This is a genomic window from Pseudomonas sp. NFACC02 (genome assembly GCF_900110765.1).
Taxonomy (GTDB): Bacteria; Pseudomonadota; Gammaproteobacteria; order Pseudomonadales; family Pseudomonadaceae; genus Aquipseudomonas.
On sequence record NZ_FOEO01000024.1, the window covers coordinates 24,044 to 78,420 of the forward strand.

The 54,377-nt window shown below is 59.9% G+C and carries 54 protein-coding genes and 2 pseudogenes; 22 read left to right on the forward strand and 34 right to left on the reverse strand.

The genetic code is table 11. The features are described from left to right. A partial coding sequence (locus tag BMY73_RS28425; protein ID WP_218190161.1) for a hypothetical protein occupies positions 1-226 on the reverse strand: 226 nt, incomplete at its 3' end. A gap of 580 nt (positions 227-806) precedes the next feature. On the opposite strand from BMY73_RS28425, the gene ssuE reads away from it, so the two are divergent. Further along, positions 807-1,388, forward strand: a complete 582-nt coding sequence (ssuE, locus tag BMY73_RS18425) for an NADPH-dependent FMN reductase (RefSeq protein WP_092408860.1) — start codon at positions 807-809, stop codon at positions 1,386-1,388. Between the two features lie 90 nt (positions 1,389-1,478). Here the strand turns inward: ssuE and BMY73_RS18430 are convergent, their stop codons facing one another. The 4 genes from BMY73_RS18430 to BMY73_RS18445 all read right to left on the reverse strand — a co-directional run bounded on the left by BMY73_RS18430 (position 1,479) and on the right by BMY73_RS18445 (position 5,167). After that, positions 1,479-2,084 (reverse strand): LysE family translocator, encoded by a 606-nt coding sequence (locus BMY73_RS18430; RefSeq protein WP_092408924.1) that lies wholly within the window; start codon positions 2,082-2,084, stop codon positions 1,479-1,481. Positions 2,085-2,231: 147 nt separating this feature from the next. Then, the gene (locus BMY73_RS18435; RefSeq protein WP_062390529.1) at positions 2,232-2,507 is read right to left on the reverse strand and encodes a hypothetical protein; all 276 of its coding nucleotides are present in this window, start codon (positions 2,505-2,507) and stop codon (positions 2,232-2,234) included. Positions 2,508-2,736: 229 nt separating this feature from the next. After that, positions 2,737-4,107, reverse strand: coding sequence for a GntT/GntP/DsdX family permease (locus tag BMY73_RS18440; RefSeq protein WP_092408926.1), 1,371 nt, complete (start codon positions 4,105-4,107; stop codon positions 2,737-2,739). Positions 4,108-4,261: 154 nt separating this feature from the next. Next, positions 4,262-5,167 carry a LysR family transcriptional regulator gene (locus tag BMY73_RS18445; protein WP_092408862.1) on the reverse strand — a complete coding sequence of 302 codons (906 nt, stop codon included), beginning with the start codon at positions 5,165-5,167 and terminating at the stop codon, positions 4,262-4,264. Between the two features lie 132 nt (positions 5,168-5,299). Here BMY73_RS18445 and BMY73_RS18450 point away from each other — a divergent pair, with 132 nt between their 5' ends. The 3 genes from BMY73_RS18450 to BMY73_RS18460 all read left to right on the forward strand — a co-directional run bounded on the left by BMY73_RS18450 (position 5,300) and on the right by BMY73_RS18460 (position 8,497). Then, positions 5,300-6,001 (forward strand): CoA transferase subunit A, encoded by a 702-nt coding sequence (locus BMY73_RS18450; protein WP_062390523.1) that lies wholly within the window; start codon positions 5,300-5,302, stop codon positions 5,999-6,001. Between the two features lie 86 nt (positions 6,002-6,087). Continuing rightward, positions 6,088-6,744: a CoA transferase subunit B gene (locus tag BMY73_RS18455; RefSeq protein WP_092408864.1), complete on the forward strand. Its 657-nt coding sequence runs from the start codon at positions 6,088-6,090 to the stop codon at positions 6,742-6,744. Positions 6,745-7,078: 334 nt separating this feature from the next. Beyond that, positions 7,079-8,497, forward strand: coding sequence for a short-chain fatty acid transporter (locus BMY73_RS18460; protein WP_062390512.1), 1,419 nt, complete (start codon positions 7,079-7,081; stop codon positions 8,495-8,497). A gap of 56 nt (positions 8,498-8,553) precedes the next feature. Here the strand turns inward: BMY73_RS18460 and BMY73_RS18465 are convergent, their stop codons facing one another. Both BMY73_RS18465 and BMY73_RS18470 read right to left on the reverse strand, forming a co-directional pair. After that, entirely contained in the window at positions 8,554-8,886 is a 333-nt protein-coding gene (locus BMY73_RS18465) for an antibiotic biosynthesis monooxygenase family protein (protein ID WP_092408866.1), read from the reverse strand. Next, on the reverse strand, positions 8,883-9,602 hold the full coding sequence (locus tag BMY73_RS18470) for a CTP synthase C-terminal region-related (seleno)protein (RefSeq protein WP_092408868.1): 720 nt from the start codon (positions 9,600-9,602) through the stop codon (positions 8,883-8,885). The genes BMY73_RS18465 and BMY73_RS18470 overlap by 4 nt, the downstream gene beginning before the upstream one ends. An 89-nt stretch (positions 9,603-9,691) precedes the next feature. Between BMY73_RS18470 and BMY73_RS18475 the strand changes: the two genes are divergently transcribed. Next, positions 9,692-10,573 carry a LysR family transcriptional regulator gene (locus BMY73_RS18475; RefSeq protein ID WP_175500210.1) on the forward strand — a complete coding sequence of 294 codons (882 nt, stop codon included), beginning with the start codon at positions 9,692-9,694 and terminating at the stop codon, positions 10,571-10,573. 25 nt (positions 10,574-10,598) lie between these two features. On the opposite strand, the gene BMY73_RS18480 is transcribed toward BMY73_RS18475, so the two are convergent. The 5 genes from BMY73_RS18480 to BMY73_RS18500 form a co-directional block, all read right to left on the reverse strand. After that, on the reverse strand, positions 10,599-11,507 hold the full coding sequence (locus tag BMY73_RS18480) for a helix-turn-helix transcriptional regulator (protein WP_092408870.1): 909 nt from the start codon (positions 11,505-11,507) through the stop codon (positions 10,599-10,601). Between the two features lie 116 nt (positions 11,508-11,623). Continuing rightward, positions 11,624-12,313: a fumarylacetoacetate hydrolase family protein gene (locus BMY73_RS18485; RefSeq protein WP_092408872.1), complete on the reverse strand. Its 690-nt coding sequence runs from the start codon at positions 12,311-12,313 to the stop codon at positions 11,624-11,626. A gap of 143 nt (positions 12,314-12,456) precedes the next feature. Further along, positions 12,457-13,221 carry an SDR family oxidoreductase gene (locus tag BMY73_RS18490; protein WP_062390500.1) on the reverse strand — a complete coding sequence of 255 codons (765 nt, stop codon included), beginning with the start codon at positions 13,219-13,221 and terminating at the stop codon, positions 12,457-12,459. A 66-nt stretch (positions 13,222-13,287) separates the two neighbouring features. Continuing rightward, a complete protein-coding gene (locus BMY73_RS18495; protein ID WP_092408928.1) occupies positions 13,288-14,223 on the reverse strand; it encodes a 2-hydroxyacid dehydrogenase in 936 nt (311 codons plus the stop codon). Between the two features lie 59 nt (positions 14,224-14,282). Beyond that, positions 14,283-15,641, reverse strand: a complete 1,359-nt coding sequence (locus tag BMY73_RS18500; protein WP_092408874.1) for a sensor domain-containing protein — start codon at positions 15,639-15,641, stop codon at positions 14,283-14,285. 299 nt (positions 15,642-15,940) lie between these two features. Here BMY73_RS18500 and BMY73_RS18505 point away from each other — a divergent pair, with 299 nt between their 5' ends. Then, positions 15,941-17,068 (forward strand): glycerophosphodiester phosphodiesterase, encoded by a 1,128-nt coding sequence (locus BMY73_RS18505; RefSeq protein ID WP_256571211.1) that lies wholly within the window; start codon positions 15,941-15,943, stop codon positions 17,066-17,068. A 269-nt stretch (positions 17,069-17,337) separates the two neighbouring features. Here the strand turns inward: BMY73_RS18505 and pyrF are convergent, their stop codons facing one another. After that, positions 17,338-18,036, reverse strand: coding sequence for an orotidine-5'-phosphate decarboxylase (gene pyrF / locus BMY73_RS18510; protein ID WP_175500212.1), 699 nt, complete (start codon positions 18,034-18,036; stop codon positions 17,338-17,340). A gap of 315 nt (positions 18,037-18,351) precedes the next feature. Here pyrF and eat point away from each other — a divergent pair, with 315 nt between their 5' ends. Beyond that, a complete protein-coding gene (eat, locus tag BMY73_RS18515) occupies positions 18,352-19,716 on the forward strand; it encodes an ethanolamine permease (RefSeq protein WP_092408880.1) in 1,365 nt (454 codons plus the stop codon). A 148-nt stretch (positions 19,717-19,864) separates the two neighbouring features. Continuing rightward, entirely contained in the window at positions 19,865-20,032 is a 168-nt protein-coding gene (locus tag BMY73_RS18520; RefSeq protein ID WP_074758439.1) for a DUF2897 family protein, read from the forward strand. A 40-nt stretch (positions 20,033-20,072) separates the two neighbouring features. Here BMY73_RS18520 and BMY73_RS18525 read toward each other — a convergent pair whose 3' ends face one another. Beyond that, complete coding sequence (locus tag BMY73_RS18525) at positions 20,073-20,903, reverse strand: substrate-binding periplasmic protein (protein WP_092408882.1); 831 nt, start codon at positions 20,901-20,903, stop codon at positions 20,073-20,075. 329 nt (positions 20,904-21,232) lie between these two features. Between BMY73_RS18525 and BMY73_RS18530 the strand changes: the two genes are divergently transcribed. Together BMY73_RS18530 and BMY73_RS18535 are read left to right on the forward strand one after the other, a co-directional pair. Further along, positions 21,233-21,775, forward strand: coding sequence for a 3'-5' exonuclease (locus BMY73_RS18530; RefSeq protein ID WP_062390519.1), 543 nt, complete (start codon positions 21,233-21,235; stop codon positions 21,773-21,775). A gap of 89 nt (positions 21,776-21,864) precedes the next feature. Further along, positions 21,865-22,152 (forward strand): pyrimidine/purine nucleoside phosphorylase, encoded by a 288-nt coding sequence (locus BMY73_RS18535; RefSeq protein ID WP_062390488.1) that lies wholly within the window; start codon positions 21,865-21,867, stop codon positions 22,150-22,152. An 18-nt stretch (positions 22,153-22,170) separates the two neighbouring features. Here the strand turns inward: BMY73_RS18535 and BMY73_RS18540 are convergent, their stop codons facing one another. After that, complete coding sequence (locus tag BMY73_RS18540; protein WP_092408884.1) at positions 22,171-23,970, reverse strand: ABC transporter transmembrane domain-containing protein; 1,800 nt, start codon at positions 23,968-23,970, stop codon at positions 22,171-22,173. A gap of 299 nt (positions 23,971-24,269) precedes the next feature. Here BMY73_RS18540 and BMY73_RS18545 point away from each other — a divergent pair, with 299 nt between their 5' ends. Then, entirely contained in the window at positions 24,270-24,449 is a 180-nt protein-coding gene (locus tag BMY73_RS18545; RefSeq protein WP_062390484.1) for a PA1571 family protein, read from the forward strand. Positions 24,450-24,607: 158 nt separating this feature from the next. After that, positions 24,608-25,588, forward strand: coding sequence for a zeta toxin family protein (locus BMY73_RS18550; protein WP_175500211.1), 981 nt, complete (start codon positions 24,608-24,610; stop codon positions 25,586-25,588). On the opposite strand, the gene pdxB is transcribed toward BMY73_RS18550, so the two are convergent. Next, positions 25,589-26,737 carry a 4-phosphoerythronate dehydrogenase PdxB gene (gene pdxB, locus BMY73_RS18555; RefSeq protein WP_092408888.1) on the reverse strand — a complete coding sequence of 383 codons (1,149 nt, stop codon included), beginning with the start codon at positions 26,735-26,737 and terminating at the stop codon, positions 25,589-25,591. Between the two features lie 87 nt (positions 26,738-26,824). Further along, positions 26,825-27,079 (reverse strand): sulfurtransferase TusA, encoded by a 255-nt coding sequence (tusA, locus tag BMY73_RS18560; RefSeq protein ID WP_092408890.1) that lies wholly within the window; start codon positions 27,077-27,079, stop codon positions 26,825-26,827. A 798-nt stretch (positions 27,080-27,877) separates the two neighbouring features. On the opposite strand from tusA, the gene BMY73_RS18565 reads away from it, so the two are divergent. Genes BMY73_RS18565 through BMY73_RS18590 form a run of 6 tightly spaced genes read left to right on the forward strand, consistent with a single transcriptional unit; the run spans position 27,878 to position 33,959 of the window. Then, positions 27,878-30,814 (forward strand): monovalent cation/H+ antiporter subunit A, encoded by a 2,937-nt coding sequence (locus BMY73_RS18565; protein ID WP_092408892.1) that lies wholly within the window; start codon positions 27,878-27,880, stop codon positions 30,812-30,814. Continuing rightward, positions 30,814-31,158, forward strand: a complete 345-nt coding sequence (locus BMY73_RS18570; RefSeq protein WP_062390475.1) for a Na+/H+ antiporter subunit C — start codon at positions 30,814-30,816, stop codon at positions 31,156-31,158. The genes BMY73_RS18565 and BMY73_RS18570 overlap by 1 nt, the downstream gene beginning before the upstream one ends. Continuing rightward, positions 31,155-32,834 carry a monovalent cation/H+ antiporter subunit D gene (locus BMY73_RS18575; RefSeq protein WP_062390473.1) on the forward strand — a complete coding sequence of 560 codons (1,680 nt, stop codon included), beginning with the start codon at positions 31,155-31,157 and terminating at the stop codon, positions 32,832-32,834. Before BMY73_RS18570 ends, BMY73_RS18575 begins: the two co-directional genes overlap by 4 nt. Beyond that, positions 32,831-33,319: a Na+/H+ antiporter subunit E gene (locus BMY73_RS18580; RefSeq protein ID WP_092408894.1), complete on the forward strand. Its 489-nt coding sequence runs from the start codon at positions 32,831-32,833 to the stop codon at positions 33,317-33,319. The genes BMY73_RS18575 and BMY73_RS18580 overlap by 4 nt, the downstream gene beginning before the upstream one ends. After that, positions 33,316-33,594 carry a K+/H+ antiporter subunit F gene (locus tag BMY73_RS18585; protein WP_062390469.1) on the forward strand — a complete coding sequence of 93 codons (279 nt, stop codon included), beginning with the start codon at positions 33,316-33,318 and terminating at the stop codon, positions 33,592-33,594. The genes BMY73_RS18580 and BMY73_RS18585 overlap by 4 nt, the downstream gene beginning before the upstream one ends. Further along, positions 33,591-33,959 carry a Na+/H+ antiporter subunit G gene (locus BMY73_RS18590; protein WP_092408896.1) on the forward strand — a complete coding sequence of 123 codons (369 nt, stop codon included), beginning with the start codon at positions 33,591-33,593 and terminating at the stop codon, positions 33,957-33,959. The genes BMY73_RS18585 and BMY73_RS18590 overlap by 4 nt, the downstream gene beginning before the upstream one ends. A 110-nt stretch (positions 33,960-34,069) precedes the next feature. Here the strand turns inward: BMY73_RS18590 and BMY73_RS18595 are convergent, their stop codons facing one another. After that, positions 34,070-34,537, reverse strand: a complete 468-nt coding sequence (locus BMY73_RS18595) for a hypothetical protein (protein ID WP_092408898.1) — start codon at positions 34,535-34,537, stop codon at positions 34,070-34,072. Positions 34,538-34,876: 339 nt separating this feature from the next. On the opposite strand from BMY73_RS18595, the gene BMY73_RS18600 reads away from it, so the two are divergent. Next, complete coding sequence (locus tag BMY73_RS18600; RefSeq protein ID WP_062390464.1) at positions 34,877-35,119, forward strand: DUF2789 domain-containing protein; 243 nt, start codon at positions 34,877-34,879, stop codon at positions 35,117-35,119. A 98-nt stretch (positions 35,120-35,217) separates the two neighbouring features. On the opposite strand, the gene BMY73_RS18605 is transcribed toward BMY73_RS18600, so the two are convergent. The 5 genes from BMY73_RS18605 to BMY73_RS28050 form a co-directional block, all read right to left on the reverse strand. Continuing rightward, complete coding sequence (locus tag BMY73_RS18605) at positions 35,218-36,684, reverse strand: T6SS phospholipase effector Tle1-like catalytic domain-containing protein (RefSeq protein WP_092408900.1); 1,467 nt, start codon at positions 36,682-36,684, stop codon at positions 35,218-35,220. A gap of 306 nt (positions 36,685-36,990) precedes the next feature. Then, positions 36,991-38,628 (reverse strand): methyl-accepting chemotaxis protein, encoded by a 1,638-nt coding sequence (locus BMY73_RS18610; RefSeq protein ID WP_371914988.1) that lies wholly within the window; start codon positions 38,626-38,628, stop codon positions 36,991-36,993. Between the two features lie 193 nt (positions 38,629-38,821). After that, positions 38,822-39,226 carry a TraR/DksA family transcriptional regulator gene (locus BMY73_RS18615; protein ID WP_062390457.1) on the reverse strand — a complete coding sequence of 135 codons (405 nt, stop codon included), beginning with the start codon at positions 39,224-39,226 and terminating at the stop codon, positions 38,822-38,824. 437 nt (positions 39,227-39,663) lie between these two features. Further along, positions 39,664-40,683, reverse strand: coding sequence for a Gfo/Idh/MocA family protein (locus BMY73_RS18620; protein ID WP_092408904.1), 1,020 nt, complete (start codon positions 40,681-40,683; stop codon positions 39,664-39,666). A gap of 534 nt (positions 40,684-41,217) precedes the next feature. Continuing rightward, positions 41,218-41,577, reverse strand: coding sequence for a hypothetical protein (locus tag BMY73_RS28050; protein ID WP_139214252.1), 360 nt, complete (start codon positions 41,575-41,577; stop codon positions 41,218-41,220). A gap of 61 nt (positions 41,578-41,638) precedes the next feature. Here BMY73_RS28050 and BMY73_RS28910 point away from each other — a divergent pair. Both BMY73_RS28910 and BMY73_RS28915 read left to right on the forward strand, forming a co-directional pair. After that, positions 41,639-42,322: pseudogene (locus BMY73_RS28910) on the forward strand (PAS domain-containing protein); the annotation flags it as partial. 105 nt (positions 42,323-42,427) lie between these two features. After that, positions 42,428-42,859 (forward strand): annotated as a pseudogene (locus BMY73_RS28915) (methyl-accepting chemotaxis protein); the annotation flags it as partial. A 44-nt stretch (positions 42,860-42,903) separates the two neighbouring features. Here BMY73_RS28915 and BMY73_RS18630 read toward each other — a convergent pair. The 11 genes from BMY73_RS18630 to BMY73_RS18680 all read right to left on the reverse strand — a co-directional run bounded on the left by BMY73_RS18630 (position 42,904) and on the right by BMY73_RS18680 (position 53,174). Further along, on the reverse strand, positions 42,904-43,911 hold the full coding sequence (locus BMY73_RS18630; protein WP_092408908.1) for a lysylphosphatidylglycerol synthase domain-containing protein: 1,008 nt from the start codon (positions 43,909-43,911) through the stop codon (positions 42,904-42,906). Next, positions 43,908-45,158, reverse strand: coding sequence for a cardiolipin synthase ClsB (gene clsB, locus BMY73_RS18635; RefSeq protein WP_092408910.1), 1,251 nt, complete (start codon positions 45,156-45,158; stop codon positions 43,908-43,910). The genes BMY73_RS18630 and clsB overlap by 4 nt, the downstream gene beginning before the upstream one ends. Then, positions 45,155-45,949 carry an endonuclease/exonuclease/phosphatase family protein gene (locus BMY73_RS18640; protein ID WP_371914989.1) on the reverse strand — a complete coding sequence of 265 codons (795 nt, stop codon included), beginning with the start codon at positions 45,947-45,949 and terminating at the stop codon, positions 45,155-45,157. Before BMY73_RS18640 ends, clsB begins: the two co-directional genes overlap by 4 nt. Continuing rightward, positions 45,946-46,863, reverse strand: a complete 918-nt coding sequence (locus BMY73_RS18645) for a DUF72 domain-containing protein (protein WP_092408912.1) — start codon at positions 46,861-46,863, stop codon at positions 45,946-45,948. The genes BMY73_RS18640 and BMY73_RS18645 overlap by 4 nt, the downstream gene beginning before the upstream one ends. A 226-nt stretch (positions 46,864-47,089) precedes the next feature. Beyond that, positions 47,090-47,737, reverse strand: coding sequence for a CGNR zinc finger domain-containing protein (locus BMY73_RS18650; RefSeq protein ID WP_062390443.1), 648 nt, complete (start codon positions 47,735-47,737; stop codon positions 47,090-47,092). Between the two features lie 110 nt (positions 47,738-47,847). Beyond that, the gene (cysC, locus tag BMY73_RS18655; RefSeq protein WP_256571214.1) at positions 47,848-48,459 is read right to left on the reverse strand and encodes an adenylyl-sulfate kinase; all 612 of its coding nucleotides are present in this window, start codon (positions 48,457-48,459) and stop codon (positions 47,848-47,850) included. A 21-nt stretch (positions 48,460-48,480) separates the two neighbouring features. Further along, positions 48,481-49,293, reverse strand: a complete 813-nt coding sequence (locus tag BMY73_RS18660) for a class I SAM-dependent methyltransferase (protein WP_092408914.1) — start codon at positions 49,291-49,293, stop codon at positions 48,481-48,483. Further along, positions 49,253-50,437, reverse strand: a complete 1,185-nt coding sequence (locus BMY73_RS18665; protein ID WP_092408916.1) for a hypothetical protein — start codon at positions 50,435-50,437, stop codon at positions 49,253-49,255. The genes BMY73_RS18660 and BMY73_RS18665 overlap by 41 nt, the downstream gene beginning before the upstream one ends. Positions 50,438-50,470: 33 nt before the next feature. Further along, the gene (locus BMY73_RS18670; protein WP_092408918.1) at positions 50,471-51,202 is read right to left on the reverse strand and encodes an SDR family NAD(P)-dependent oxidoreductase; all 732 of its coding nucleotides are present in this window, start codon (positions 51,200-51,202) and stop codon (positions 50,471-50,473) included. Beyond that, on the reverse strand, positions 51,199-51,936 hold the full coding sequence (locus tag BMY73_RS18675; RefSeq protein WP_092408920.1) for a sulfotransferase-like domain-containing protein: 738 nt from the start codon (positions 51,934-51,936) through the stop codon (positions 51,199-51,201). Before BMY73_RS18675 ends, BMY73_RS18670 begins: the two co-directional genes overlap by 4 nt. Then, positions 51,933-53,174, reverse strand: coding sequence for a transaldolase family protein (locus BMY73_RS18680; RefSeq protein ID WP_062390801.1), 1,242 nt, complete (start codon positions 53,172-53,174; stop codon positions 51,933-51,935). Before BMY73_RS18680 ends, BMY73_RS18675 begins: the two co-directional genes overlap by 4 nt. A gap of 515 nt (positions 53,175-53,689) precedes the next feature. Here BMY73_RS18680 and BMY73_RS18685 point away from each other — a divergent pair. After that, positions 53,690-54,232, forward strand: a complete 543-nt coding sequence (locus BMY73_RS18685) for a cytochrome b (protein ID WP_092408922.1) — start codon at positions 53,690-53,692, stop codon at positions 54,230-54,232. Positions 54,233-54,377 lie beyond the last annotated feature (145 nt).

Below are 54,377 nucleotides of genomic sequence, written 5' to 3' on the forward strand. Positions count from 1 at the left end.
CCGCCTGCTGCTGGTTCACGCCGAAACTGTAGGAGCGCGCTTGCTCTGGGCCGCACTCGGACGATCTGGCGCGCAGCGGCAGCAAAATCAGACGACTCGGTTGTACCTGATACACCGCCTGCACCGGTTTTGCTGCCGGTTCCCGGCAGTTCGCGGGCAAGCGCGCTCCTACGCCTTCGGCAGAATCAAAAGCAGAGCTGCTCCTGCTCCCGCTTTTGATCTTCATACCGAGAAAGTCCAGACACCACAAAACGCGACTTGGGTGCAGGCTGAACGCAGGCGGCGCTCCGTGGGCCGAGCGGCAGGGATGCCGCGAGAGCCGCCCCCGGCCATGGATGGCCGATGGCGGCGGGCCCACGGAGCGTCGCCGGAGTGAAGGTACCTCGACGAAGTCGAGGCCAAACCAGGAGCAGGGCCTTTTTGGTTACTTTTTTGGCTCTTGAAAAAAGTGACCCGCTGTAAGAGCGGAACCCTAATCAGCGCCACCCTCAATAATGGATATACACCCGAAACCCAATGCCCACCGTGACACGAGCCGTGAACCGTGAACCGTGAACACCCAAAGTGTTCCCCCAGCAACAGCCAATCAACACTTACCCCCTCCAGAATTGATCCTCCCCCAGAAGCAAATCCCCCCTGCCCCCCCTGAAGCCCCGGTTTTACTGCCGTCCAGACACATCGCCGAGGCTGGCACGCATGCTGCTTTGAACCTCCCAAAGGGTCTATCCGCCCATCCCCATCGCGTTGACCGCGACCTGCACGGTGCCATGCAGCACCTCGGGTGACCGACCCCAAGGACCTACAACATGTTGGTAGTTTCAATCTCAGGCAGCCCCTCCACCCGCTCCCGCTCCGGCGTCGTGCTCAAACACGCCGCGCAATGGCTTACCGCTCATGGTGTGGAAGTGAAAGCCGTTCGCCTTCAGGACTTCAACGCCGAAGACCTTCTCTACGCCCGCTTCGACAGCCCCGAGGTCATCGCCTTCATCGACGCCGTGGCCAAGGCCGACGGGCTCTTGATCGGCACGCCGGTGTACAAGGCCTCGTTTTCCGGCGCACTGAAAACCCTGCTCGACCTGCTGCCAGAACGCTCGCTGCACGGCAAAGTGGTGTTGCCACTGGCCACCGGCGGCAGCATCGCCCATATGCTAGCCGTGGACTACGCCTTAAAGCCGGTACTGTCCGCGCTCAAATGCCAGGAAGTGCTGCACGGCGTATTCGCCATCGACAGCCAGATCAGCTACAGCGATAACGACCTCGGTGGCGAGCTGGATGAATTGCTGACTCAGCGCCTTCAGGACGGGCTGGAGCATTTTCATCTCGGTCTGCAGCACCGCACAAACGCGCGGCACAAGGAAGCGGGCGGGCATTTGAAGCTGGCGCTTTAAATGCCGATCCCCTGTAAAGGCGCTCTCGCCCGCGAAAGCAATGTGTCTGCCCCGAAGGTATTGCCTGACACACTGCAATCGCGAGCACGATCACTGCTCCAGCAACGGATACAACGACAACACCAGTAATGCAGCCATCACCCCGTTAAACACCCGCAACCACAAGGGGTCGCGCAACACGTTGCGCAGCAGGCTGCCAAACCCCGCCCACAGGCTCACGGCGGGCAAATTGACGATGCCAAATACCAAGGCAATGATCGCGACGTTGGTGAAATAACCGTTCATGGGCGTATAGGTACTGATCGCGCCGATCGCCATGACCCACGCCTTGGGGTTGACCCACTGAAACGCGGCCGCGCTCAGGTAACTCATCGGCCGGGCATTGGTCTGCTCGCTGTCGCTGGCTGGGCCGGACGTGGCGATCTTGTGCGCCAGGTACAGCAAATACGCCGCGCCTGCATATCGCAGCACGGTGTACACAATCGGGTAGGCCTTGAACACGGCGCCCAATCCAAAGCCGACCGCCAGTACCATCAGCGCAAAACCGCAGCTGATGCCGAGCATGTGGGGAATGGTGCGGTTGAAACCAAAGTTCACGCCTGAAGATAACAACATGGTGTTGTTCGGACCGGGCGTGATCGATGAAACGAAAGCGAACAGAATGAAAGCGAGCAGCAGGTCGGCAGTCAGCATGATGCGAGTCCAGAAGTGTCTTTGGTTCCTGGCAGCAACGCTATCGAAAGCACCGTCGGAAACACATAGACAGACACGCTGACTTTCAACCATACAGTGTCATGTAAATCGCAAACTTCAGGAAACTGTTACCGCCTTGCAGTAGACACCTCAGCCTTGGCGAGCCCTGGAAGTCGTGTTGACCTGAGCATTGACTTCACCACGGTTATCGAACTCGTGGGCTTGCTGCATCTGTGGCTGAGCCATCAACTGGTTTTTGCGGGCCTGATACTCGTCATAGGACAAACCACGGCGATTGAGGTCTTCGAGGGCAAGCTGGTGAGTCTCTTCAGCGGTGTAAGGACGCAGCTCAGGATGATTGTCCGTGGCACAGCCAGAGAGGACAGCGACGGTAAGCAGCATGGCAAGGGCAAGAAGGCGGTTCATGAGAGACTCCATTCGGCTCGTTTCGGGAATGAGTCAAGGCTACGCCCCGGCCCGTTCGAGCAGAAATCAGTCGTCTCGATAGTCGGTATTGGCTACGTTGACGCGGTCCATCCTGCTTCAGCTGCTTTAACAATCTGAGGCAGACGACGCACGACCTGTAGAAGCCTGCCGGAGGTTACGACGTCACCTCCGACAGCTCCCACAATTGACCGGAGTGTCAGAAAAGCCGTTAAGCCAGCCAGTGCCATAGCAGCAGCGTGCCAATCAGCCCCACCACCGAGACGATGGTCTGCAGCACCGACCACACCCAGATCGTCTGTTTGAGCTGCAAGCCGAAGTACTCGCGAACCATCCAGAAACCCGCATCGTTGACGTGGCAGAAAAACACCGAACCCGCACCGATCACCAGCGCCACCAGCGACGCCTCAACCGGCGCAAGACCGGCCATCATCGGCGCGAGGATGCCTGCGGTGGTGGTGGTCGCGACAGTCGCGGAGCCCGTCGCCTGACGCAACGCCACCGCGATCAGCCACGCCAGCAGCAGGTAAGGCATGTGCGCGCCTTCGGCCACTTTACTGATGGTCTGGCTGACGCCGGCATCCAGCAGGGTCTGCTTGAGGCCGCCGCCCGCGCCGATCGTCAGCAACAGCACCGCGATCGGTGCCAGGCTTTTGCGCAGCGTGCCGCCGACCTGCTCCCGGGAGAGGCCGTTGGCCCAGCCCAGACAAACCGTCGCCGCCAGGACCGCAATGCCCAACGCCACTAATGGCTCGCCGAGGAATTTCAGCGTCAGTGCGACGTTGCTCTCTGGCTCCAGAGCGATTTTGGCGAGCGTACTGCCGAGCATGAGGATCACCGGCAGCAGAATGATCAGCAGCGACACGCCGAACCCAGGCTGACGCGTGACCTCGGGTTTGGCGGAAAACAACGCACCCAGCTCTACAGGTTCTTCAACATGAAGCCGTTTGGACAGCCAGTTGCCGTACAGCGGGCCGGCCAGAATCACCGCCGGCACCGCGATGCAGAAACCCAGCAACATGGTCAGGCCCAGGTCGGCGTGCAATGCACTGACCGCGATCAGTGGCCCCGGATGCGGAGGCATCAGGGCATGCAGGGTGGTCATGCCGGCCAGTGCGGGGATCGCGATTTTCAGCAGCGGCTGGTTGGACTGACGCGCCATGACAAAAATGATCGGCACCATCATCACCAGGCCCACCTCGAAGAACAACGGCAGGCCGATGACCATCGCCACCAGCGCCATCACCCATGGCAGCGCCTTGCCTTTGCCCAAGCCGAGCAAGGTGGACGCAATACGATCCGCCGCCCCCGATTCAGCCATCAACGCGCCCAGCATCGCACCCAGCGCGATGATCATCCCCGCCTCGCCCAGGATCCCGCCCGCGCCCTTGCTGAATGCCTTTGCAACGGCCTCCGCTGGCAACCCCGCGCCTATCCCGGCGATGAAAGTGCCCACCAGAATCGAGAGAAACGGCGGGAGTTTGGTGGCACTGATCAGCACAATAATCGTGGCAATGGCGATCAGGCAGCAGATGATCAACCGGGTGTCATGAAACACCCACGCAGCAGACGACAAATCCAAGCGCAACCCCTTATCGTTCGATTCTTATTGAAAGATGATCTGAAACAATTTGTTTCAGATGGCCAAACGATACCGGATGCGGCAAGACGTCGCAGCGGTTTTTTCGTACAAGGTGGCCGAAACGGCCTGTCATTCATCCATTCATCTAAATGAATCAGCATTTTGGAGGGATAACGCTTCCCTGCGCGCACTCGATCAGCACATCCCGCAACGCCTGAGCCGCGGCGGAGAGCTTGTGATCGGACAGGGTCATCAAGCCGATTCGACGCTCGATTCTGGGACCTTCCAGCGCAATGCATCGGGCGCCCAGTTCTTCCATCTGCTGAATACACAACGACGGCACCGCACTGACGCCCAGCCCATTGGCCACCATGCGCCCGACCGTCGACAGCTGATGACTTTCAAACGCGACCGGCAGTTTTCCGTGCCGGGTTTGCAGGTCCTGCTCCAGCAACAGGCGCACCGCTGACGGCCGTTGCAGGGTAATGAAGTCATGGTGCAGCAGTTCCTCCCATGTCACTTGCGCACGTTGGGCCAGCGGAGAATCCATGGGCACGACCGCGACAAACCGGTCCAGGTAAAACGAGGTGAAGGTCAGGTTGTTGCTCGACTCGGGCTCGAACCCGATACCGAGTTCGACCCGACGGTGACCGACCATTTCCAGTACCTGCTCGTTGATCACGTCATGGACCGCGACATTGACCCGTGGATAGCGCTCGCGGAACACCTTGAGCGCGATGGGCAGCAGATTGCCCGCGAACGAGGGCATTGCAGCCACCGACACCTTGCCCATCTGTAGGGTGAAGCGCTGGCGCAGCAGTTCTTCGGTGTTATCCCAATCGGCGAGCAGTTGCCGGGCCAACGGCAGCAATGCCTCACCTTCCGGTGTCAGGCTGACATTGCGCGTGGTACGCGTCAAAAGCTGCCCGCCCAGATCGTCTTCAAGCGCCTTGATGGTCAGGCTCAGCGCTGGCTGGGAAAGGTGCAGTCGCTCCCCCGCCTGAGCGAAGCTCAAACATTGCGCCACCGCGAGAAACGCCCGGAGCTGCTTTACGTTCATATATTTGTTTTTCTTATCAATCGATGAAAAAAACAAAATTAACAAATCACTGGTGCGGAGAGAAGATGCAGTCAACGCATACTGACAGCCCGATTGTCAGACACAACTACAACGAAGCGGGGTCGCATCATCATGGCTGGACTCGACAAACGCGTAGCAACGTACGAAGAGGCCCTCGCCGGGCTGACCGATAACATGACTGTACTGGCCGGCGGTTTCGGCTTGTGCGGCATTCCGGAGAACCTCATCGCGCAGATCAAGCGCATGGGCGTGAAAGGCCTGACGGTGGTCTCGAACAACTGTGGTGTCGACGGCTTCGGTCTGGGCGTTCTGCTGGAAGACCGGCAGATCCGCAAGATGATCTCTTCCTATGTCGGCGAAAACGCCCTGTTCGAACGCCAGTTGCTCAGCGGCGAGCTCGAAGTCGAACTTACCCCGCAAGGTACCCTCGCTGAAAAGCTGCGCGCAGGCGGTGCCGGCATTCCTGCTTTCTACACCGCGACCGGTTACGGCACGCCGGTGGCCGAGGGCAAGGAAACCCGCCAGTTCAACGGCCGCAACGTCATTCTTGAAGAGGCCATCACCGGCGACTTCGCGATCGTCAAGGGCTGGAAGGCCGACCATTTCGGCAATGTGGTCTATCGCCATACCGCGCAGAACTTCAACCCGGTCGTCGCCACTGCGGGCAAGATCACCGTGGTGGAAGTCGAGGAGATTGTCGAACCGGGCGTGTTGCTGCCAACCGAGATCCACACCCCTGGCATCTATGTGGATCGCGTCATTCTGGGCACGTTCGAGAAACGCATCGAGCAGCGCACGATCAAAAAGTCCTGACGCGCCAAGTCGACTCGAACCCCTTCATTGATTTTTCCGCAGACGACCCTCGAGCCTGCCGGACACAATAAAAGAGACCCAAGACCATGGCACTCTCCCGCGAACAAATGGCACAGCGCGTTGCGCGCGAACTGCAAGACGGTTTCTACGTGAACCTGGGCATCGGCATTCCGACCCTCGTCGCCAACTACGTACCCGAAGGCATCGATGTGATGCTGCAGTCGGAAAACGGCCTGCTCGGCATGGGTGAGTTCCCGACCGAAGCCACCATCGACGCCGACATGATCAACGCCGGCAAGCAAACCGTGACCGCTCGCAAAGGCGCGTCGATTTTTTCCTCCGCCGAGTCCTTCGCCATGATCCGTGGCGGCCATGTCGACCTGACGGTGCTGGGCGCTTTCGAAGTGGACGTCGAGGGCAATATTGCGTCGTGGATGATTCCCGGCAAGCTGGTGAAAGGCATGGGCGGCGCGATGGACCTGGTCGCGGGGGCCGACAACATCATCGTGACCATGACCCACGCGTCCAAGGATGGGGAATCCAAGTTGCTCTCGCGCTGCAGCCTGCCGCTGACCGGTGCCGGCTGCATCAAGAAAGTCCTGACCGACCTGGCCTACCTGGAAATCGAGGACGGCGCCTTCATCCTGCGCGAAACCGCACCGGGCGTGACCGTTGAAGAAATCGTCGCCAAGACCGCCGGCAAACTGATCGTGCCGGACGATGTGGTTGAGATGAAGTTCTGAATGCCGGACTTGCCACGCTTTTTGTAGGAGCGTGGCTTGTCCCGCGATCTTCCGCGAAGCGGAAGTAAAACCAGAGGGCACGGTGTATCAGATACAACTATGCCGCTTGGTTCTGCGACCGGTTCCCGGTCGATCGCGGGACAAGCCACGCTCCTACAATTAGCTCGCGGGCGTCAGCTTGATAAACCCACGCCATTGCGTTGTGCCATTCTGCCTCTTCAGTCATGAAGGGGCTTTGCTGTATCTAGAGCCGGACATTTTTTGCGTCACTGCCCACACTCAAAACAGCTCATTCCAATAACACCCTAACAATAACTCCAAGAGGTAAAACAACGTGGCCGCCGATATCGAAGAAAGCCGCTCCGCCCGATTTGCCCTGCGCTGCGCCAAATGGGCAGAACGCTGGTTCCCTGACTCGTGGGTGTTCGCCGCCCTTGCCGTGGTCATCGTCACCCTCGCGACGCTGGTGATCGGCGCCAAACCCGCTGACACCGCCAAGGCCTTCGGTGACGGCTTCTGGAGCCTGATTCCGTTCACCATGCAGATGGCCTTCGTGGTCATCGGCGGTTACGTCGTCGCCAGTTCGCCGCCTGCGGTCAAACTGATCGACCGCCTGGCACGCATCCCGAAAAACGGCCGCTCGGCCGTGGCCTGGGTCGCACTGATCTCCATGGTCGCTTCGCTGCTGAACTGGGGGCTGTCGCTGGTATTCGGCGGTCTGCTGGTGCGTGCCCTGGCACGTCGCACGGACTTGAAGATGGACTATCGCGCCGCCGGTGCCGCTGCCTATCTGGGCCTGGGTGCGGTGTGGGCGCTGGGTCTGTCATCGTCGGCTGCACAGTTGCAAGCCAACCCGGCCAGCCTGCCGCCGTCGATTCTGGCGATTACCGGGATGATCCCGTTCACCCAGACGATCTTCCTGTGGCAATCCGGCGTCATGCTGCTGGCCCTGGTGGTGATTTCGATCATCGTCGCGTACGCCACCGCCCCGGGTCCGGCCAACGCCCGCGACGCCAAGGAATGCGGCATCGATCCAGCGTTCAGCCTGCCGCCGCTGCCGCCACGCACCCGCCCAGGTGAATGGCTGGAATACAGTCCGCTGCTGATCATTCTGATGGTCGTGCTGGCGTCCGGCTGGTTGTACAACGAATTCAGCACCAAGCCTGCGATCACGGCGATTTCCGGCCTGAACACGTACAACTTCCTGTTCATCATGGTCGGCGCGCTGTTGCACTGGCGTCCGCGCAGCTTCCTGGATGCGGTGGCCCGTGCCGTGCCCACCACCACCGGCGTACTGATTCAGTTCCCGCTGTACGGGTCGATTGCAGCACTGCTGACCACGGTCAAGGGCGGTGATGCGCAAACGGTCGCGCACCATATTTCGACCTTCTTCACCAGCATCGCCTCCCACGACACCTACGCGTTGCTGATGGGCGTGTATTCGGCAATCCTCGGCTTCTTCATTCCGTCCGGTGGCGGCAAGTGGATCATCGAGGCGCCGTACGTGATGCAGGTCGCCAACGACCTGAAATACCACTTGGGCTGGGCGGTGCAGATCTACAACGCCGCTGAAGCGCTGCCAAACCTGATCAACCCGTTCTACATGCTGCCGCTGCTGGGCGTACTGGGTCTGAAAGCACGCGACCTGATCGGCTTCTCGTTCGTGCAGTTGCTGGTGCACACGCCGCTGGTGCTGTTCCTGCTGTGGGCGCTGGGCACCACGCTGGCGTACATCCCGCCTGTGATGCCGTGAAGCTGTAGGAGCGGCCGGGGTGGCGTTGCATCCCAGCCGCTCCTAAAGAGACAGCGTCAGCCTGATCTTTCGGCTTTGTAATTGCGCTCGACCTTGCAGACCCGCACGCTGTAGTGGCGGTACCAGGTCGAGCGACCTCGCTCGCGGATCTCCCGGTGTTCAGCGTTTTCCTTCCACGCCAGGATGGCTGCTTCGCTGGACCAGTACGACACCGTGATCCCCAGGCCATCTTCACCGCGCGCCGACTCAACGCCGAGAAATCCGGGCTGCTCGTGAACCCGTTCGAGCATCCGCTGCGTTGCCTGTTCGTATGCCTCGGCCTCTTGCGAGGTGCGGATCGAGGTGAAGATAACCGCGTAGTAAGGAACGGGAAACGTATCGTTCATCATTTTGATGCTACTCCCTGTTGGGCACACGCCTGCACAAACGCCTTGACCAGCGGCGGTGTGTGACCTTGTAGCGCCGAGCGCTCGGGCTGAAACAGGGTGGCAACGAAGAACGGATGTCCCTGCAGTTCCATCGCGCGGACTTCATCGTCCTCATCGTAGCCACTGACCTTCAGCGGCCCGGCAAAGACGTCTGCCTCGAGTTCCTTGCGCAGCCCATAACGGCAGCGATAACGCTCCTGGGTGTGCAGCGCGCCATAAGCCTCGGCAATCCGTGAACCGGCCAGCAGACGAATCGGCTCGAATGCCTCGACCAGCGAGCAACTGAGCGGCGTGATGATTGCGCGCGCAGAGTCCGGTGCTGTCTCGGCGTGCTCGGCGTCGGACCAGCCCAGGTGATTGCGTGCGTACTCAAGCAACGCGTGCTGGAAACCTCCACACGTGCCCAGAAACGGCACCCTGTTTTCGCGGGCATGCCGTATGGCCGTCAGCGCACCGTTCATGTCGCGATAAGGGCTGGCAGGGACGCACCAGATCCCGTCAAACGCATGAAGCCCGGCACCATCGCCTACGTCCGGCGTCGGCAGCCAGTGATACTCGATGCCGATGCCGGTTTCGTCTTCGACCCTGTCCAGCGCCAAGGGGATCGCCTGATGCGCCGGTACGCGGTCGTCATGGTCACCCACCAATGCAATGCGGATTTCGTGCTTTTGCTTCATGCCTGCTCCCTGATATCAAAACGCTTTGCGATAGATACGGGCCGGACTATAAGCTTGTCGCCATGCAATCAATATAGGCGTTCAAGCAAGTGATCAATGCAGCGGTGCAATACCGACTCAATCACGCCGACCTCGCCCTGATCCTCGCGCTGGTGCGCGGCAGGACACTGGCACGCGCCGCCGAGTTGCTCAGCGTCGATGTGTCCACGGTGTTTCGCTCGGTGCGTCGGCTGGAGGCCTGCGTCGGTACCGAGCTGTTTGAAAAAAGCCGTGCCGGGTATCAGCCCTCCAGTGCAGCGATAGCCCTTTCTCAACAGGCACAAAGCGCAGAACAGGCATTGGCTCTGGCGCAGATCAGCCTTGAGCAGGGTCAACAGATCGTCAGCGGGACCGTCCGGCTGACGTGTACCGAGGCGGTGCTGCAAAGCCTGCTGCTGCCCGCTTTGCGCCGTTTCATGCCGGACTATCCTGGCCTGCAACTGGAACTGAACACCTCCAGCACCTTCGCCAACCTGAGCCGCCGTGACGCGGACATTGCCCTGCGCCTGACCAATACGCCGCCGGAGCATCTGGTCGGCACGCGCCTGGGCACCGTCTCGTATCACGTCTGCGCCAGCGAGCAATACCTGCAGCGCGCCGGACACGCTGTGATCGAAGACATGTGCTGGGTTGCACCGGACGACTTTCTTCCCGACCACCCCACCGTCACCTGGCGACGCCAGCATTGGCCTCGGGTGAACCTGGCGTACCGCTGCAGCTCGATGTTGGGTGTCGCGCAACTGGTCCGTGCCGGGATGGGGGTCGCGGCGCTGCCTGACTTCATGCTGCGCGAAGGCGATCTCCAACGACTGGGCGAACCGCTCGCCGGCTACGACACGGCGTTATGGCTGCTGACGCGTCCGGATTGCCGGGCATTGCGCTCGGTGTCGGCGCTGTTCAGCGAATTGACCAGGAACCTCGCCCTGAGGTGAATGCCTGAACGCTAACCGGCCTGGTTTAACGCCTGACGGCCTGCTCCCGTCGGAATTGCCCTGGTGGAACGCCATGGGCCTTGCGGAAGCGCCGCGAAAAGTACGCTTCATCCGTGAAGCCGCAGATCTCGGCGATGTGGCTCAAGGGCTTGTGGCTGTTCATCAGGTGCGTGCGCGCAAGGCGCATGCGCCGCTCCAGCACCAGTTCCGAGAACGTACTGCCCGTCTCCTTGCGCAGCAGGTGGGTCAGGTAATTCGGCGACAGAAAGGCTGCGGCTGCCGCGTCGGTCAGGGTCATGGCCGGATCGGCGATGTGCGCGCGAATGTACTCCAACACGCGGCCCATCGCATCGCGCCGCCCTCTTCGTTCGGCCTTGTTGGCCGACAAGCCCAGCAACTGAGGCTCGAACAGGTTGCAGACCTTGCCGATCAGTTGCAGCAGGTAACCTCGCAACATCGAGCCCGACCCGAGCTGCCGGGTCTGGTCCGCTTCGCGCATCCGTTCCAGCAGCGCGGTCACCTGCGCGAATTCGGCGTCATCCAGGATGAAGTCCAGATGCTCCTGAAAGCGAAACGGTGCCAGCTCCGGTGCCTCGGCGAGGGAGACATCTTCCAGGTCCATCGGATCGCATGGCAGGTTATGCAGTAGAAATTCCTGAGAGAAATTGATCAGCACGAAGTTGCCGTCTTCAGGGTGCGGAATCACATGCAACCGATGCGGCAGAATGAACGCGAGGGTGTTGCGCGGAAACGGCCTGATGGCGCCACCGATATGTTGCACGGTATCGCCGCCAAGATTGATCTGGATCTGGAAATATTCGTGGCGATGGGGTGATGTCAGGGCCGGGCGAGCGGACTTGTCACGGATGTAAAAATCCATCCGGTCGCTGCGCTGTTGCATGCCATAGGTCGGGATGCGGGACGGGTTAGCCATCGCGGAAACACCTGAAATCACCTGGTTCGATCTGGCGCATGTTAGGGCAACAGCCGCCGTCGAACCAAGGGATTATCAAGGCGCTTAGTGCGTGTAGACGATGTTCGATAGCGGAATCAAACGAGGGTCACGGTCAGCTCGGCAATGCCTTCAATGCCCGCCGTTACCACATCACCGCGCTGCAGCGCACCGACGCCTGCCGGTGTGCCGGTGTAGATCAAGTCTCCAGCTTTGACCCCCACCGATTGCGAGAGGTACGCAATCACGTCCTTGACCGCCCAGATCTGGTCGGCCAGATCGCCGCGCTGACGACGTTCGCCGTTCACGTCCAGCCAGATGGAACCGGTGTCCGGGTGGCCGATCTTGCTGACCGGCAGCAGCGCAGTGGCAGGTGCCGAGGCGTCAAACGCCTTGGCCCACTCCCATGGACGACCCATTTTCTTCGCCTGCGCCTGAAGGTCGCGGCGGGTCAGGTCCAGTCCGACGCCATAGCCCCACACGTGGCTCAACGCGTCTTCCGGATGGATGTCCACGCCGTCCTTGCCGATCGCCACCACCAGTTCGATTTCATGGTGCAGGTCCTGGGTCAGTGGCGGGTAAGCAATGCTGCCCTCCGCTGGCACGACCGCATCGGCCGGTTTCATGAAGAAAAACGGTGGCTCGCGGTCAGGATCATGGCCCATTTCGCGGGCGTGTTCCGAGTAGTTGCGACCGACGCAAAATACGCGTCGGATAGGAAAGCGGCTGGAAGTGCCCGCGACAGCCAGCGATGGCGTGGCAACCGGCGCAATGACGAATTCGCTCATGGTCATGTCCTCGATGGAAGATTGATTGACATGACCGCAGTGTGTGCGAATGGCTGCGCGCAGAGTTGGACAGATCCCATGGGGTTTTGGACGAAACAACGCATTCGTCCGAATTGCGGCCCATACCCTCGCAACCCCGGACGTCAGCCGCGGCCAACGAATGGCATGCTACTGGCCATCACGGTCATATTGAGCACGTTCGCCGACAACGGCAGGCTCGCCATATAGCTCACGGCATCAGCGACATGCTGGACGTTCATCGTGGGTTCCACTTGCAGCTCGCCATCCGCCTGCAACACACCCTTGGTCATGCGATCGGTCATATCCGTCAAGGCGTTGCCAATGTCGATCTGTCCGCATGCGATGTTGTACTGGCGACCGTCCAGCGATGTGCTCTTGGTCAGGCCCAGCACCGCGTGTTTGCTGGAGGTATACGGCGAGCTGAACAGCCGTGGCGTGTGTGCCGAGATCGAACCGTTGTTGATGATTCGCCCGCCTTGCGGCACCTGACGACGCATCAGCCCAAACGCTGCACGCACGCACAGAAACATGCCGGTAACGTTGGTATCGATCACGTTTTGCCACTGCTCGACCGTCAATTCGTCCATCGGCACCGCAGGCGCACCGATGCCGGCGTTGTTGAACGAAACATCCAGGCGACCGAACGTGCTTTCGATCTGCGCGAACAGCGCCTCGACACTGGCCGCATCACGCACATCGGTCGGCACCGCCAACGCCCGCTGTCCCGCGGCTTTCGCCTGCTCGACCAACTCGGTCAAAGGCTCCAGACGGCGCCCCGCCAGCACCACGGCATACCCGTCCTTGAGCAATTGCAGCGCAACCGCGCGACCAATACCACTTCCGGCGCCGGTGACCAGCGCGACTTTCAGGGCAGACGATGAAGACATCGGGGGTTCCTTTTTTGTTAGAGGGGAATTCGTAGCAACCGCCATCAATCGGCTTGGCGTGCCGCCTCAGCTGTGCACCGGGGTCAGCACCGGCTGGCCGGCATAAAACGCCGTCAGGTTATCGGCAACCAACTGCACCGTGCCCCGCGAGGCCTCCGGCGACAGGCCCGCGACATGCGGGGTCAGCACCACGTTGTTCAGGGTTTTCAGCGCATCCGGGACCTGAGGCTCGTCGTCGAACACGTCCAGCGCCGCGCCAGCCAGACGGCCGTGCTGCAGGGCATCGATCAAGGCCTCCGTGTCCACCACGCTGGCCCGCGCAATGTTCAGCAGATAACCTTCCGCCCCCAGCGCGTCAATGGCCGCCTTGTCGATCAAATGCCGCGTTCCGGCGCCACCCGGCGTTGCCACGATCAGAAAATCGGACTCGGCGGCCAGTGCAAGCGGCGTGGCGCAGTAGTGAAAATCGACGTCCGCCCGTGGCGAGCGGCTGTGGTAATTGATCTGCATGTCGAAGCCCAGTGCCCGCCTGGCAATTGCCATGCCCACCGCGCCCAGCCCCAGAATGCCGAGGCGTTTGTTCGCAAACGAAGGCCGCGTGACCTTGCGCCACTCGCTGCGGCGTACCGATGCATCGGCTTGCGGGATATCACGTACCACCGACAACAGCAACGCCATCGCATGATCGGCCACACTCGGCGCGTTGACCCCGGCGCCGTTGGTCACCGTAATGCCGCGCGCTTCGGCGGCCAGCAGATCAACCTGTTCATAACCCGCCCCGATCACACAGATAATGCCAAGATTGGGCAGCGCCGCGATCTCATCGGCCGTGAAACCCAGCGGCCCGCGCGTGAGCACCGCATCGATTTCAGCCCCGCGATTCGCCACCGCCTCCGCCCGCGTCGCAGGCGTCGGCGCCAGAATCAAACGAAAACCGCTCTCCTCCAGAATCGGCAAGTACTCGTTCACGCTTTCAACCAGCACCAGCACCGTCTTCGTCATCGTTGCCCCACCGCGGAAAATTTCGATGAGGCAGACAGTAGCGCGAGTCAGAGCGGTTTTCACCCCTGAAAGCGATTCCCGCCAGACTTCTTGGCGCTGTACATCGCCTCGTCGGCATGGCGGAAGAGTTGCGTAAGGTCGGTGGCGTTTTCCGGGTAATTGGCGATGCCGATGCTGGGCTGGATCTGCCACTCATGGCCTTTGAGGACCATGGGCACATTGAGGGTCTTGCAGATTTTTTCCGCGACCTTGCGGGAATCTTCGGCACTGTTGACCCGGTCGAGCAGAATCACGAACTCATCGCCGCCGATGCGCGCCACCGTATCGGTTTCGCGCACACAATGTTTCAAGCGGTGAGCCACTTCCTGCAGCAGCAGATCCCCTGCGGCGTGACCCAGCGTGTCGTTGACCTGTTTGAATTTGTCCAGATCCAGATAAAGCAAGGCCAACCGCCCTTTGCTGCTTTTCGCCCGCTCCAGCGATTGCAGCAGACGTTCCTGCAACAGCATCCGGTTGGGCAACTGGGTCAACTGATCGTACTGGGCCATGCTTTTGAGTCGGTCATACAACTGCTTGCGCTCAATGGCGGCCGCCACCTGGGTCGACACGAATTGCAGCAGTTCCTTGTCGCGTTCGCTGTACTGCGGACAATCTGGATGACTCCTGACCAGCAGCGCGCCAATGATGCCGTGCTGCGTTTCCAGAGGAACCGCCAGCCAGGAAAGGCCATCGTTGCCCTGCATCTGCCTCAGATGTTGCGGGACGGCGTGGCCGGTAGCGTGGCAATCACTGGCCGGCGCCACCAGCATCGTGCGCCCCGTTCCGACGACTTCGGTCGCCAATGCTTCAGCCATCGGATGCGTCAGGGAAGGGTCATGCTCGTCGACGTGATAGGGAAAATTCAGCAAGCCGCTGTATTTGTCGCGCAAGGCGACGAAGAAATTGCGCGCTGGCAACAAATCACCGATGACACGGTGAATGTCTTTGAACAGCGCAGGCAGGTCACTGGCGACATGCGCCGCTTCAGAAATACGGAACAACGCGGTACGCATCGATTCCGCCCGCTTGCGTTCGGTGATGTCTCGGGCGACGGCGATTCGCAGGTGATCGACCTCCGACCAGCGAGCCGACCACATGATGTGCACCACCCTGCCGTCTTTGCGCAGGTAACGGTTCTCGAAACCTACGTTTGGCTGGCCCGCCATGATCTCGCTGGCGGCAGCCAGCGTACGCTCACGGTCCTCGGGATGGACCATGTCGATCATCTTGCGACCGATCAGTTCGTGCGGCAAGTAACCGAAGATTCGCTCCGAGGCAGCGCTGACGAAAACGAACCGACCTTGCGCGTCCACCACACAGATGGCGTCCAACAGCATGTCGACAAATCCCACCAACGCCGCATATGTGTTTGTTTCCATTCAACCAAAGCCACCTGCCAAGTAAAACGGTCATACGCCTGACGATCCAGCGTCATGAAAAATCCTCAAACTCGTCGCCATAGTGCCCAAACGCCGTGCGTTCGGCTATGTACCGATTGAGCAGGCCATCATAACGACCGATCTTTTCCAGCAGCGACATGCCGGTTGCCGGCACCAGACATTGCTGTTTAAGGTCTGAGCGATGCGCCTGGATAAACACTAGCGGCAAACACGCCGGTACGCGCTGCGGTGGTTTGCCGCCTCATGAACGAATCATGCACATAAGGAACGTCATCACCATGTTCAAAGGAATTTCCAGAACGTTGGGCACCACCGCGCTGGCCGGTGTCCTGCTGTATTCAGGCTCAGCAATGGCTGCCGACGAACCAGGCAAGGCGCTTGCCGCCAAGGCCGGCGTGCCATGGCCTGCCGTCATTGCGCATCGGGGAGCTTCGTTCGATGCGCCGGAGGAGACCGTTCCGTCTTACACCCTGGCCCGCGAACTGGGTGCCGATTACCTGGAAATGGACATTCAGCGCACCAAGGACGGCGTGCTGATCGCCTTGCACGACGACACCCTAGGGCGAACCACCAACGTCGCCGACGTCTATCCCGATCGGGCAAAAGACCCGGTGAGCAGCTTCACTCTGGACGAAATCAAACGTCTGGACGCAGGCTCCTGGTTCAACAAGGCCCACCCGGAGCGTGCGCGCGCCAGCTATGCCGGGCTAAAAGTGCTGACACTGGACGAGGTGATCGACATCGCCGAAGGCGGCAAAAACAAGCCCGGCCTGTACATCGAAACCAAGGTGCCAGCGCAGTTTCCCGGCATCGAAGAAGACCTGAAGAAGAAGCTGGAGCAACGCGGCTGGCTGAGTCAGCGCCCCGCCGCGGAAAAAGGCCACGTGAACGTGGCGCACATGCCCGGCCGGGTGATTCTGCAAACATTCGAGAAACCAAGCCTGGAACTGCTGCAGAAGGCGATGCCAAACACGCCGAAAATTCTCTTGCTGTGGCTGGGGGACGGTTATATCCAGGCAGCGTCTGACAAGACCTTCAAGGACTCCGGCGCCAAAGACAAAGCCAGTTTCTATGCGACTCAGCACGTGAAGTCCAAGGAAGAATTCGCGGCATGGATGGATTGGGCAAAAGCGCATGGCGCCATCGGCACCGGCCCTGCGTCGGCCTTGAAAAACGGTGGCGACCAGAGCTACATGGATCTGGTGCAACCGTGGATGAACAAGATGGCGCACGATCGCGGCCTGATCATCCACCCGTACACCGTGGACGACGCGGTGGACTTCAAGGCGCTCAGTCAGCGCGGCGTCGATGGTTTCTTCACCAACCGGGCTTCGGAACTGTTGAAGTTCTATGGACGGCCATCGAAGGAAAGCATCGATTCAATCTTGAAGAGGATCGGGTACTAGGAGCGACGCAGATGTGAATGTGGCCCGCAAGCTGGCTTTCTCACACAGGATCCGCGTCGTTCCAAAGCCATGAGGAAGACACCGATCCTGTGGGAGCCGGCTTGCTGGCGAATGCAGTGGGTCAGCAACATCTATGGCGATTGACCCACCGCATTCGTCCGAATTGCGGCCCATACCCTCGTAACCTCGGACGTCTCCCACAGGATTCGCGTCGTTCCAAAAACCTGAGGACGACGCGGTTGCCGGCCTACAGAACGCGAGTGGACCGCTTACGCCAGTTCTGCAACCACAGCTGCCAGCGCTTTCGCCGGATCGGCGGCCTGGCTGATGGGGCGGCCGATGACCAGGTAATCAGAACCGGCATCCAGAGCCTGACGCGGGGTCAGAATGCGGCGCTGATCGTCCTGCGCGCTGCCAGCGGGGCGAATGCCTGGCGTCACCAATTGCAACGACGGGTGCGCCGTTTTCAATGCCTGGGCTTCCAGCGCCGAGCACACCAACCCGTCCATGCCGGCCTTCTCGGCCAGCGCCGCCAGACGCAACACCTGCTCTTGCGGCTCGATGTCCAGACCGATCGCCGCGAGGTCTTCACGCTCCATGCTGGTCAACACGGTCACACCGATCAACAACGGCTTCGGCCCGCTGCGCTGATCCAGCACATCCCGACAGGCAGCCATCATGCGCACGCCACCGGAGCAATGCACATTGACCATCCACACGCCCATCTCTGCGGCGGCCTTGACGGCCATGGCCGTGGTGTTGGGAATGTCGTGGAATTTGAGGTCCAGAAACACTTCAAAGCCCTTGCTGTTCAGGGTTTCGACAATGCCCGACGCACTGCTGGTGAAGAGCTCCTTGCCCACTTTGACCCGGCAAAGCCTGGGGTCCAGTTGGTCAGCCAGTTTCAACGCGGCTTCGCGGGTCGGAAAATCCAGGGCGACGATGATAGGAGTCTGGCAGGCGGACATGAGCGGGTTCTCTGGCAAGTCGAAATCGGCGCGCATTGTAGCTGAACATCCTGCCGGGCGGGACCCGGCGGTCAGTAAATGGTAGCCGGGCATCCACTGGCAACGCCTAGGGGAGCGACGTTCGCCTTCGCCGTGCCACATTCTGTCTCCGTGTGGCTTCAGCAGCGCACCAATCCGGCACGATCACGTCGAAATCGCCGAACAAGCATCCTGTATACGACCCTCTTCGAAACATTACGACACACCTGCCCCTCACTGGCACGACCACTGCAGCGCGCTTTGTCCCGATGACCCAATCAATCCAGGGAGTGACGCATGAATACGCAACTGAAGCCCACGCTGGGCACGCTGCATTTGTGGGGGATCGCTGTCGGTCTAGTGATTTCCGGTGAGTATTTCGGCTGGAGTTACGGTTGGGGAGTGGCCGGAACGCTCGGCTTCTTGCTGACATCGCTGATGGTTGCGGCGATGTACACCTGCTTCATCTTCAGTTTTACCGAACTGACCACGGCCATCCCCCACGCTGGCGGTCCGTTCGCCTACAGTCGCCGGGCGTTCGGCGAGAAAGGCGGACTTATCGCGGGGCTCGCCACGCTGATTGAATTCGTGTTCGCTCCGCCGGCCATCGCACTGGCCATTGGCGCTTACCTGAATGTGCAGTTCCCGGCACTGGACCCGAAACACGCCGCCGTGGGCGCGTACGTTGTGTTCATGATCCTCAATATTCTGGGCGTCAAACTGGCCGCCACCTTCGAGTTGGTCGTCTGTGTGCTCGCGGTGCTGGAGTTGCTGGTGTTCATGGGCGTGGTTGCCCCGGCGTTCAGCTTCAGCAACTTCGCACTCAACGGCTGGGCCGGCTCAGACACCTTCGGCGCGCCCGCGATTGCCGGCATGTTCGCAGCGATCCCCTTCGCCATCTGGTTCTTCCTCGCCATTGAAGGCGCTGCCATGGCCGCCGAAGAAGCCAAAGACCCCAAGCGCACGATCCCCAAGGCTTACATCAGCGGCATCATCACGCTGGTATTACTGGCCATGGGGGTAATGTTCTTTGCGGGAGGCGTCGGCGACTGGAAAGCCTTGTCGAACATCAACGACCCTTTACCTCAGGCCATGAAAGCCGTGGTGGGCGAAAGCTCCGGCTGGCTGCACATGCTGGTGTGGATCGGTCTGTTCGGGCTGGTCGCCAGCTTCCACGGCATCATCCTGGGATACTCGCGGCAATTCTTTGCTCTCGCCCGCGCAGGCTATCTGCCGGCCTCGCTGGCAAAGCTGTCGCGTTTCCAGACCCCGCACCGCGCGATCATCGCGGGCGGCCTGATCGGCATCGCGGCGATCTACAGTGACGGTCTGATCAACCTGAGCGGCATGACGCTGACCGCGGCAATGATCACCATGGCGGTGTTCGGCGCCATCGTCATGTACATCATGAGCATGTTGAGCCTGTTCAAGCTGCGCAAGACCGAGCCGCTGCTGGAACGCACCTTCCGCGCCCCGGGCTACCCGATCGTGCCCGGCATTGCATTGGTCCTCGCGGTGGTTTGCCTGATCGCCATGGCCTGGTTCAATGCCCTGATCGGCCTGATCTTCCTGGCGTTCATGATGGTGGGATTCATCTATTTCGGGCTGACCGGAAACGCTCGCTCCGCCGCACCAGCCGATTCGATGCTGACCGGGATCTGAGCACGCTCACAATACCTTTGCAGGCGTCGGCAAACCGACACCTGCAAAGGTGCTCCTGGCCTGTACCTGTCAGACCGGACGTCTCCTACAATTGAACCACTGGGCAGCACCGTTGCTCAAAGCGGTATCACAAGAAGGAGAGAGCCTCATGCCCTGGTACGCCTGGTTAATTCTGGTAATTGCAATTGGCTCGATCGTCGGTGGTTTGCTGATGCTCAAGGATTCAGCGAAAAAACTGCCCCTGACCGAAGAACAACTCAAGCGCGTCCATGAGCGCAACGCAGAAATGGACGCCAAGGAAGCCCGCGACCGCTGACCCCCTCGGGCGGTGAACACTCACCGCCCCCCTGCCCCCGTCAGTCCTGCCCGTCCCCCTGATCCAGCGCCACGGGGTGATGACTGGCCTGCGGCGTGACGGCGATCCGGAAAGGCTGGAAGATCTTGAACATCTGCCCGTTCTCACGCAATTGCCTGATCAACTCCCCGAATTTCTCCCCCGTGATCGGCGCGTTGGGCCTTAATAACGCGAAATGCCGATACACCTGATCCACCCGATCCGAGACCAGAAACTGATCGGCGTCCGCGGGATTATTTGACAGAAAGGTACTCAGATATGAACGCGTGACCAGGGCAATGTCCGCCCGGTCCCGTAGCACCATGAGCAGATTGCTGTCGTGGGAGTAGGTCAACGTGGCGTTGTAGTTGTCTGCCAGGAACTTGGGATCGGCGTTGAAATGGGCGAACGCGTAGTGATACCCGCTGAACAGCGCCAGGCGTTTGCCGTGCAGGTCATCGAAAAAGTTTTGCGAGCGACCCTGCACGCGATGCGCGACAAAAATTTCTGCGTCTTCCAGCCCCATGTCGACGTCCTCGTGAGGGATGTCCTTCCAGCCCCAGGCGGGATTCTCGAAGATCGCCATGTCAAAACGGGCTTGCTGGAAATCACGGAACCGGCGGGGAATCGAGGTCGGGACCATTTCGAACCGGTATTGGCTCTGCATGGCATTCAGCGCACTGACCATCTGCGGCAGCAAGCCGGTGTCTTCACCGCGCTCAGGGCGAATCGTGTACGGCGGAAAGTGCGCCGCGCCAATGCGCACCACCTGTGCCGCGCCCGCTTGCCAGGCCCACAGCGTGGCGCTGACCAACAGCAGCGTTTCAACAGCCATCCGCACGGGGGTAGACATCAAGACAAAGCACCTCTGGCGAATCGGATTACGTAAGCTATGCGTTTGCGAACAATTAGACAACGGTCAAACAACGTTGGAACCGCTTTATTCACAACCCGAATCTTTGAGTCACTGTCGCGACGCAATTTAGGCCGAGCATGTCCGTCAGACAAGCCTCTCGCCGGAGATTGGCTCGGCCGGTGCAATAAAAGCAGCGTTCCGGCAAACCATCCTCCCTCATTTGAGTCCCATGCAGCAATGAGGGGTGCGTTCAGGCGTTGGACGCGAACAAGCGAATATGACTACGCTCCATGACGGTGTCACCGATTGAGAAACTGGAGTTCGAGATGCCCCATTGGCTGGTGATAGATCTGGAGGCCACCACCGAAGAGGGCGGTTGGCCGGTGGCAGAAATGGAAATCATCGAGATTGGTGCCTGCGTGGTTAATGACGATGGCCGTGAAGTGGACCATTTCGAGCGTTTCGTCAGGCCCGCGCGCAGGCCGATGCTGACTTCGTTCTGTCGAGAACTGACTCACATACAACAGGCGCAGATCGACAGTGCGCCACTCTTTACCGCCGTCTGGCCACAGTTCGAGCGCTGGCTGAGCCATCACCGGACCCGCCTGCTCGGCTGGGTCAGTTGGGGCGACTACGACCGCCAGCAATTTGAAGTGCAGTGGCAGCAGCACCAGCTCACCAGCGAGCTCAGCGGCCTGGCGCACGTCAATCTCAAGCAGCGCTTCGCCCAGGCGCGTCAACTACAGAAACCCTGCGGACTCAACGCCGCACTGCAACTGGCAGGCATGCATTTCAGCGGGCAGCAGCATCGAGCCCTGACCGACGCGCGCAACACCGCCCGACTGCTCCCGTTGGTCATTCCCGGCTGACCGTGACGCATTTCTCAAAGCGGATGACGGCCTTTTGTACGTTGGGCATACTGTCCGACCTTTTTCAGCCCTTTCCGAGGAGATCAGCCATGTTCAAGGTCAACGAGTATTTCGACGGTACCGTCAAGTCCATCGCCTTCCAGCAAGCCGAGGGCGCAGCCACTATCGGTGTCATGGCTCCGGGAAAATACAACTTCGGTACTGCAGATCGCGAGATCATGCACGTCGTCTCCGGCTCGCTGAAAGTCCTGTTGCCCGGCAGCAATGACTGGGAAACCTTTAATGCAGGCGATCAGTTCCGCGTTCCGGCCAACAGCAAGTTCGATCTGGAAGTCAGCGTTGAAACCGCTTACCTCTGCGAATACCGCAAAGACTGATGGTTCACAAAACGGCGCTCAGGGCGCCGTTTTACTGTCCGCAGCCCCATCCTGTGTCCCCGTATTGAACTGCAACGCCGCCAGCCGTGCATACAGCGGATTGCTGGCGATCAGCTCCCGATGCGTGCCGACCGCCACCAGCTTCCCGTGATCCATGACCGCGATCCGGTCAGCGTTCTGCACCGTGGCGAGCCGGTGAGCGATCACCAGCGTGGTTCGCCCCCTCATCAGCGTCGGCAAGGCCTGCTGGATCAGATGTTCGCTCTGCGCATCCAGCGCACTGGTGGCTTCATCGAGCAACAGGATCGGCGCATCGGCCAGTAATGCGCGCGCGATCGCCAGACGTTGGCGCTGGCCGCCCGACAAGCCCATCCCGCCGTCGCCCAGATGCGTCTGATAGCCCTGAGGCAGCAATTGAATGAACTCGTGGGCGTGGGCGATGCGCGCAGCAGCTTCGACTTGATCGACGCTGGCGACGGGATTGCCGTAGCGGATGTTGTCTTCGACGCTGCCAAAGAACAACGCCGGTGTTTGCGACACCCAGGCGAAGCAGCGACGCAGGTCCAGTGGATCGAGGCGTTGGACAGGCAGGCCTTCAATCAGGATCTGCCCTTGCTGCGGATCGTAGAAGCGCAGCAGCAGATCGAACAGCGTTGACTTGCCCGCGCCAGACGGCCCCACCAACGCCAGCGTCTCCCCCGCCTCAACGGTCAGGCTCAACCCTTCAAGCGCATTACGCTCGGGACGTGACGGGTACGCGAAGCTGACGCCCTCCAGGACCAATCGGCCACTGACGCGTTCCGGCAGCGTCAGCAGATTGTTGTCCGGTGGCGTAATTTCACTGCGCGCCTGCAACAACTCGGTGATTCGCTCTGCCGCGCCTGCCGCCCGTTGCATCTCGCCGATCACCTCACTGAGGGTGCCGAACGCGCTGCCGACGATCAGGCTGTAGAACACGAACGCCGCCAGTTCGCCACCGGAAATGCGCCCGGCGATGACATCCATCCCGCCCACCCAGAGCATCACGCCCACGGCGCCCAGCACCAGCACGATGACCAGCGTGATCAACCAGGAGCGCTGCAGGATCCGCTTGCGGGCGGTATCGAATGCGTCTTCGGCGGTCTGCGCAAAGCGCTGTCGATCCTGCTCCTGATGGTTATACGCCTGCACGGTCTTGATCTGGCCGAGTGCTTCTGACACATAGCTGCCAACGTCCGCGACCCGATCCTGACTCTCACGGGACAGACTGCGCACGCGGCGTCCGAAGATCAAAATGGGCGCAACCACCAGAGGGAGCGCAACCACCACGATGCTGCTCAGCTTGGGGTTGGTGAAAAACAGCAGGATCACCCCGCCGATGACCATCAGCGCATTGCGCAAGAACATGGACAGCGATGAACCGATCACCGATTGCAGCAACGTGGTGTCAGCCGTCAGGCGTGACTGGATTTCCGAGCTGCGGTTGTTCTCATAAAAGCCGGGGTGCAGGCTCACCAGGTGATCGAACACCTGCTTTCGCAGATCGGCCACCACACGCTCGCCGATCCACGACACCAGATAGAAGCGGGTGAACGTCCCCACCGCCAGCGCCAGAACCAGCACCATGAACAGGCCAATCGTCTCGTTGAGCAAAGTGGATGACCGGGTCATGAAACCCTGATCGACCATGAGGCGGATGCCTTGTCCCATGGACAACGTGATCCCGGCGGTCACGATCAGGGCGATCAGCGCACCGAAGGCCTGCTTGCGGTACGGCGCGATCATCCGCAGCGCCAGACGGATGGCATGGCGCTGACGCCCGGAAAACACTGAAGGCATGGAAGGCACCTGATAGACGACTCAAGCGCAGAGCCTACACCGCCCTCCCGATGAACGCTCGTCGACTTTCGCTGAACTCAAGGGGCAGACACCAGTCTGGGTAGAGGTATCCACGACGGCGTGGGGCGGCGTTATGAATGCACGAGTGCGCGTTTAGAGCAGATCGGTCTAACGGGAAGGTGGCGATTTTTACCGTCATCTGTTGGACTGATTGGACGCTCGAAGCGTCCAGGGATGTCATGGCGCAGTCATCGAGCGTGGATAAATTGAGGCGCACAACCTGATGAAGGAGACAGGCCATGAGCTTGCAGAACAGCAGCAATCACGAACCCGTCGTTCGGCCCCAACCCCAGGCGCAACTGGGCGGTGCGATCTTCGATGAAAACGGGAAAGAAGTCCTGATTACTGAAGAGATGGTTCAGGCCGCGTGTCAGGAATGCGAAAAGTACTGGGTCAAACCTGAAAAACAAGACGGATGAGAACACTCAACTGAAACCCGGCCGCGATGCCGGGTTTTTTATGCGGGCAAATCAACAAACATTCCGCAATACATGCCCCACCGAGCCCCCATTGCGCTCAGCCATTTCCTGCGATTACGTCCGGTCCCTCATATCCAGACCATTCAGGAAACCTAACGATGTCCGCTACCCATTACAGCTATACCCCCGCTGAACTCGACGCCATTTACCGCACGCTGGAAACCACCCTGTTCGGCGTTAAACGAGACATCGGGGAGGACGGCCGACCTTCCCCGAAAATCCTCATCGTGGCTGGCGTCCAGGGCTCCGGGAAGACTTACATGCTGAACAACACCCTGCTCAAGGATCCGCGTTACAGCAACTATGTACGCCTCTATCTGGAGAGCTTTCGTGAACTGCATCCCCGTTATGCCGAGTTCGCCGATCAGGACGTGACCAGTCGTTACAAGCACACCGAAACCTTCATCTGGGAACTGTGCAGCCGCATCTTCAGCCACGCGCACAAGAACAAGTTCAACATCATCATGGAAACGGCGCTGGATACCCGTGCCTTCGCCAACGTCATCTCGGGCGAAGAACTGGCCGACTACCAGTTTGATGTTCACCTGATCGGTTGCAAGAAGGATTTCGTCCATCTCTCCACCATCAAGCGAGCGCTCGATGCGCTGGAGAACGGCACGCTGGAACGTTTCGTCGACATTGCGAGCATCGAAACCAGTATCGACAACGCAGAAGTGATCCTGAATGCCTTTGAAACAGCGTGCATGAGGGTCAGCGGTTCAACAATCAGCATGTACGAGCGTGGTTTTGGCGAGCTGAGAAACCGCAAAATGCTGTGCAGCAGCCGATGCGACCAAATCACCACACTGACGCCCAAAGCATTCACCGACGAAAAAGGGACGATCCACTCCGTGCAGGAACAGACTCACCGCATCGTGCGCAGCGAGCAATACCCGGTTCCGTGCAGCTTCGCCAGCTTCACCGCGTTGGTTAACGCGCCAGTCACCGGTCAACAGGATCGTCAGGAGGCCTGGCAGGAAGCGTACTCAGCTTTGGCCCGTATGCGGACCTTCTGGCAGCAAACACCCCCTCGCCTCGCCGAAACCTTGTGGTCCTACATCAAGAAATACACAGCGTGATCACTCACTGACGCACGCTGCACCGAGCGCCGCCACCATTTTGCACAACACGTCGGATTCGCCGTCGATGCGCACGCTCAGGCTGTCGATTTCGCGACGCGGCGGGTAGTGTTTGCGCAGCGCATCGAACGCCAGTCGCTGGGTCGCAGAGTCACCGACCAGGCTGCGACGAAAGTCCGCATCGTCTCGGCGTGGGTCATACACACCCCGGCAAAGCATGTTCAGGGCCCACGCGGGATCGGTGGCTGCATCGAGCGTCACGTGCGCAAGCCAGGGTTTGGGCAGCAGGTCGTCGAGACGGATACTCGGCGATTGCCCCAAGTGTGCGCACAAGGCTTGATAAATCTGTGCGGTGCCGCGCTGACGGCCGTCAAGACTATAACCGGCAATATGCGGTGTGCCGATGACACACAACTCGGCCAGCTCAACATCGACCAGGGGTTCCTGCTCCCAGACATCCAGCACCGCTTGCAGGTCTTCGCGCTCGAGCAGCACTTCACGCAACGCCGTGTTGTCCACGATGGGGCCACGGGCCGCGTTGATCAGCCAGGCGCCCGGCTTGAGGTCCAGCAGACGGGCGCGGTCGAACAGGTGCCAGGTCGGCAGGTCGCCCGTTTTGTTCAGCGGGGTGTGCAAGCTGATCACATCGCAGCGAGCGACGATCTCGTCAAGGCTGACGTAATCGCCGCCCTCTGCGGCCTGGCGCGGCGGATCGCAGACCAGCACGTTCCAGCCCAGCCCCCGCAACACCTTGATCAACCGACCACCGACCTGCCCTGCGCCCACCACGCCGTACGTGCGTTGACGGAGGTCGGCGCCTTCAATTTCCGCGAGGGTCAACAGACTGCCGAGCACATAGTCCACCACGCCTCGGGCGTTGCACCCTGGTGCACTGGACCACTGGATACCCGCTTCGTTGAGATACCCGAGGTCGAGGTGATCGGTGCCGATGGTGCAGGTGCCGACGAAACGGACCGGCGTGCCTTCCAGCAATGCACGGGTGACCCTGGTCACCGAGCGCACGAGCAGGATATCGGCGTCGGCCACGGCTGCGCGGTCGAGGGTACGTCCGGGATAGCGGCGAATCTCGCCAAAACCGGAAAAGAAGGCGTCAAGCAGTGGAATGTTTTCGTCAGCAACGATGCGCATGGTGAGCTCCCTGGAGTCGCGGCAGTGTAGGCGCTCGCACGCGGGCGGGCCAGCGCGGCGCATCGCTGCATCCAGGAACGAGGCGACTCAGCCCTGTTTCTTGCGGATCCAGTACAGGTACACGCCATCGGCGGCCTGTTTTTCAACCAGCTCATGGTCCAGAAAAACACAGAACTTGGGAATGTCCCGCTGGGTCGAAGGGTCGGTGGCGATGACCTTCAGCACACCACCCGCCGGCAGGTCGCGCACCTTCTGGTGCAGCATCATTACGGGTTCCGGGCAATTGAGACCGGTCGCGTCGAGGACGGCGTCGACGGCGAGGCTTTCGATGGATTCAGACATGAGGCGCTCCAAAAACTGGCGGGCATTGTCGCTTAAAAGCGGTGAGGCGCCAAATCCGCCTGATGGATTGCGATCCCTCTGGGGACACGGACCTGTGGAAGCGAGCTTGGTCTGGGCGGCATTCCGAAAAGGCGGTGGGTCAGCGACATCAAGGGTGAATGACACACCGCATTCGTCAGCAAGCTGACTCCCACAGGGGTTATGTTTATTCAACGAGTGAAGTGTTGAAGCTCACAGCGCAAAGCGAGTTCTGGCTTTTGATCTTCATACCGCAGCAGCCCAGACACCACAAAACGCGACTTGGGTGCAGGCTGAACGCAGGCGGCGCGCAGTGGGCCGAGCGGCATGGATGCCGCGAGAGCGCCGTCAGGACATGGATGTCCGTTCGGCGCGGGCCCACGGAGCGTCGCCGAAGTGAAGGTACCCGACGAAGTCGGGCCCAACCAGGAGCATAGGACCCTTGGTTACTTGGGGTCCTTTCAAGTAACCCGCCGAAGGCGGAACAGTTTGGACGTTAGGACAAACCCAACCATCAGCGTCACCCCAAATAGTGGAAATTCACATCATAAGAGCGAGCTTGCCCGCGAATCGGCCACTGCAACACCCTCTGATTCAACCGCTTCGCGAGCAATGTCACTCCCACATGGGCATTGCATTTGGGCATTAACCTTCGGGGTTCACACAGCTCTACTACGCTGCTGCCTACACAGCTTGTAGGATTCTGCGACATCTTGACGGTTGGTGATGCATGACCCGGCACGTATGATCCTTGACATTTTTCCCGCAGATTAGAAGCCTATGTCCCTGATAGTTCTACTGCTTCTGCCCTTCATCGGCAGCTGTCTGGCGGCGCTTTTGCCGCACAATGCACGCAACAGTGAATCCATCCTGGCCGGCCTCATTGCCTTGATCGGTGCGATTCAGGTTGCGCTCTGGTACCCGCAGATCGCCCACGGCGGCGTGATTCGCGAAGAGTTTTTCTGGGTTCCCAGCCTGGGTCTGAACTTCGTGCTGCGCCTGGACGGGTTCGCCTGGCTGTTCTCGATGCTGGTATTGGGCATCGGGACGCTGGTGTCGCTGTACGCGCGTTATTACATGTCGCCGGACGATCCGGTGCCGCGGTTCTTCTCGTTTTTCCTGGCATTCATGGGCGCCATGCTTGGCCTGGTCATGTCCGGCAACCTGATCCAGATCGTGTTTTTCTGGGAGCTGACCAGCGTCTTCTCGTTCCTTTTGATTGGCTATTGGCACCATCGCGCCGACGCCCGCCGTGGTGCCTATATGGCGTTGATGGTGACGGGCGCTGGCGGACTCGCCCTGTTGGTCGGCGTCATGCTGCTCGGGCACGTGGTCGGCAGCTATGACCTGGACCGAGTCCTGGCCTCGGGCGACGCGATTCGTGCCCATGCGTTGTACCCGGTCCTGCTGACGCTGATCCTCATCGGCGCGCTGAGCAAGAGCGCGCAATTCCCCTTCCATTTCTGGCTGCCCCACGCCATGGCCGCGCCGACGCCGGTGTCGGCGTATCTGCACTCGGCGACCATGGTCAAAGCCGGGGTGTTCTTGCTGGCACGGCTCTGGCCTGCGTTGTCCGGCAGTGAACAATGGTTCTGGATCGTCAGCGGGGCCGGCGCCTGTACGTTGGTGATCGGTGCCTACGCGGCCATGTTCCAGACCGACCTCAAAGGCTTGCTCGCCTACTCCACCCTCAGCCACCTGGGTTTGATCACGCTTCTTCTGGGGCTCAACAGCCCGCTGGCTGCCGTCGCGGCAGTGTTCCACATTCTCAACCACGCGACTTTCAAGGCGTCGCTGTTCATGGCCGCCGGCATCATCGACCACGAAAGCGGCACCCGTGACATCCGCAAACTCAGCGGCCTGATCAAACTGATGCCCTACACCGCGACGCTGGCCATGGTCGCCAGCGCGGCCATGGCCGGCGTGCCGCTGCTCAACGGATTCCTGTCCAAAGAGATGTTCTTTGCAGAAACCGTGTTCATCACCTCGACGGCCTGGGTGGAGAGCGCGCTGCCGGTGATTGCCACCGTGGCGGGGACCTTCAGCGTGGCCTATTCCCTGCGCTTTACGGTCGATGTGTTCTTCGGCCCGAAAGCCACCGACCTTCCGCACACACCGCACGAGCCACCTCGCTGGATGCGGGTGCCGGTCGAACTGCTGGTGCTGGCCTGCCTGATCGTGGGTATTTTCCCGGCCCAGTCGGTTGGCCCGTTGCTGGCCGCCGCAGCGCAACCTGTCGTGGGCGGCACCTTGCCCGAATACAGCCTGGCGATCTGGCATGGCCTGAACGCACCCATGATCATGAGTCTGGTCGCCATGGGCGCAGGCATTTTGCTGTATCTGCTGCTGCGCAAACCGATCAAGCGCGAGCGCTTCGCAGGGCCGCCGCTCATCTGGCGCCTGAACGGCAAGCGATCGTTCGAACGCGTACTGATCGTCACGCTGCGTGTGGCACGCACCGTGGAAGAACAACTGACCACCCGACGTCTGCAGGCGCAGTTGTTCCTCATGGTGTCTGTCGCGCTGATCGCTGGTTTCGTGCCGATGTACGAAAACGGCCTGAGCTGGGGTGATCGGCCGAAAATTCCGGGCTCCGGCGTGTTCGTCATGCTCTGGTTGATCGCCATTGCCTGCGCCCTCGGTGCGGCCTGGCAGGCCAAGTACCACCGGCTTGCCGCCGTGACCATGGTCGGTGTCTGCGGGTTGATGACCTGCGTAACCTTCGTCTGGTTCTCCGCGCCTGACCTGGCACTGACCCAACTGGCGGTCGAAGTGGTGACCACCGTGCTGATCCTGCTTGGCCTGCGCTGGCTGCCACGACGTAATGAGAACGTTGCTCCGTCGGGCCGCTCACGAAACCGTGCACGGGTACGGCGGGTGCGCGATTTCATTCTCGCCGTGGGTGTCGGTGGTGGCATGGCGCTGTTGTCCTACGCGATGCTGACGCGCCCGACGCCGAATACGATTTCAGAGTTTTACCTCAGCCGCGCACTGGCCCAGGGCGGCGGCACGAACGCCGTCAACGTGATGCTGGTGGACTTCCGCGGCTTCGACACGTTTGGTGAAATCACCGTGCTGGCCGTGGTCGCCCTGACGGTGTTCGCCCTGCTGCGACGCTTCCGCCCGCCAAAAGAAAGCATCGCATTGCCTGCTCAACAACGTCTGCTGGCGCGCGACGTGGTCACCGACCTGGTCAACCCGCGCCACGCGACCGACACGGCGCTGGGGTTCATGATGGTTCCGGCGGTGCTGGTACGCTTGCTGCTGCCGGTGGCCTTCGTGGTGTCGATGTACCTGTTCATGCGCGGCCACAACCAACCGGGGGGCGGCTTCGTTGCGGGTCTTGTGATGTCGGTCGCGTTCATTCTCCAGTACATGGTCGCCGGCACGCAGTGGGTCGAGGCCAACATGAGCCTGCGACCGCTGCGCTGGATGGGCACCGGCCTGTTTTTCGCGCTCGTCACCGGACTGGGTTCGATGGCGCTGGGCTACCCGTTCATGACCACGCATACCGCGCACGTACATTTGCCGCTGCTGGGGGATCTGCATGTCGCGAGCGCGCTGTTTTTCGACATCGGCGTGTACGCCGTAGTGGTGGGCTCGACCTTGTTGATTCTGACGGCGCTGGCGCACCAGTCGGTCCGTAGCCATCGGCCGACTGCGTTGCCACAGCCGATTGATCCCGCCCCTTCAACCTCGACACAAGGAGCCCTCTGATGGAAGAAGTCATTGCCATTGCCATCGGCGTGCTCGCCGCCTCCGGCGTGTGGCTGATTCTACGTCCACGGACTTTTCAGGTGGTCATGGGCCTGTGCCTGCTGTCGTACGGCGTCAACCTGTTCATCTTCAGCATGGGCAGCCTGTTCATCGGCAAGGAACCGATCATCAAGGACGGCGTGCCGCATGACCTGCTCAACTACACCGATCCCCTGCCTCAGGCGCTGGTGCTGACTGCGATCGTCATCAGCTTTGCGATGACCGCGCTGTTCCTGGTGGTGTTGCTGGCGTCCCGTGGACTGACCGGCAACGACCATGTCGACGGTCGGGAGAGCAGCGAATGAATCTGATGAACCAACTGATCATCGCGCCGATCCTGCTGCCGGTGCTGACCGCCGCGCTGATGCTCTGGCTCGGTGAGAAACACCGACCGCTGAAGGCACGCATCAACCTGATGTCGACCGCGCTCGGTCTGGCGATCTCGATCACGCTGATGATGTGGGTGCAGAAGACCGGCACCACCGGCTCGATTGGCGTCTACCTGCCCGGCAACTGGGAATCGCCCTTTGGCATCGTGCTGGTGGTCGACCATCTGGCGGCACTGATGATGGTGCTGACCGGCATCGTTGCGTTTTGCGCCCTGTTGTTCGCGCTGGCACGCTGGGACCGGGCAGGTGCGAGCTTCCATGCGCTGTTCCAGATTCAACTCATGGGGCTGTACGGGGCGTTTCTGACCGCCGACCTGTTCAACCTGTTCGTGTTCTTCGAGGTGCTGCTGGCCGCGTCCTACGGCTTGATGCTCCACGGTTCGGGTCGCGCGCGGGTGTCAGCGGGTCTGCATTACATCACCATCAATTTGCTGGCCTCGTCGTTGTTCCTGATTGGTGCGGCGTTGATCTACGGGGTCACCGGCACGTTGAACCTGGCTGATCTGGCCGTGAAGATCCCACAGGTTTCACAGGCCGATATCGGGCTTCTGCACGCAGGTGCCGCGATTCTGGCGGTGGCTTTTCTGGCCAAGGCCGGCATGTGGCCGCTGAATTTCTGGCTCGTACCCGCCTACTCCGCCGCGAGCGCGCCCGTTGCCGCGTTGTTTGCGCTGATGACCAAGGTCGGTGCCTACACGCTGCTGCGTCTGTGGACGCTGCTGTTCAATGGGCAAGCCGGAGACTCGGCCTTCTTCGGCGGCGACTGGTTGATCTGGGGCGGCATGGCCACGCTGGCGGTGGCGGCGATTTCCGTGGTCGCCGCCCAGCGTCTGGAGCGTATGGCGAGCCTGAGCATTCTGGTGTCAGCGGGTATTCTGCTGTCGGCCATCGGCTTCGGTCAGCCGAGCCTGACTTCTGGCGCGCTGTTCTACCTGGTCAGCTCGACGCTGGCGCTGAGTGCGTTATTCCTGCTGGCAGAACTGATCGAACGTTCACGCTCGGCCAATGAAATTCCCCTGGAAGACGACGCCGACCAGTTGCCGAAAACCGTGGAATCGTTGCATCCAGTACCGGGTATCAATCTGGATGACGAACAAAAAGCCCTCGTCGGCCAGGTGATTCCCTGGACGATGGCTTTCCTTGGACTGAGCTTCATCGTGTGTGCGCTGCTGATCATCGGCATGCCACCGCTGTCGGGCTTCCTGGGCAAACTCACGCTGATCAGCGCCCTGCTCAATCCGCTGGGTCTGGACGTGGCGAAAGACGAGGCGATTCGCGTGGACAGCTGGACGCTGGTCGTACTGCTGATCGTGTCGGGCGTGGCGTCACTGTTCGCCTTCGTCCGGGTGGGTATCAAGCGTTTCTGGACCGCGCAGGACCGGCCGTCGCCCGCGCTGCGTCGTAACGAGTGCATCCCGATCACCTTGCTGCTCTGCGCGTGCATCGTGCTCACATTCAAGGCACAGGCGCTGTTGCGCTACACCCAGGACACGGCTCAGGCGCTGCACGATCCTCAGCAGTATGTGCTGTCGGTCATGGCCGCCAGACCGATTCCCGGCCCCACTACTGCCGCAGCGGAGGTGCAGCCATGAAGCGTCTGTTGCCAGCGCCACTGTTGTCAGTGTCGCTGTGGGCACTGTGGTTGTTGCTTAACCTGTCGCTAAGCGCCGGCCATCTGCTGTTCGGCGCGCTGCTGGGGCTACTGGCCCCGATCATGTTCGCCCCCCTTCGTCCTCTGCCTGCGCGCATCCGCAAACCGGCCGTGGCATTGAGCTTGTTCTTTCTGGTCGGACGAGATGTGGTGCTGTCGAATCTGCAGGTGGCCTGGGGCGTGTTACGTGCTTGCCACACATCACCGCGCTCGGCGTTCATCAAGATCCCGCTTGACCTGCACGACGCCCACGGTCTGGCGGCGCTGTCGGTGATCTGCACGGTGATACCCGGTACGGTGTGGTCGGAACTGGCGCTGGATCGCAGCGTATTGCTGCTCCACGTCTTCGATCTGGGCGATGAGGTGCAGTTCATCGAGCACTTCAAGACCACCTACGAACGTCCGCTGATGGAGATTTTTCAATGAGCCCGCTGCTCAGCCACGCGATCCTGCTCAGCTTGTCCCTGTTTACTGCCGCGATGGTGCTGACCCTGATTCGACTGTTCAAAGGCCCCTCTGCACAGGATCGCGTCCTGGCACTGGACTACCTCTACATTCTGGCGATGCTGATGATGCTGGTCCTGGGGATTCGCTACGCCAGCGACACCTACTTCGAAGCGGCGCTGTTGATCGCGTTGTTTGGTTTCGTGGGTTCATTCGCCCTGGCGAAGTTCCTGTTGCGCGGCGAGGTGATCGAATGAATTCGTTGTACGTATTGCCGTTCTGGGTCGAGGTGCTGACGGCGGTACTGCTGGTGTTGAGCAGTCTGTTCGCGCTGGTCGGTGCGGTGGGGCTGTTGGGGATGAAAGATTTTTTTCAGCGCATGCACCCGCCTGCTCTGGCCTCGACCCTGGGTGCGTGGTGCGTGGCGCTGGCGTCGATCGTCTATTTTTCGGCAACGAAGGAAACGCTTGTGCTGCACGCCTGGCTGATTCCGGTTCTGTTGGCGATTACGGTGCCGGTGACGACCTTGCTGTTGGCCCGGACGGGGTTGTTTCGCAAGCGTATGGCGGGGGATGGGGATGTGCCGCCCGAGGTTTCCGAGGGGCGGCGTGAAGGGAAGTGATACGGCGCTGGGGCCTGGGGGCTGGGCTTTAGGCTTTGATCGTTCCCACGCTCCGCGCGGTAACGCAGCGACTGACGCTCTGCGTCAACGCGGACACAGAGCGTCCTGGATCACTCGCTGGCCTTGAACACCAGTTCGCCCTTGCGCCATTTGGCAGCCTTGGCCGTTGCGGACTTGAGCACTTTACTCAACCCCAGCTGGATCTGTTCATGGGCAGCAAACACCATGAACACGCTGTTCGATTCCTTGAAAACAATACCGTGGCCTTCGGGCACATCGACAAAGGCATACTCGCCCAGACCGTAGAGGGTCATCTTGATGTCGCGAAACCTGATCTCGAATTTGCCGCCTTCGCGACTGGGCAATACGGCGGCGCGAAAGTGATCGCCCACTTTCAACTCCAGGCGCGGTTTGTCATCGACCACCAGTGCGGTTTCGGTGTCGATTTCAGACATGTAGATGCCTTCAGGGGACTGCTCGATGACGTAAACGAAACGTGCCTGGAACTGCTTCACCAACTTCGCGCGCAAATCGCCGAGCACGAACAACGCATGGGTATCCAGATTACTTACTGCCAATGTACAAACTCCCAACCTGATAAGAGCTCGCCCGGCCACGGGGCCAGGCAAGAAAAATACGAGAAAAACGGTACGCCCCGATTGCCGGGGACTGGCATGGCTGTGGATTCTACCGGCTCAGAGTCTATACGGGATATATGCCTTTCGTCCGTTATATGACCATTTTTGTACATGGGCGCCCTGCCGGGGGCTGTGTCCAGTCGCCTGGACATCGAACGAAGGGTACTGAATCGTTCAGGCAAACAGTTAGAACTCTTGCACCCTGAACGGACTCACATGCATCACACGCTCCACCCATGCCCACGCCAACCCGGGTTTTTGACCCGCCAGGGAGACACTATGGAACTTACTCCACCGACACTTGCGACATTGTTCGAACAGTTGGGCCTTGACTCCGATCAAGCGAGCATCGACGCGTTTGTCAGTGCCCATTCGTTGCCCGACGACGTGAAGCTCATTGACGCAGACTTCTGGACACCGCAACAGGCACGTTTTCTAAAAGAGGAGCTACGGGTAGATGCCGAATGGGCTCCTGTCGTGGACGAGCTCAATGAACTGCTCCATTCGACCAAAGCCAGCTAAGCGAAGGCCTTGAAAAAGATGGCGGCCACTCAGGCCGCCATCTTTCCTTACATAATCGGTAATGCCCTCTAACAACCCCTGATCACAACCGGGCCGGGCTAGTGCGGATACCCCGACTGACTTTCATTTGGAAACCGCAGTCTCCCATCGGCTGCCGGAGCGTGGAGAAAGAAGCTTTCAACCAGCCTGCCGCGCCGCCCCAACGTGTTGTTCCAGTGCGCCGAACAGTGAATGTATCGTTGGTACAGCATCTTCAGCTCGCTGTCGCTCAGTGACACGTCTTCCCCGCGCGCATAAGCGATCAGTTTAACCGCCACCTCCCGTAGCTCCGGTGGCAGACTCAGGTCCGGCGACTCTGGGACAGGTTGAAACGGTACACCTTCGTCGCACGCCAGTGCGTGCATCACCCGCAGGTAAACCCTGGACAGATGGCCGAACACCCGACGCTCCAACATCACGGTTGCCACCACGCTCTTCGTCCCTGAACCGCGCTGCGCGACGCGTTCGATGCACTCCACCCCCATCGATGCCGTATCGTCCAGCGGATCGATCCATCGCTGCGCCTCCAGGCGGACCATCTCGGCGTGCGTTTCCAGCCAGGCATCGGTGGTTTCGAACGGCGTGTTGGCGCTGACCTGGCTGCGACGCGGCCGGCTCAGCGCAATCTTCTCCACCGATTGAGCGTGGTAACCGCCGCCGACATCCGAATGGCTCCCTGGTACCACGATTTCTCGCGGCCAGTCAGGCGTCACACTGTTCAAGGCGAAATTACGTCGATGCTCGTCGGCCGCCACCAGGTGCAGGACTTGCTGCGCACACCCCGGCGGCAAAAACAGATTGACCCGCGTGTTGACGGCATCGCGAACATTACCCAGATCGGAAATCCCCCCCACTGCCGCCACGGTGTCGAAAAGCCCGATCACCTTCAGGCGTATACAACCGCTGCTCCAGGAAAAATCTGCTGCCAGCGGCAGCTTGCGAGTATTGAGGATCGGCTGGAGGGCACCACGCGGTCCCTTGAGCACTTCATTGGCGAAATGGCGGGCGGATGCTGCTCCGCGGCTGAAGCCAAAAAGGTCCAGTTCGAGGGCCGCGATCACGCACGCTGGATTGTCGGCTTCAAAAGTATCGAGTACATCGCCAATCTTTTTGACGCCTCTATACACTTTCGCGACGACGCCCGTATTACCTCGCCCAAAACCCTGACCCGACACTCTGGAATCACGACCGCCAGAAGTGGTACCCACGCCTCCGACATAAACGGCGTGATAAACCCGCAATCCGTCCCCCGCATTCCGGGCTTTGGGCTGACACCGATATAAGTCGGCCAGTCGGGCAATGTTGGTGAGGTCATTGCTATAACTGCTGCCGGGATCGGAATGCCGACCCCCGCATTCCTTGATATGTGCATTGTTATAAACTTCGGCCATGGCCTGGCAATCGGCGCCAATCTGGCTATTGACGCGGTTATTGCCCGTTCCGTCGAAGAACACGCCAATGCGAACAGTAACGCTCAACGCGCTGGCCGCGGAGCTTGAAGTTGTGTGTGTATGGAAAGCTTTCATAAGCAGAGCACCTGTGAGGGCTGACGATCATCCGGACATGTTGCAGCCGGACCTATAACTCACAGAATGCTCACGCCTCTGACAGCGTCAACGGGGAGAATGGAACTTCAGAAACTTCCCACTCATCTATCAGACAATTAAAAGACTTATGCTCATTTATCCCTCTGATTCGGAGATTATCTTCGCCGTCTTCAAGGCGAAACTAAACAAACAACGCGTAAATAAACAACCTTTAGATACGACAACCCGTCATTAATGGGCAGACCTGATTCGGGTCCGCGCTTTCAACACACGGTGATCACTGCATCAACCGGATTGAACAGCTCCGCCTTCGGGCCTGTACCCCAGGCGCAGACCGCCCCAATGCCTGCCTCTGACCATGATGGGCACCGACAGATCGTGCATCAGTTCGCCGGTGTCTCGGGTATAGGTCTGCAGCAGCACCGGTTGCTGATGGCTGCCGCAGCGAATGCCCGTACGGTCCTCGAATTTGCGCTTGGTCCGGTTGGCCACGGCGTCGACCGCAGCATCACCGGTCAAGGGCTTGCTGAACGCCTGGTTGTGGGTTGGAACATACCCCTGCTGTGTGCAGGCAATCGCGAACACAAGGCCCTCATGACGCGACAGCAACGGCTCTTGAATGGCCGGCAGCACCTGATCGGTATAGCGGTCGAAGCGAGTCTGGTATTTGGTCGGAGACGTGTTGGCGATGGGTTGATAAGCGCGGTCGAACAAGTCCTCCAGACTCACTCGCCGCTGGTCGAGGTCGCGCTCGAACTGTTGCGCGATCTGGCTGGCGCCTTCGCGCGCGAGGTCATAGACGCGCTGGTGATAATCGTCCAGACCGACCTCCGCCAGGCGTTCACTGATCGTCTCGGCCTGCCCTTCCATTTGCACCGCCGACCTGGCCAGTTGGCGCGTCTGATCGTCGCTGATGGCCAGGTCACTGCGCATCTGCTCCACGGCCACGAACAGGCTGCTCAGTTGCGCCTGGTTGGTCTGCGCGCCCAAAGCAATTTCATTGACCTGCCCCTCCACACCCGCAGCCAGTCGCGCGATGCTGGCGAGCTGCTGCCCGGTCAGTTCTACCTGCTCGACACCACCATTCAGGTCGCCGGACAACTGGCGGATCTGCTCGACCACCTGCGCGGTGCGTTGCTGAATGTCGGCCACCATTTCCCCGACCTCGCCGGTGGCCGATGCGGTACGTCCCGCCAGCCCCCGTACTTCATCGGCGACCACGGCAAACCCGCGACCATGTTCACCGGCCCTGGCCGCTTCAATCGCGGCGTTGAGCGCCAGCAGGTTGGTCTGGCTGGCGATCGACTGAATCACCGCCGTCACCCGCTGGATATCTTCACTGCGCTGGCTGAGTGCTTCGATCAGGTGCCGGCTGTTGTCGGCGCGCTCACTGAGTTGGTGCATCAAGGTGATGGATGCGTTGAGAACGCTCAGCCCCGCATCGCTGCTCTGCCGCGCTTCGCTGGCGGCGCTGAGGGCTTGCTGACTGAGCGAAGAGGTCGCCCGCTCGGTGGCGATCATCACGTCGGCACTGCTGACGATCTGCTCGGCAGCATCGACCTGGGATTGCAGCTTGCCCGCCAGTTGCCTGACCGAATACGCAACCGCCGCCGCCGACAGCGCATTGTGGCTGGTGCTGCGGGACAGATCGCGGGTCAGTTTGCCAAGGGCGTCTTCCTGGACGGCCTCGGGCGCGGGCACCCCACGGGCCGCGAACAGACGTGGCAACCACAGGACCAGCAGGCTCAACGGCAAGCAGACATACACTGACACCCCGCCCCAGGCCATCGCCCCCAGCACCAGGCACAACGCCATGCTCTGCAACAACGGCATCAGCCAGCGCGATCCCCTGACGGACGTCGGAGCGCTCGCCTTTGGCAGTTGTGGAGGAAGCGTCGCGGTGTAACGTCCATTCGCAGCCATATCCGTGAACCTGCTTATCATTATTTTGAAAGCATTAAACGCCACATAGAGGCCTTGCGCCATGAGTCGATGGTGGTAGTCGGTCGGATTTACGAAAGAAAGTGCACCTGAGGCGCATCAGTAAACTGCAGGCGACAAAAAGCCCGACTGCCTGGAAACAGGCAGTCGGGCCTTGACCATCCTGTCGGCCGGATCAGGCCTGACGCTGGTGGCGGTCGATCTGTTCGTGGCGTTCCTGGGCTTCGATGCAGTACTTGGTGGTCGGGCTGATCAGCAGACGCTTCAGGCCGATAGGCTCACCACTGTCATCGCACCAGCCAAACGTGTCTTCGGCGATACGGGTCAGGGCCATTTCCAGCTGTGGAAGCATGCGCTGATCGCGGTCGATCACATTGACCAGCCAGTGGCGCTCTTCTTCGACGGAAGCAGCGTCAGCAGGATCAGCCGGAGTGTCCAGGCTTTCGATAGCGATACGGCTCTGCTCGATGCGCTCGTGGATTTCCACTTTCATGTCTTGCAACAGCTTGACGAAGAAAGCGTGTTGCTCCGCGTTCATGTAGTCATCGGCCGGCATCGCCAGCAACTTTTCCTTGGTCATTGATTTCTCTATAAAAAAACGTGCATTAAGGCGAATCAAGGGAGCGCCTTGGCCCGAGTTTAAAAAGCGCCGTAGTCTCCAAGCGCCATCGGGCACTCAATTTACGAGGGGCGGCAGTCTAAGGCCGGTGTTCGTACTCGGCAACATAATTGATCAGCAATCGCTCAACAAGCCCTCAAATGCCTGCTGGCACTGGACGAAACCGGGGTTCGGGCAAGTCCCGCACCGATCGGTCGCCGGCGCGCGCCTGCTCGCAAAAGGAATGCTGCGGTGCATCAGGCACCCCGGATGATCCTTGATCAGGGCCAACGCGCGCCTACAAAAACGCGCCGACGGTGTCTGACCCGTCACGCGCGTCTGCGTTCAAACCCATAAAACAAAAGGGTCGGATTCGCCAACTGGCCGGCGCCCCCAATTCCGACACAGTGCGCGGTCCGTTACAGGACCACCACTCGCCCTTCCAGCGCGCTGATCCTCGCGGCATCCAGCACCTTCGCCGACGCCACGGCATCCCGGGCGTCCACTGGATTACGCCCTTTATTCACCACCGCGTCCTGCAACTGCCGATAAAACGCCGGCCAGTCGCCGCGTTCGGACGGCACTCGCTCGCGGTGTTCGCCGTGCTCGAACCAGCCCCAGCGACGATGTTCCTCCACGCCCCAGCGCTCGCCTTCGGATCCGGGAGACAACCCTGCCAGTGCCGCTGCTTCCTGGCCGTCGAGGCCATCCACGGTATAGCAGCCTTGCGACCCGTTGACCCGAAAACGCGGACCTTGAGCGTTTTGCAGGCAGTTGCCCCACAGATGCGACGTCATGCCGCTGGCGTGAATCAGTGAAAGGAAGAAGCCGTGATCGACGTTCTGCGCTGGCGTGGCGAATTCAAGCTCGGCATAGACACGCTTGACCGGCCCGAACAGTTGCATCGCCTGATCCACCAGGTGACTGCCCAGATCACGCAGGATCCCGCCGCCGCTTTCCTTGCCCACCGAGGAAGGCGAATAACGCTCGATGCGGGACTCAAAGCGCCTGACGTCACCCAATACGCCTTGATCGATCAGCTTGCGCACGGTGAGGAAATCCGAATCCCAACGACGGTTCTGGTAAACACTCAGCAGCACGTTCCGGCGATCGGCGGCGTCGACCAGTTGCTGTGCCTGTGTTGCGTCGGGCGCGAAGGGTTTGTCGCTGACCACCGGCACGCCCTGTTCGATGGCCTCCAGGATCAGTGCCCGTCGTGACGCCAAAGGGGTAGAGATCACTACCGCGTCGACGCCCGCCGCAACCATGTCAGCCAGGCTGTCGAAGGCCGGAACCTTGGGATAGTCCTTGCTCAGCGCCTGGCGACGTTCAGGCGAGCGCGTTACAACGCCGGCAAAGCTGGCGCCGATCAGGCTGGCGAGCAGCGGTGCATGAAAGAAGCGCCCGCCCTTGCCGTAGCCGATGAGTCCGATTTTCATAACGCTTCCAATCCTTATCTGGATGAACAGCCCCCGGTGGTGGGAGATTCTATGGTTCTCGGACCGGTGGTGTCAGTCCGGTTTTGAGAGTCGCAACGCCTGCCAGCATGCGCCACATCCCGGATGACGCAGAGCGTCATTGAATGTGTTACCACGCGGAGCGTCGGAACAATCAGCTTGCTCGCGATGGGAGTGAGCCAGTTTCATCAAAGGTGAATGACAAACCGCATTCGTCAGCAAGCTGACTCCCACCGGTTTTATGTTTATTCAACGATTTCGGTGTTGAATCTAGCAGCGCAAAGCGCGCTCTGGCTTTTGATCTTCATACCGCAGCAGGCCAGACACCACAAAGCGCGACTTGGGTGCAGGCCAAACGCAGACGACGCGCAGTGGCGCCGAGCGGCATGGATGCCGCGAGAGCGCCGTCAGGACAGGGATGTCCGTTCGGCGCGGGCCCACGGAGCGTCGTCGGAGTGCGGGTACCCGACGCAGGAGGGCCAAGCCGGGAGCCCAACACTTGGTTACTTGGTGTCTTCAAGTAACCCGCCGAAGGCGGAACAGTTTGGCCGTTAGGACAAACCACACCGTCAGCGTCACCCAAATAGTGGAAATGCGCACCCTACAAGCTGGCTTGCTGGCGAATGATTCTGCGCAAAAGGGATGCGTGACGTCAGGCGAGAATCCAGGCCAATGAACAGTTACTTGTACAAAACCGACGAGCTGTACAACTTTTTCGTAGCTTTTTGATATCACTTTTGTGATGATCACTGCACTGCCAACGGAATACGCAGCTGAGCATTGTTTTCGCTCTTCAGGCCATGGAACGGAAAACCCTGCCGTTCCACTTGCCTGAGCCGCCATCATGTTTTTCGACGCCTCCAAGACCAGACTCATTCAGCAACTTCAGTCGACCGTCGCCCTTCAAGCTGGTCTGCTGGAAGCCATCAACCGCTCCATGGCCAGTGTGGAGTTCGATGTCAATGGCATCGTGCTCAGCGTCAACGATAACTTTTGCACCACCCTCCGTTATCGCCCCGAACAGGTGATCGGGAAAGCGCATAGCATGTTCTGCACCCCCGAACATGTACGTAGCGCCGAGTACGCGCAGTTGTGGTCCCGACTGCGCAATGGCGAATTCGTGTCGGCGACCTTTCAGCGCGTGGCGGGCAACGGCAGCACGGTCTGGCTGGAGGCGAGCTATAACCCGATCAGGGATGCCAACGGGACGGTGGTGAAGATCGTCAAATACGCGTTGGACGTCACTCAAAAGCTACAGTCGGAGAGTGAGACCCGCAACAAATTGCAGGCAATCGACCGTGCGATGGCCGTGATCGAGTTCGACCTGGAAGGCCGCATCATTGGCGCCAACGATAACCTGTTACGCCTGCTCGGTTACAGCCGCCAGGAGTTGCTGGGCAAGCACCACAAGATGCTTTGCCCCTCCGAACTCACCAGCAGTCCGGAGTATCAGGACTTCTGGCGCCAGTTGAACAAGGGGGAATTTTTCAGCGGTCAGTTCAAACGCGTCGGCAAGCACGGTCGGACGGTGTGGCTCGAGGCTTCCTATAACCCGGTGTACGACGCCTGCGGCAAGCTGCTGAAAGTCGTCAAATTTGCCTCAGACGTCACCGCGCGCATCGAGAAACATGAGCAGGATTCCCACAGCGCGGCGCAGGCCTATCACATCTCCGTGCAGACGCAGAAAGTCGCCGAACAAGGCACTCAGGTGATTCAACAGGCGGCCAGCGAGATGCGCCAGATCTCGCGCAACATCGACGACTCGTCGCGCATCATCGGCCAACTGGGCGAACGGTCGGAGCAGATCACGACCATCGTCAACACCATCCACGGCATCGCCGATCAGACCAACCTGCTGGCCCTCAACGCCGCCATCGAAGCCGCAAGGGCCGGTGATCAGGGTCGAGGGTTCGCCGTGGTCGCCGACGAGGTGCGCCAACTGGCCGGGCGTACCAGTCGCTCGACGCAGGAGATTTCCGAGATGATCCAGTTGATCCAGACCGAAACCCGTCAGGCGATCATGAGCATGGACAACACCCGCACCAATGCGGCTAAAGGGGTGGAGCTGGCCGATCAGGCGGGCTCGGCGATCGTGCAGATCAGTAACGGCACCAATGATGCTGTGGATGCGGTGCGGATCTTCGCAGGGGCCAATTGAAAACCCCACGCCTCTAGATGCCTTTACCCTGCACCTACAAGCGCTCAACGGGCGTTGCGCGCTTCATTCTTGCTGCGCAGGGCCTTGGCGCGTTTCTCCAGCACCAGATACACCACCACCGCCAACATCAACGGGATCAGAAAGTAGATGACCCGGTAACCAATCAGCGCTGCCAGTAACTGACCCTTGCTGAACTGGTGCTGCATCAGGGTAATGAACACGGTTTCCAGCACCCCGAGCCCCGCTGGAATGTGCGCGATGACACCGGCGATGCTGCTGATCAACAGAATCCCCAGCACCGCCGGGTAGAAGGCCTTTTCCGGCAGCAGTATGAAGATCAACAACGCCATCAGCCCCCAGTTCAATGCCCCCAGCAACGCCTGCCGCAGTGCCTGATTGAGCGACGGCAGCACCAGTTTCTGCTTGCGAATCGTCCAGCTCCGGCGTTTTGAAAACCGGCACGCCAGGAAATACCCGAAGCACAGGGCCAACAATACGAAGCCGATCAGTTGCAGTGTGGTATCGCCGATCTTCCAGCCTGCGGGCAGGTCAATGAACCCGCCAGCAAATACAAACCCCGCGAGCAGCATGTAACCCAGCCAGTTGGTGACCAGGCTCAGGCTCAGAATCCGGGTGATGGTCGGCACATCGAGCCCGAGGCGCGAATACAACCGATAACGCAGTGCGATGCCGCCGACCCAGGAACTCAGGTTCAGGTTGAAGGCATAACAGACGAAGGTCACCGGGACGATCTGCGTCACTGACAGCTTGTGTTCGGTGTAACGTCGTGCCAGGACATCGAATCCGCAGTAGGTCAGGTAGCTGCCAGCAGCGACGACAAAACCGAGCGCCAGTGTGCTTGCCTTATATGACTCCAGGGCGTGCGCCACCTCATTCCAGTCGAGATTTCTGACCAGCATGAACAGCAAAACCGGCACGGCAATGAAAAAAAACACCGTGAATCCACGCTTGGCCCACGTCAGCCAGACCTTGTGCTTGCCCGGCGCGGACGTTTTGTCTTGCCCGGCGGACGCTTGCGAAACTCCGTTCATAGCGTTTTCTCCTGATCAGGCGACAGCTCGCGCTTGAGTTCGCTCGCTTGAGGAATCACGTCCGGCGCGCGCACGGGTTTCAAGCGCGGTCCGTGTACCGGAAACAGACCGGCAATCGCCGGAAAATGCCGCAGAAAGTGGAAGCTCAAGAAAATCATGGGCGCCCGCCACCACTGTCCTTTCGCCAGACCTTTCAGGCTGGCCTGCTTGCTGTGGGCAGCAGCCAACTCCTTGAGATGCTCGTGCAGTTGCTGGTTCAGCGCGTGGTCGCGGATGAACAGGTTCGCTTCCAGATTCAACGCCAGGCTCAGCGGATCAAGGTTACTGGAGCCCACCGTGGACCATTCATGGTCGATCAATGCGACCTTGCCGTGCAGCGCGCGCTGCTTGTACTCATGGATCACCACACCTTCGCGCAGCAGCCAGGTGTACGTCAGGCGCGAGCACATGCGCACGAACGGCATGTCCGGCTGGCCTTGCAGGATCAGCGTGACCTTGACGCCACGGCGCGCGGCATTGCGCAGCTCGCGCAGAAACCGGTAGCTGGGGAAAAAATAGGCGTTGGCGATGGTAATGCGTTGGGTAGCGCCGCGCATGGCCAACAGGTATTGCTCTTCAATGTCGGTGGTGTGCTGGCGATTGTCACGCTCGGCCAGCAGCATGCGCGCGCTTCCTGCCTGGCGGGTGACCGCTTTGAGCGGCGCGAAGGAGCCACGCAGCGCAGGCCCAAGCATGCCCAGCGTCGAGCGATAAATGTCGGCAACGATAGGGCCGCGCACCAGCACCGCGTAATCCTGTTTGGCAGTCACGCCGGTGTCGGACATGTGATCCACGCTGTAATTGATGCCCCCCATGAACGCCAGTTCGGCATCGATCACCACCACTTTGCGGTGCAGCCGGCGAAACAGGTTGGTGCGCATGCCCATGAATTTCGGGCGCGGATCGAACAACTGAATCTGCACACCCGCGCTGACCATTTTCTGCACGAACGCCGTGCTCAGGTCGCTGGTGCCATAGTCATCGACCGTAATCACCACGCGCACACCGCGGCTGGCCGCCTCGATCACCGCTTGCTGCAAGCCTTCCCCGATGCGGTCTTCGAAAATGATGAACGTCTCGATCAACACCTCGCGCCGCGCCGCGCGAATGTGCTCAAAGACGCTGGTGAAGAAATCCTCGCCATTGATCAGCAGTTCCACGGAATTGCCGTCTTGCCAGATACCACATTGATCATGGAACGCCTTCATAGTGTGACCTCCACCGCCAACGGCGCATGATCGGAAAGGTGCGACCAGGGTCGGTTCGACAGCACCCTGGGCGCCCGGGGACGGGCATTGCGCACATAAATACGGTCCAGACGCAGCAACGGGAAGCGCGCCGGAAAACTCTTGGCCGGGGCGCCGAACGATTCGACGAACACTTCACGCAAACCGGTCGGCTGTAAGACAGCGTCGGCCTTCTGCCGCCAGTCGTTGAAATCCCCGGCAATGATCACCGGCGCGTCCTGCGGCAAGCGCGACACCAGCTCCGCCATTAACGACAGCTGCTGTTGACGGTGCATCTCCTTGAGTCCGAGGTGCACGCAAATGGCGTGGACCTCGCCAAAACCCGGGACCTGCAACACGCAATGCAGCAAGCCTCGTTCTTCGGTGCCAAGGATCGAAATGTCGAGGTTTTCATGACGAACGATCGGATATTTCGACAACAACGCATTGCCATGATGACCGTGGGGGTACACCGCATTACGACCGTAGGCGAAATCGTTCCACATGCTGTCGGCGAGAAACTCGTACTGCGAGGTCGTCGGCCAGTTCTTCACCTTCTGTGCATGGTTCTGCTGCTCGCCATGCACCTCCTGCAGGAACACCACGTCCGCCGACACGCTGCGCACCGCATCGCGTAATTCCGGGAGGATGAAGCGTCGGTTGAGGAAACCGAAGCCCATGTGCATGTTCATCGTCAGCACGTTGAGCGTGACCTCGGTTGAAGCCTTTTGCCGGCGGTTGGCGATGCCTTCGGGAATCAGGGCACTGGTCAAAACTTCACTCCTTGCAGATCGCCAGGGGCGACTTCCAGGTCGGCGGTCAGGCCAAAACGCTCCAGCAACGAACGGGCGTCATAAGGCGCCCTGACCTTGATGTCGTTGTCGAAATAGCAGTAGACATCCCGCGACTTGCGGGCACGGGGCGATTTGGCGACGGTGAGATGCGCGTCTTCAGGCTGCGATCCCTGCTGCCACGCCTCGATACGGTCGCCCCAGCGTTTGAGCGCCTTCGAGCTGTAACCGCTGGCGTACAGCGCCTTATCGCCGTGCAGGCGCAGGTAGACGAAATCGCTGGTGAGGTCTTCCAGATACGGCCATTTTCCTGCCGTGTCAGCGATCACCAACGCGACGTTGTACTTGCGCAGCAACGTGATGAACTCGGCAACGGCAAAACTCTCATGACGTATCTCCACGGCGTGACGCAGTCTGGCTTTCGCCGGGATGTCCAGATAACCCGGCTTTTCCATGCGCGGGGCGCACTGTTTGGCACACGCCTTGGCCGCTTTGCCATCGAAGGGCAATAACCGCAAAAATGCTTCGAATTTCTCGGCGTCGAATTTGAAGCTGGGTGGAAACTGCCAGAGAATCGGGCCCAGCTTGTCCCTGAGTTGAAAGATGCCCGAGGCAAAGAAATTGGCCATGGGCTCTGCGATGTCGTTCAAACGCCTGACGTGGGTGATGTAGCGAGGGCCTTTGACGCTGAAAACGAAGCCCTTGGGCGTGTCGCCATACCACCGCGCGTAAAGATCCGGCGACTGCAGGGAGTAGAACGAGCCATTGATTTCAATGCTGTTCACCGCTCTGGAGGCGAATTTGAGTTCATTTTTCTGAACCAGACCTTCCGGGTAGAAATCACCGCGCCACGGCACGTAGCGCCAGCCCGAGATGCCGATACGGATATCGCTCATGCAAGTGCTCTCTGTGCTCTGCGCCACGACCGGTGTCGCGACTGCCTTGAACAAGAGATAAGAAGCTTGGGAAACAGGCAGGTTCCCTGGTTTTTGTTGCTGGGGGATCAGATACCGCGTTTTTGCGGTTCGGGGTGGCCATCATCAAAAAGCAGAGCCGCATTGCGATCGTGCCAGCGCTCCGCGTGGGAACGATCAAGCACACGCATCAGGACAGCGAAGCGCGTTAGCGCCAGCCTACGTTGCTCTTGTACGAACGCCGGGCCTTTTCCTTGGCTCCGCACACATTCATCTGGCACCACCGCCGACGCCCATTCTTCGACGTGTCCACGAACAACCAATCGCAATCGGGCAATGCACACAGCTTGAGCTTCGCCAGGTCGGGTGAAGTCAGCAACGTTGCTGCCTGTACCGCGATCCGCCCCATGAACCCGGCGGTCATCCCATCGAGCGTGTCGCATGGACGCCAGGCCCAGACGACCCCGACCGGCGTTGAAACCAATACGCGCTGCGAAGCCGTCGAAACCAACACTTCGTTCAACGCATCAAGCTCGCCGGCCGTTGCCGGATTTCCCGAAGCGATCGCCAGAAACAACCGATAAAGCGACTCACGGAAATCGATCAACTGCTTGAAGGCCGTCAGTGAATGCCAGGACGACTGCTGCACCAGGTCCACACACCGCGCGTGCTCATCCTCGCCGATCAGCCCGGCGTGAAGAAACCAGTGCACGATCTCCTCAAGGTTCGAGAGCTTGTCCACCACCGCCACCAGCGACGTGCCAGGCCTTCGACCATCACACGTATTCAGAAAATCAAGCACACTGACCCCGCCGATCAGACGGATAGCGTTGATCTTCAACTGACCGATGGACATGGCCCGTCCCCAGCATTGGCAGAAGCTTCAATAATGGCAGAGATGGGCCAACACGCCGGACTTTCTGACAACCTGGTTCGATGCGCTTCAAACCATGCGGAATTGGCGCCTCAAAAACCTCGCGAATGACGTAACCAATCGTCAATCGCCTTCACCGCTGCCGCCACGCTGACCTGATCGCTGCGAATATGCACCTCCGGAAACACTGGAGGCTCGTACACCGAATCGATGCCCGTAAAGCCACGAATTTCACCCGCCCTGGCTCGCCGGTACAAACCTTTGGGATCACGGTTTTCGGCGACCGCCAGCGGCGCATCGACGAAGACCTCGACGAAGCGTTCAGTGCCGATGATCGAACGCGCGTAATGCCGCGCGGCACGGGTTGGCGAAATGAGCGCCACCATGACCGTCAGGCCGGCGTCGGCCATCAATGCCGCGACCTCCGCCACACGTCGAACGTTTTCATCCCGGTCCTGATCCGTAAACCCCAGGTCCCGGCACAAACCACTGCGCAACGAGTCGCCATCCAGGATGCAGGTCTTGAGACCGCGTGCCTGCAACACCGGGTTCAGTCCGTCGACAATGGTGGATTTTCCGGCCGCAGACAGGCCTGTCAGCCAGATCACACAGGACGCGCGTTGGCCCTCAGGCGCAGCGCCAGACTTGAAGTCGTGGGCGAACAGGTTGCCATGCAAAGGTTGCGGTTGCCGTTGCATATCCATGGGGACACCTCCTTGTGTGACTTAAACATGCGCCTGATGAATGATGAAGTCGGCGCTCATCGGGTCGTAGACAGGTTTGAAATCGCCGTAGCTTTGCTGCACCTCAAAACCGGCCGCTGTCATTTCGGCTCGCAACCGCCCCGGCAAAATGGGGAACACGCGCAAGCGATAGCAGGCGCCATCGGCAAAGGTGTACACGAACTCGCACAAAGAGTCGTGCAACTCGCCCAAGGTGACCTTCGCGGTTTTGCCGCAGTAGTAATAGCGCCCGGATGACGTGAACTGCCCGGCGAGAATGGCCTGGAAATTACGCTGATCAACCAGCAACACGCCGCCCGGTCTGAGGAGTCGGCGGAACCGCTTCAACACTGCGATACGCTCGGTTTCCTCGAAAACATGGCACAGGGAGCTGCCCAGGCACAGCACCGCATCAAACATACCCAGCTGTCGAGGGTCGAGTGCGTGCCAGTCGCAACACAGCGCAGGAATCTGCAGTTGGTGACGGGCAAAGTTGGCCTTGGCCTGCCTGACCATGGTCGGACTGCCATCGCTGGCCGTCACATCAAACCCCGCGCGGCGAAGCTGCACCGAATGAAAACCGCTGCCGCAGGAGGCGTCGAGTATCCGGCAGGCGCCGGCCTTCAGCAGCAGTTGCGAAAAGAATGCCCCCTCCCCCTCCGCGCGCTTGTTCCAGTCGATCAGTTCGTCCCAGCGACTCACAAAATCGGCGTTGTATTGCTCGGTGTAGGCTTGATGGGGCAAGGCCTGACAGGCACCGTTCAGATCAGGGCAATCAGCCGAACTGACGGGCAAAGATGCGTTGCTGGGGAACATGGCTTACTCCCTGTTGGCTGATGTTGAGCGCAAACGCTTGATATTTGCGGCCTAGCTCATGGGCGCATTCGGCCGCGTCCTGGACCTTCATATCCGCTACGAAGTAGCCGAGCATTTGCTCCATCACGTTCATCTGCGCGCGCCCGAACAGCACGGTGCCGTCCGCCAGGATCGACTGAATGCCGTCCTGTCGTTGCCCGGCCTCATTGATCAGAATGGCTTCATCGCGCCTGACCCCGTAAGGCAGACCTAGCAGCACCTGGCCCATCCCGACTTTCACCGGGTAACCGCCCGGCAAGCCGTGGGGCCCGGGCGCATGGACATGCACCTCTTCATCGGCGAACAGGTTTTTCAGGACAGTGATGGCTGACATCGCCGTCAGGTACTGTCCATCGACGCCGCCCAGGCGACGGAAATTGTCCGCCACGCTGCGAAAGATCACGTCTGCACTGAATTCGTCAGTGCGTTCCCGGCCATCGATCCAGTAAGACAAGTTGAAATTCGCCTCTTGCGGCAGACCATGGCGTGGCACGTAATGGCTGAAGAAGTGTTGGCCAATCAATTTGACGCAGACCTGCAACGGCTCGCACCGCCCAAGCCGGGCGATGGCGCAGCGCGTGGCAGGAATCAGGTTCGCGATATTCCCCACGCCGACATCCGGCGCCATCCCGACCTTGTACAACACGGCGTTGACCGCGTCGGGGAACGCCGCGTTGATCACCAGGCTCTTGGGGCAGGATTGTTTGACCGCACGCATCAACGCGTAGGCTGGCGCCAGGTGCATCGGCAGCCAAGGGCCCAACTGCGCTTGATCCAGAGCATCGAACGACGCCTTGGGCAGTTGCGTAATGACCCGCCAGGACTGCAAAGACGCGCAGTTAAGGATGACATCCGGTTTGATCCGGGACAGCGTTTCGGCGTTGCGGTCGATGGCCGACTCCGTCAGGTCCATCTCCCATGCCTGAATACAAACCGCCACGTCCAGTTGCAATGCGCCCAACCTGACCAGATTGCACAAGCGGGTCGCTTGTTCCAGGTTGCGGCTTGCCACATGAAAGTCGAACAGATTGCGGGGCGCGAGGATTTGCAAGACCTGCAGACACAGGTTGCCGCCGCCCACGATAAGCAATTTTTTCCGTTGCATGATTCCAAACTCCCTGAGTATCCAGACCCCGCCTCAACGGGGGTAAGCACCGTTATCCACGGGGATGACTTTGCCGGTCAGGTGGCGGCTCTGTTCGGACAGCAGAAACAGGATCACATCGGCGACACCCTCCGGTTGAATCGGCGTATTGAGCACCTCCTGCCGCTCGTACTCCTTGCGCCGGTGTTCGGGGATCCGTTCATGGATCGAAGTATTGCGGATCAACGCCGGCGAAACGGCATTGACGCGTATGCGCGGCGCGAAATTCCAGGCGTTGGCCTTGGTCAGGCCGATGACGCCGGCCTTGGTGGCGCCATAGAGCGCATCCATGCTGCCGACCTCACCGGCCACGGACGTGATGTTGACGATGCTGCGCGCGTGCGGCGCTTGCAGTTCGTGACGGGCGAAGTCCCTTGACAGGAAGATCAACGATTTGAGGTTCACCGCCCACATTTCTTCCATTTCCTCATCGCTGTATTCGAAAACACTTTTGCCGTGATACAGGCCCGCGTTATTCACCAGGCCTTGCAATGCAAGGCGATCGTCATGCTGGTAAAGGTCACTGATGAAGGACTGATACGTGTCGGGTTTTGAGAAGTCGGCAAAATAGGCCTCCAGCCGATGAGAGGGCAGAATGTTCTGAAGGTCACGCAAACCCTGTTTGTCCTTGTCGGCGGCAATGACGTTATAACCGGCTTCCACGCAAGCAATGGCCGTCGCTCTGCCTATGCCGTTGGCAGCGCCGGTGATGAGGATTTTTTTCATGAGCGTCCCTGCTGAGTGAATTGATTCATGCGTTCATAGAACGGCCGGTGGGCGTGGTAGTACCCCATCAGGTGCGGTCGGGACGTGAGTTGTCGCTCGTCGAAATCCTTTGTCGCCGCGACAATGTGCGTGCTGCGTTCGGCGTCTTTGTGCCAGCTGCGCCAGGCCTGCCACTGCGGCGGGCAGGACGGCGTCCAACGCAGTGCCTCGGGTACGAATTCCAGTTCCAAGTGATCGCAGAGTCGGCGCAAGGTGTCTTCCGGATGGTTCGCCAGAACATCACCATTGATGACATACGGAATCTTGCCGGTGAGCTTGGTGACCCGGCAGAAGATTTCGTACAGCGCCTTGTGACCGATAGCGTGCAAGGGCATCTGGGCAAACATCGCGAAGTGCGAAACGATGGCACGCCCCGGCTCGCGAATGATGAACACATGCTGCTGTTCAAGCAGGAATTCGGCGTCCGCTTTCAGGTCGTCCACGCAGTGGTAACACATGTCCTTGTGAAAAACGTGGCGCCTTTCCCGCGCACTGCGCAACAAAGCTTTGATCCCTTCGTAGCTACGCGGCAGATCACCTTCCAGATTGTCATGGGGAATGGCCGAATGCTTATCGAAGGCCATGTAGGCGAAGGGTTCGTGGAAGACCTCGAAATCCCCTCGTTCGATGAATACCCGTTCCAGCACCGTGGAACGCGAGCGCGGATGGGCCCAGAGCGCGATCATGCGGTTCATGACGCACGCCCCATCGCCGCATCATTCCTGACGCGATCGCTCAGGGGTGTCATGGCGGGAAGCGGCGACCTGTTGCCTGCGCCTTTTACAAACGCAAGCAGGCGCTCCTGGCCTTCCTGGGCGTCGTGGCTGGCCGTGACGAAGGCCGGATGAAGAGCGAATCGGGTCGGCGCAAGCTCCCCTTCGAAGTAGGCTTGATTGAAGTAGGGAATCGCCATCAAACGGTTCAGGACACGCTGGGGGACCTGCACCCATTCAGTGGCTGGCGTCACAGGCTGATTGCACTGCTGACGGCGGATGAGAAATTCCAGGATATCCGGCGTCAGCGTATACAAGGTCGTGTCCGCACCCGTGCGCTGCAGGTGCCAGCAATGCTCGCGTCCGCGTCCATCCGTGTCGACCTTGAGGCTGCACAGGAGCAGGCGCGCCGGTGTCTGCCAACGGCGCAATAGCGCCTGCATTGCCTGGTAGACAGCCAGTTCCGCCCAACGCCGGTCCGCCGCCGTCAGGCACAGCCGTTGCAGTGAGGCCTGACGTTCAAATTCATGCTCAGCGCCCAGTCGCCCTATCATGAACGTGATGACATAGCGCGCCCGATCCGTGTTCACACCTGACATGCGTGCGCGCAGACGACCGCTGTGGATGGCCTGGAGGCAGGCCACAAACTGCGAAACGGTGAAGCAGAATGTGTTGTTGATCGAACATCCCTGAGCGACCAGTTGCTCGATCGCCCGATACCCTTGCTCGCTACCCGGCACTTTGATCATCACGTTGGGGGCCAGACTGGCCAGTTGCAGTCCCCGTGCGACGAGCGGGTGCTCGTGCATACGTTCGCCGCCTTCGATCTGTGCAGACAACCAGCCTTGACGTTGTTGCGTGGCGTCCCATAACGCGCGAAGTTCCCGCGCGCCTTCCAGGATGACATGGTCGTAGAGCTGACGCGCTTTTTCGGCCTCCCCCAATTGCGGGCGAAAGCAATCGGTAAAGGCTTGCCATCGCCGAGGATCTTCAAGCACAGCGCGTGCAACCAGCCGCGGATTGGTAGTTGCCCCACTGATACCTGATTGACTGGCTGAAAAGTTATCGGGAAGCCAACTCTCAATCAGATGAAACATGTTCGGGTACTTTAAAATCATTCGATCTTTAAACGCGCCATAAAGGGTCGGCGAAGAATCCCACCAGACTTCGGAATCCATATTTTTCTGTTTCAACAGGCGAGCGAATCCGGGGACTTCCATGAGATGAGTCCTGTGTGCAGGTGTCCATTGATGGTGAAGAGGGTCCCAGCCCCGCCAGGCAAAATGCCAGTCCGATCAGACTGAGAGTCAGAAAATCTGAACCTTCCGGGGGTAACGATGGATCCAAGGGGATGACCTGTCAAATCCGTTTTGATGGTTTAGCAATCACGAATAATTATAAAAAACCTTGATCATATGACCAAGGTCACGAATCCAAACGATCGCTTTTCATACCCTCGTTTGAATACGCTCATTAAATAGCGAATAAGAAATGTTTCGATGTTTATAGGTATAACGTCGTACCACTCATAGTGTTCTTATGAGCATCATTCACGTTATATGAGGAACTAACGATCTTTAAAGCGCAGTTCCAACTGTCCCCCCTTGCGAAAGGCACGCGGCACGGAAATTGAAGACGCTATGCGCAGGCCTGCTGAAACCTGTGGCACTCATCGTGTTCTTATCGCGGACCTGTTTAAATCAGGCCAGAACATCAAAAACCGAGGGAATTGACCGTGACCGTACCATCGAATACTGAACGCTACAGCTACCGAGCTCGCTGGTTCCATTGGGTGATGGCTGCCCTGATCGTCCTGGCGTACATCCTGATACTCAGTCGCAGTCAGTTCGCCAAAGGCACTGACCTGCGAACCTTTGTGGTGCAATCGCACTTCTGGGTGGGGATCGTGGTGCTGATCATGGCTTTTTTCCGCGTGGCAGAACGGCACCGTCATGCACCGCCCCACATTACTCCGCCGCTGGAAGGCTTTCTCCGGCTTGCCGCTACGGTGTCGCATTATGCGTTGTATGCGTTTCTTTTCGCGCAGCCGTTGCTGGGGCTGTTCACGGTCCTGTTGGAACGCGGCGCATTGCCGGTTCCTTTGACCTCGCTGGCGATCCCGGCGCCTTTCGATATCTCCAAGGACACGGCTGAAACCCTGGAACACTACCATGTGTTGCTGGGGACGATCTTCTACTACGTCATTGGCTTGCATGTGGTCGCTGCGGTCTGGCATCACTTCGTGCGCAAGGACAACACCGTACGGCGCATGGTGTAACCGCGGAGCGAATCCCAAGAGCGAGCTCGCTCTGGGCCGTACTCGATGGGCAGATCCATTTTCTCGGGTGGCGCCGATTCACCTTTCCGCCCCTCCGGCGGGTCACTTTTGAAAAGGCACCAAAAGTAACCAAAAGTGCCCAGCT

What these genes read in the sequence shown, in the direction of transcription:
- eat (WP_092408880.1), top strand. Translation starts at nt 18,352, where the DNA reads ATGAATACGCAACTGAAGCCCACGCTGGGCACGCTGCATTTGTGGGGG.
- BMY73_RS18650 (WP_062390443.1), bottom strand. Translation starts at nt 47,737, where the DNA reads ATGTCCATCGGTCAGTTGAAGATCAACGCTATCCGTCTGATCGGCGGG.
- BMY73_RS18570 (WP_062390475.1), top strand. Translation starts at nt 30,814, where the DNA reads ATGGAAGAAGTCATTGCCATTGCCATCGGCGTGCTCGCCGCCTCCGGC.
- BMY73_RS18660 (WP_092408914.1), bottom strand. Translation starts at nt 49,293, where the DNA reads ATGTTCCCCAGCAACGCATCTTTGCCCGTCAGTTCGGCTGATTGCCCT.
- BMY73_RS18435 (WP_062390529.1), bottom strand. Translation starts at nt 2,507, where the DNA reads ATGAACCGCCTTCTTGCCCTTGCCATGCTGCTTACCGTCGCTGTCCTC.
- BMY73_RS18530 (WP_062390519.1), top strand. Translation starts at nt 21,233, where the DNA reads ATGCCCCATTGGCTGGTGATAGATCTGGAGGCCACCACCGAAGAGGGC.
- BMY73_RS18500 (WP_092408874.1), bottom strand. Translation starts at nt 15,641, where the DNA reads ATGGAAACAAACACATATGCGGCGTTGGTGGGATTTGTCGACATGCTG.
- BMY73_RS18620 (WP_092408904.1), bottom strand. Translation starts at nt 40,683, where the DNA reads ATGAAAATCGGACTCATCGGCTACGGCAAGGGCGGGCGCTTCTTTCAT.
- BMY73_RS18465 (WP_092408866.1), bottom strand. Translation starts at nt 8,886, where the DNA reads ATGATGAACGATACGTTTCCCGTTCCTTACTACGCGGTTATCTTCACC.
- BMY73_RS18455 (WP_092408864.1), top strand. Translation starts at nt 6,088, where the DNA reads ATGGCACTCTCCCGCGAACAAATGGCACAGCGCGTTGCGCGCGAACTG.
- BMY73_RS18580 (WP_092408894.1), top strand. Translation starts at nt 32,831, where the DNA reads ATGAAGCGTCTGTTGCCAGCGCCACTGTTGTCAGTGTCGCTGTGGGCA.
- BMY73_RS18590 (WP_092408896.1), top strand. Translation starts at nt 33,591, where the DNA reads ATGAATTCGTTGTACGTATTGCCGTTCTGGGTCGAGGTGCTGACGGCG.
- tusA (WP_092408890.1), bottom strand. Translation starts at nt 27,079, where the DNA reads ATGTCTGAATCCATCGAAAGCCTCGCCGTCGACGCCGTCCTCGACGCG.
- BMY73_RS18680 (WP_062390801.1), bottom strand. Translation starts at nt 53,174, where the DNA reads ATGGAAGTCCCCGGATTCGCTCGCCTGTTGAAACAGAAAAATATGGAT.
- BMY73_RS18610 (WP_371914988.1), bottom strand. Translation starts at nt 38,628, where the DNA reads ATGGCTGCGAATGGACGTTACACCGCGACGCTTCCTCCACAACTGCCA.
- pdxB (WP_092408888.1), bottom strand. Translation starts at nt 26,737, where the DNA reads ATGCGCATCGTTGCTGACGAAAACATTCCACTGCTTGACGCCTTCTTT.
- BMY73_RS18540 (WP_092408884.1), bottom strand. Translation starts at nt 23,970, where the DNA reads ATGCCTTCAGTGTTTTCCGGGCGTCAGCGCCATGCCATCCGTCTGGCG.
- clsB (WP_092408910.1), bottom strand. Translation starts at nt 45,158, where the DNA reads ATGAAGGCGTTCCATGATCAATGTGGTATCTGGCAAGACGGCAATTCC.
- BMY73_RS18605 (WP_092408900.1), bottom strand. Translation starts at nt 36,684, where the DNA reads ATGAAAGCTTTCCATACACACACAACTTCAAGCTCCGCGGCCAGCGCG.
- BMY73_RS18545 (WP_062390484.1), top strand. Translation starts at nt 24,270, where the DNA reads ATGAGCTTGCAGAACAGCAGCAATCACGAACCCGTCGTTCGGCCCCAA.
- BMY73_RS18565 (WP_092408892.1), top strand. Translation starts at nt 27,878, where the DNA reads ATGTCCCTGATAGTTCTACTGCTTCTGCCCTTCATCGGCAGCTGTCTG.
- BMY73_RS18480 (WP_092408870.1), bottom strand. Translation starts at nt 11,507, where the DNA reads ATGGCTAACCCGTCCCGCATCCCGACCTATGGCATGCAACAGCGCAGC.
- BMY73_RS18535 (WP_062390488.1), top strand. Translation starts at nt 21,865, where the DNA reads ATGTTCAAGGTCAACGAGTATTTCGACGGTACCGTCAAGTCCATCGCC.
- BMY73_RS18645 (WP_092408912.1), bottom strand. Translation starts at nt 46,863, where the DNA reads ATGAGCGATATCCGTATCGGCATCTCGGGCTGGCGCTACGTGCCGTGG.
- BMY73_RS18630 (WP_092408908.1), bottom strand. Translation starts at nt 43,911, where the DNA reads ATGAACGGAGTTTCGCAAGCGTCCGCCGGGCAAGACAAAACGTCCGCG.
- BMY73_RS18490 (WP_062390500.1), bottom strand. Translation starts at nt 13,221, where the DNA reads ATGTCTTCATCGTCTGCCCTGAAAGTCGCGCTGGTCACCGGCGCCGGA.
- BMY73_RS18575 (WP_062390473.1), top strand. Translation starts at nt 31,155, where the DNA reads ATGAATCTGATGAACCAACTGATCATCGCGCCGATCCTGCTGCCGGTG.
- ssuE (WP_092408860.1), top strand. Translation starts at nt 807, where the DNA reads ATGTTGGTAGTTTCAATCTCAGGCAGCCCCTCCACCCGCTCCCGCTCC.
- BMY73_RS18550 (WP_175500211.1), top strand. Translation starts at nt 24,608, where the DNA reads ATGTCCGCTACCCATTACAGCTATACCCCCGCTGAACTCGACGCCATT.
- BMY73_RS18495 (WP_092408928.1), bottom strand. Translation starts at nt 14,223, where the DNA reads ATGACGAAGACGGTGCTGGTGCTGGTTGAAAGCGTGAACGAGTACTTG.
- BMY73_RS18670 (WP_092408918.1), bottom strand. Translation starts at nt 51,202, where the DNA reads ATGAAAAAAATCCTCATCACCGGCGCTGCCAACGGCATAGGCAGAGCG.
- BMY73_RS18470 (WP_092408868.1), bottom strand. Translation starts at nt 9,602, where the DNA reads ATGAAGCAAAAGCACGAAATCCGCATTGCATTGGTGGGTGACCATGAC.
- BMY73_RS18485 (WP_092408872.1), bottom strand. Translation starts at nt 12,313, where the DNA reads ATGAGCGAATTCGTCATTGCGCCGGTTGCCACGCCATCGCTGGCTGTC.
- BMY73_RS18675 (WP_092408920.1), bottom strand. Translation starts at nt 51,936, where the DNA reads ATGAACCGCATGATCGCGCTCTGGGCCCATCCGCGCTCGCGTTCCACG.
- BMY73_RS18585 (WP_062390469.1), top strand. Translation starts at nt 33,316, where the DNA reads ATGAGCCCGCTGCTCAGCCACGCGATCCTGCTCAGCTTGTCCCTGTTT.
- BMY73_RS18525 (WP_092408882.1), bottom strand. Translation starts at nt 20,903, where the DNA reads ATGTCTACCCCCGTGCGGATGGCTGTTGAAACGCTGCTGTTGGTCAGC.
- cysC (WP_256571214.1), bottom strand. Translation starts at nt 48,459, where the DNA reads ATGGATATGCAACGGCAACCGCAACCTTTGCATGGCAACCTGTTCGCC.
- BMY73_RS18445 (WP_092408862.1), bottom strand. Translation starts at nt 5,167, where the DNA reads ATGAACGTAAAGCAGCTCCGGGCGTTTCTCGCGGTGGCGCAATGTTTG.
- BMY73_RS18505 (WP_256571211.1), top strand. Translation starts at nt 15,941, where the DNA reads ATGTTCAAAGGAATTTCCAGAACGTTGGGCACCACCGCGCTGGCCGGT.
- pyrF (WP_175500212.1), bottom strand. Translation starts at nt 18,036, where the DNA reads ATGTCCGCCTGCCAGACTCCTATCATCGTCGCCCTGGATTTTCCGACC.
- BMY73_RS18665 (WP_092408916.1), bottom strand. Translation starts at nt 50,437, where the DNA reads ATGCAACGGAAAAAATTGCTTATCGTGGGCGGCGGCAACCTGTGTCTG.
- BMY73_RS18600 (WP_062390464.1), top strand. Translation starts at nt 34,877, where the DNA reads ATGGAACTTACTCCACCGACACTTGCGACATTGTTCGAACAGTTGGGC.
- BMY73_RS18615 (WP_062390457.1), bottom strand. Translation starts at nt 39,226, where the DNA reads ATGACCAAGGAAAAGTTGCTGGCGATGCCGGCCGATGACTACATGAAC.
- BMY73_RS18520 (WP_074758439.1), top strand. Translation starts at nt 19,865, where the DNA reads ATGCCCTGGTACGCCTGGTTAATTCTGGTAATTGCAATTGGCTCGATC.
- BMY73_RS28050 (WP_139214252.1), bottom strand. Translation starts at nt 41,577, where the DNA reads ATGAGTCTGGTCTTGGAGGCGTCGAAAAACATGATGGCGGCTCAGGCA.
- BMY73_RS18450 (WP_062390523.1), top strand. Translation starts at nt 5,300, where the DNA reads ATGGCTGGACTCGACAAACGCGTAGCAACGTACGAAGAGGCCCTCGCC.